Raw genomic sequence first — 55,922 nt, 5'->3', positions numbered from 1 at the left:
GCGCTGCAACACCGGCGCCGGTACCGGCGCGACACGGTGCTGATCGTGGACGGCACCCTGGTGCCCACGCGTGACCATACGGTCGCTGAGCAGTCCAAGAAGGCCAGCCCGTCGCGGGCAACGCAGCGGCTGCAAGGTACGGGAGCGCCCGCGTCGAGCACGTCTTCGCCCGCATCAAGGCCTGGAAGATCCTCCGCTACTGCCGAAACGTCTGTGTACGGAGGGGCTTGCCGCGGGGCCGGATCCCACGGAAGGCCCCGTCAGCGACAGCCGTTTCGGCAGGTCAGCTGGGTTATGTGGGCTCACGTGCCGGGACACGTCCACACAACTGGTGGACGTGTCCACACGCAAAACACCCCTCTGCCTGCGTTTCCGCAGGTCAGAGGGGCGTAAGAGCGGTAGCGGTGGGATTTGAACCCATCCACGTGACCCGTTTCACCTGCGGTTTTTCTGGAGATCGGGACAAAGGGTCCCTCTTCGATCCTCCTGGATGCTGCTCAACCCGGTTGCGTCCGGGGTCGGTGTGGACGTGTCCACACGGCTTCTCGAGGGCTATGAGGGCACGTCCCGGCAGCGAGGTGGAGAGTCGCGTTTGGCGCTCCGTGCTCTGGCGCGCCCTAGCTCGGCCACGCGCAAGCCAATGATTGAGGAATGGACAGAGAGTGACAAGTTGCGGTGTGGACGATACCGCTGTCCGTACTGCTGAGGTGCTGCGGAACGCGATCACCGCCAAGGACATGCGAGTCGGTGTGCGGTGGGCGCAGCGAGGACACCGGGCCTGGCCGGAAGCCACTCCCCGCGTGTTGGCTCCCCTGACAGGTCCCAGTAGTACTCGACGAGAAGGCAACGGAGTAGCTATTGCCGCGACGTGCTCATTCAAGTGGACGGAAAGGGCGCGCCTGGACGGCGGATGGTGCCATGGGAACGAGGGCCTGTGCCGTTCTTATCTACCCCATTCTCGAACGTACGCAGTGACGGTCGAGCGGGATCTCACCGGTACAAGCATGGCGAAGTACTTGACGCTCATCTACGTCGGGTACAGGGCCAAGAGTATTGTTTTGTGACTGGATGGTTAAGGCGGCGGCTTGTGCATCCACTCTTGTAGCGATTCCACTGACTTGATGGTTTCGGGATGCTGTGGGCCGAGCAGTCGCTTGCGCTGGGCAACGACCTTCTTCATCAGGCTCAATGCCTTACTGGTGTGTTCTGCCTGTTTGTAAGAGAGGGCCAGGTTGTTCCAGACCGTGAGGGTGTCGGGGTGTTTGGGGCCGAGGATGCGTTCGCGGTCTGCGGCGACGCGTTCGTGGATGGAGATAGCGTCGTTGGTGCGGCCCGCCTGTCTGTAGGAGTTGGCTAGGTGGTTCCAGGCGGTGAGGGTGTCGGGGTGTTCGGGGCCGAGAATGCGTTCGCGGTCGGTGGTGATGTGTTCGTGGATGGTGGTGGCGTCGTTGGTGCGGCCCGCTTGTAGGTAGGAGTTGGCCAGGTTGTTCCAGGCGGTGAGGGTGTTGGGGTGTTTGGGGCCGAGAATGCGTTCGCAGTCTGCGGTGACGCGCTCCTGGATGGGGATAGCGTCGTTGGTGCGGCCCGCTTGTAGGTAGGAGTTGGCCAGGTTGTTCCAGGCGGTGAGGGTGTTGGGGTGTTTGGGGCCGAGGATGCGTTCGTAGTCGGTGGTGACGCGTTCGTGGATGGTGATGGCGTCGCGGTTGCGGCCTGCCTGCTCGTAGGAGTTGGCCAGGTTGTTCCAGGCGGTGAGGGTGTTGGGGTGTTTGGGGCCGAGGATGCGTTCGTAGTCGGTGGTGAGGCGTTCGCGGATGGTGGTGGCGTCGTTGTATCGACCCGCGTTCAGGTAGGAGTCGGCTAGGCCACCCCACGAATGGAGGGTGTCGGGGTGTTCGGGGCCGAGGATGCGTTCGTAGTCGGTGGTGAGGCGTTCGTGGATGGTGGTGGCGTCGTTGGTACGGTCAGCCCTTTGATAGGTGAGGGCCAGGTTGTTCCAGGTGGTGAGGGTGTCGGGGTGTTCGGGGCCGAGAATCCGCTCAGCATCGACGGATAGGCGCTTCCAGTGGGCGATTGCGGCAGCGTACAGACCTGTGTTGGTCAGGTTTGCGCCTACTCGGACAAGTGCCTCTGGGGTTTCGGTCTGCCACAGGTGGTCTCCGCTGTGGGCAGCCAGGGTGTCGGTGTTCGCTCTCAGAGCCGCGCACAGTTCCGGATCCGTGTGGTCGAGGTGGCTCTCTGGCCAGGCTTCGTACAACGCGTCTGCTAGGGCGGTTGTGAGGGGGAGGTGTATGGGGGTGGCCTCACGGGTGGCGCGGGCTGTGAGGGCGTGAATGCGTACGGCCCGGGGGCCGTTGGCCGGATTGCAGGTGATCAGGGCATAGCGGTGGAGGAGGCGTAGGACTGCGCGGGCCTGGTCTGGGCTGACCTCTTGGTCCTGTTCGCTGTGGTCTTGAGCTTGGTTGGTATTTCGGGTGCGGTATGCGGTGCGCGGTCAGGTAGTTGATGACGGGCGTGGTGGCCCAGAGGGTTTGGGGGTGGCCGGCGGGGTCGAGGTAGGCGACCAGTCGCATTGCGGGCACCGCTAGGCCGAGAGGTTTGCACTGCTGGGCGGCATCCAAGGCCAGGAGCAGAGCTGTGGTCACCTGTCGTCCGTAGCCTTCGGTATCGGCCTCTTCGGGGAGCAGGTCGGTCAGGCGGGACTGGTGGTCAGCGAAGCGTTGCAGGTAATCGGTACAGGAGACGTCTTCGTTGATCATGTATGCCGCGGCGTGGGACAGGGCGAGTGGCAGGCGTCCCAGTTCGTCGGCCACGTCGCTGGTCCGTGTGTCGAGGAGGTGGGCCGCATCGGCTGCGGTAAGCCTCATCTTCAGATACGCATCAGCTTCGGCAGGGGTATAGGTGTCGACTTCGATCACGGTGCGGCCGCCCCCGGACATGGCTGCTTCGCGGCGTCGGGTGGTGGCCAGGACGTGGCCGCTGCCATTAGGGGAAGGGACGGGCCACCAAGGGCTGAGGCTCTTGGGGTCGGTGATGTCGTCGAGGACGATCAGCCAGGTGCGGGGGGTGGTGGCCAGCCAGTCCAGCAACGCTCGTGCATCCGTTTCCGCGTCTTCCCCCGTCGCGCCGGGGGCCTGGAGGCGTCGTGCGGCTTGGGCGTAGAGGTCGACAACCTGTTCTGTTTCGATGGCGTTCGCCCAGATCACCAGGTCGGTGCGGTCGGCGAGGGCTTGCGCGGCGTAGGAGGCTGCGAGCTGGGTTTTGCCGACTCCGCCGCCGCCGGTGAGGACTTGGGTCAGGACGACGGTGGTGTGGTCGGCCCGTGCGGTGTCCACGGCTTGTCTCAGGGCGATGCGGGGCTGGAAGGCGGAGGCCAGCGTGGGCACCGCGCCCACTCGTACCGGCCAGGAGACCGGTGCGGTGGATGAGAAGTAGTTGTACTGGTGGGACCCTGGGCCGGTCTGTACACCTTTGGCGCCTCGCAGGTCCATACGCGGCTCCTTTGCCTTACCCCGGCTGTCGGCCAGCCGCGCCCGTCTCAAGTTGCTGGCCGGGCGGGTCTGCACGTCAGAAGTGGTTGTGCTGAGTGCTGTTGTCGCCGAACTGGATGCCTTTGGCGCCGCGCAGGTCCATCCCTTGTCGTTCAGCGTTGCCCTGGTCGTCGCCTTCTGCCGGGGCCAGGCCACCAGAGTCTGGCGCGGCGGCCTGGCCCTCGATCGGCGTCGCTGTTGATCGAGGCGGAGGTATGGGGCGGGGTGGTCGTGCGAGGGCGCGGGCGGCGGTGTAGTCCAGCCAGCGGTCCCAGATGGCTTGGCCCGCGTCCAGGATCTGTTCAGCCAGGCGCGCGACATCCTCGGTGGGGGCGTGGCGGCAGGACTCGAGGTGGCTGATGTAGGAGGGGTGGAAGCCCATTGATCTGGCCAGCTTCTGCTGTGACAGGCCTTGGGTGAGCCTTCGGTGGGCGAGTTCGGCGGCGAAGGCCGCTCCGGCCAGCGCTACTGCATCCCTGTCCCCGGGCAGTGCCGCATCCGCTTCCTCAGCCTGAGGTTTGTGCTGCCGGTCAAGATCGGTCCGGCTTCCGGGTTCAGGGACGGATTTCCCGCACAGTTGTTCGCGGGCTAATTCTCCGTCCCTGCTGTGGCGCGTTTCGTCGCGCTCGCCCATGCAAGCCCCCTGCAATGCCGGACGTAAGTCATGAGTGAACCATGAATGACAACGGCTCAGCCTGACCTCAGGTTACCCCTCAACGGTGTGCTTATCCCCGTGGCCGCCGACAAGGGCGCGGCCCGAACGGGAGGAGACCCCAAGATGATGGTCAGCCTGACGTTCCCCCAGGACGACGCCGACTGGTTCAAGAGCAGCTTCAGCCAGCCGACCAGCTCCACTTGCGTCGAAGTCCGCTTCGTGGGTGACAGCGTTCGCGTTCGGAACAACCGTTTCCTGGATGTTCCGGAACTGACGTTCGACCACGCCGAGTGGGAAGCCTTCCTGCTCGGCGCCTGGAACGGGGAATTCAACATCCCGCAGCGCTAAAAGGGGTGAGAAAGAGCTGGCATGCCTGGAGAAGCCCCGCCAGGCATGCCAGCCCTCTCCTCTTTGTCTCCCGCCGGGATCGCGGACACGACCGTTCGTGGTTGCTTCCATGGCTCGTTCACTCAGCGCCGGCGACGTCCCGTCTTCAAGAGGTACTGGTGGCGAACGTAAAGTGCCCAAAGGGCTGCTCGACGGGAGCCGCTGATACCGGAGGGGCAACATGGGGGAAGAGCCGCCTGCGCACGGACCGGTGTCCGGGGGGACTCACTCGCGTGTGTCGGGTGCGGCGCGCGATGTGGTCCAGGCCAGGGATGTGCACGGTGGGGTGCACTTCCACGCCTCGAACCTACCCCCACTGCCGGCCGTGCCCGTCCCGCGGCAACTACCGGCCGATGTGCACGGCTTTATCGGACGGACACGAGAACTCGGCCGCCTGGACGCGCTGACGGAGGAGAACCGGCCCGAACAAGCCGCGACGATCATCATCGCTGGGACAGCGGGAGCGGGTAAGACCGCCCTCGCCGTCCACTGGGCCCACCGGCTGCGTGACCGATTCCCCGACGGCCAGCTGTTCGTGAACCTGCGCGGCTACGACGCCGGACCTCTGATGGGTCCCCAGGCCGCGTTGGACCGCTTCCTGCGCGCCCTGGACATGCCCCCGCAGGCGATCCCCGCGGACCTGGAAGCCAGAGCCGACCTGTACCGCTCACTGCTGGCGGACAAACGGATCCTGGTGATACTCGACAATGCCGCCACCGCTGCACAGGTCCGCCCTCTGACGCCCGGCAACGCCCAGTGCCTTCTGCTCATCACCAGCCGCAACCGTCTCACCGCCCTTGCCGCCCGCGACGGCGCCCACCGCCTGACCCTGGGCATGCTCAGCGAGGCCGAGTCCGTGGAACTGGTCACCGCCGCCACCGCCGAGCACCGCACCGGTGATGCTCGAACGCAGAGGACCGAACTCGCCCGACTGTGCGCGCACCTGCCCCTGGCGTTACGCATCGCCGCAGAACGCGCCGCCGCCCGCCCATGGATGCCGCTGCCCGAACTCATAAACGACCTGCGCCAGGAATCCTCACTGTGGGACGCCCTGTCCACCGAGGACGGAGAAGAAGCCGACGCCGTACGCAGCGTGTTCGCCTGGTCCTACCGAGCCCTGCCGCCCCCCGTCGCCAGAACCTTCCGCCTGCTCGGACTCCACCCCGGACCCGAGTTCGGCATTCTGGCCGCCGCAGCCCTCACCCAAGAACCCCTCCCTCGTCTGCGGGGCCTGCTGGACACCCTGGTCGGCGCCCACCTCCTAGAACAGACCGGCCCGGACCGCTACCAATTCCACGACCTACTCCGCGCCTACGCCACCACACAGGCCCACCAGGACGAAGCCCTACAGGACCGCACCGCGGCCATCGAACGCATCGCCACCTGGTACCTCCACACCGCCGACGCCGCCACCCGCGCCGTACAGAGCTTCTACCCCCCAGTCCTCACTCAGCCCCCGGCCGACGGCATCCACCCTCTGACGTTCGAAGAGCACGACACCGCCATGCTCTGGTACCGGACGGAACAGGCCAACCTGCTCAGCACCGCCCGTGCGGCCACCGAGGCCGGTCTGGACGAAATCGCCTGGCAACTGCCCGCCACCCTCTATGGCCTGCACGTGGCCCGCAGCCCCCTCGACGACTGGCAGGCCATGAGCCTCCTCGGCCTGCAAGCCGCCCAGCGCCTGCAAAACGAGAAAGCCCAAGCAACTCTCCGCCAGAGCCTCGGTGTCGCCTGCGTCGTCGGACGCAAGTTCGATGAAGCTGCCGCACACCTCCAGGCCGCCCTAACCAGCCTCACCGCTCAAGCCGATACCCCCGCCATGGCCGACGCGATCACCGCCCTGGGCTTCGTCCACCTCGAACGGCACCGGCCTGTTGAAGCCCACGCCTGCTGCGAGCAGGCACTAGCCCTCGCCCAAAACAGCGACGACCGCAAATGGACGGCGGTGCTGCTGGGCAACCTCGCCCGCACCAGCCTCCACCTCGGCCACCTTGAACAAGCTGCACAACTCGCTGAACAGTCCATCGATCTTCACCAGGCACTGGGTACCGACCGGCGCCTTCGCATCAGCCCGCTGCTGCTTCTCGCGCGTGCCCACCGCGAAGCCGGACGACCGAACCAGGCCACTCCCCACGTGCAGGCTGCCCTCGACATCGCGCAGACCATCGACTTCCCCACCCTGGACTACGACGCACACCTCGAACTCGCCGAGACGTGCCGGGCCTTGGGCTTTCACACCACCGCACTGGAGGCCTACTGGCGATGCGTGACCATCCAACGCGCCCGCCGCAGCCGCGCCGACGAGGCCGTCGCCTACGACGGCATCGGCCAGACCATGCACGCCCTCGGACGGCATACCGAAGCCATCGACTTCTACCTCTTGGCCGTCCGCATCCACCGCCAGCCCCACGCCCCCTGGAACCTCGCCCACGTTCTCGACCACCTCGCCGACGCCTACCACGACACCGGCCAATCTGAGCGGGCCACCACCTGCCGGGCCGAGGCCTTCGAACTGCTGGCAGACTTCGAAGACCCCCAAAGCGTGTGCACCCGCGACCGCCTCCGCACACTCAACCGCCAATCCGACAGCCCGCCCGGCCCCTGACTCTTCTCCTCGCCCCCGCCTCAGACCCCCAGATTCGCGGTCGACGGCGTCGGCCGGGACGACCGCGTTATCGCGGTATGCATCACAGGTTCGGTCCTAGCGAACTCGGCCACCGTGATCTTGGGCAAGTGCACGCGCTGCCGATTAAATCTGATGGGCCCCGCTTGCGGTCAGGCTTCGGAGAAGACACCTGCGGTGGGACCGGCGGGGCCGGATCCCACGGAAGGCCCCGTCATCGACAGCCGTTTCGGCAGGTCAGCTGGGTTATGTGGGCTCACGTGCCGGGACACGTCCACACAACTGGTGGACGTGTCCACACGCAAAACGCCCCTCTGCCTGCGTTTCCGCAGGTCAGAGGGGCGTAAGAGCGGTAGCGGTGGGATTTGAACCCACGGAGGAGTTGCCCCCTCACGCGCTTTCGAGGCGCGCTCCTTCGGCCGCTCGGACACGCTACCGAGGCAGAGCCTAGCGGACGAAGGGCCGAGATCGAAAATCGGTTCCGGGCGGGGGCGGATCAGGGGGTGCGGAAGAAGGCGGTGAGGGGGGCCGCGCACTCGTCGGGGAGGACGTCGTGGATGACCTCGGGGCGGTGGTTGAGGCGGCGGTCGCGGACGATGTCCCAGAGGGAGCCGACGGCGCCCGCCTTCTCGTCGACCGCGCCGTAGACCACCCGGTCGAGCCGGGACAGCACGATGGCGCCCGCGCACATGGCGCACGGCTCCAGGGTGACCACCAGGGTGCACCCCGTGAGCCGCCAGCCGCCGAGGCGGCGGGCCGCGGCGCGGAGGGCGAGGACCTCGGCGTGAGCTGTGGGGTCGCCGTGGGCCTCGCGCTCGTTGCGGCCGCGGCCGAGCACCGTGCCGTCCGGGCCGAGCACGACGGCGCCGACCGGTACGTCTCCCGTCTCGGGTGCCCGTACGGCCTCCTCCAGCGCGAGGCGCATCGGGGCGCGCCAGGGGTCACGCAGGGGGTCGGGGTCGGGTCCGGGCAGGATGCCGGTCAGCGGATCGGTCATGTCACCAGTGTGACGGCGGTCGGCGCGCCTGGGACGGTGATCAGCGCACCGCCTCCAGGCCCTCCATGCTGCACCCCAGCATGTCGGCGATCGATTCGAGCGCGTCCCCGTCGAGGGCCTTCAGCTCCTTCTCCTCCATGCCGAGGTCGGTCAGGATGTCGCCGTCCCCGAGCGGGCCGACCGGGACGGGGGCGTCGGGGTCGGCGTCGTCGTCCTGGTCGGGTTCGCCGTCCTCGGTGCCGTCCAGGTCGACGAGGCTGTCCAGGTCGTCCTCGGGGTCCCGGCCGAGCAGCTCGTCGGTGAGCATCGAGCCGTACGAGGTGCGGGCGGCCGCGGCCGCGTCCGATACGTAGATGTGCGGGTCGTCCTCGCCGTCCACGCGGACGACGCCGAACCACGCGTCTTCGTGCTCGATGAAGGCCAGAACCGTGTCGTCGTCCTTGGCGGCCCCACGAGCCAGATCGATCAAATCGGTCAGAGTCTCCACGTCATCGAGCTCTGTGTCGCTCGCTTCCCACCCTTCTGCGGTGCGCGCGAGCAATGCGGCGAAGTACACCGTGACTCTCCCACTGGTCATAGGCGTGCCGGGGCGGGCGGGACAGTGTCCCGCCCCAATCGGAATCGTGGCAGAAACCGTCGCTTCGCGAGAGGTCTTCCGCGCTGCGTCGTGCACCAGTCCAAAGAGATGTGGCTCACGTGAAACGAAACGGACCGACCTGATCGCTCCATCGGCGGTGCGCCGGGTTCGGGTTCACCAGCGGAACGTGCGCAGCAGTATCGCCTCGCGCATGCGGGCGGCGCGGGTCAGCCGCGGCCGTACGCGGTCCCGGACCTGCCGGGCCTCGTTCAGCGCGCGAAGGAAGTGTTCGCGACGGCGGCGGCGGTCCGCGGCGCTCTCGTCCGCGGACACGGCGCCCATCGTCCTGCCGGTGAGCATGTCGGTGTCGTCGGTGTCGGCCATGGCCTCACCCCTCGGGCCGAGGTCTTTCGTCCGGGCGTCGGGCCCGGGCGCTCCTGCCCACTTTCCCCCGAATCAGCGGTTTGATGCCAGTACAGCGGCAGACTGTCGGCGCGCGCCAGGGGGTTACCGGCGGGAGCCGCGGCCGGAGGGCTCCGTTAGTGTCGTTGCCATGCGGATCCATGTCGTCGACCACCCGCTGGTGGCGCACAAACTCACCACGCTGCGCGACAAGCGCACCGATTCCCCCACCTTCCGGCGGCTCGCCGACGAGCTCGTGACCCTGCTCGCGTACGAGGCCACCCGCGATGTGCGGACCGAGCAGGTCGACATCGAGACCCCGGTGACGGCGACGACCGGGGTGCGGCTCTCGCATCCGCGCCCCCTGGTGGTGCCGATCCTGCGGGCGGGTCTCGGGATGCTCGACGGCATGGTGCGGCTGCTGCCGACGGCCGAGGTGGGCTTCCTGGGCATGATCCGCGACGAGGAGACGCTCCAGGCGTCCACGTACGCGACCCGGATGCCCGACGACCTCTCCGGCCGTCAGGTGTACGTGCTGGACCCGATGCTGGCGACGGGCGGGACGCTCGTCGCGGCGATCCGCGAGCTGATATCGCGGGGCGCCGACGACGTCACCGCGCTGTGCCTGCTGGCGGCGCCCGAGGGCGTCGAGGTGATGGAGCGCGAGCTGGCGGGCGCGCCCGTCACGGTGGTCACCGCGTCCATCGACGAGCGGCTCAACGAGCACGGGTACATCGTGCCGGGGCTCGGCGACGCGGGCGACCGGATGTACGGGACCGCGGGTTAGCCACCGCGCGGCCCCGGCCCGCTCAGCAGGGCGAGCCGGACGGGCGGGGTGAGGGCTTGGTCAGCGCGGTGAGCGCCTTGTCGGCGTCCTGCTGCTCGACCAGGTCCTTGAAGCCCGAGCCGATGATCAGATCGATGTCCTTGCCGCGGCGGCCGTCGTTCTTCGTCTGGGCCCCGGTGAGCTGGGTGGAGAGCACCTGGAAGGCGCCGTCCGTGGAGCCCGGTGCGCCCAGGAGCATCCCCGGGGCCTTGACCTTCTTGTCGTAGGTCTTCGGGGCGTTCCCCACGTCGCCGATCTTGAAGCCGCGCTTCTCCAGGTCCTTCGCGGTGTCCTTCGCGAGGCCGGAGCGGTCGGTGGCGTTGTAGACGTTGACGGTGATGTCGGACGGCTTCGGCAGCTCCTTCGCCGCCGTACGGGACGACGACCCGGTGCCCCGGTCGTGGCCCTTGCCGGGCTCGCGCTTGCAGTCCGCGCTGCCGCGCGCCGCCCGGACGGTGTCGCCTCCCTTGCCGCCGCCACCGGAGAAGACGTCGATGAGCTGAAGCGTGCCCCAGCCGACCAGGCCGAGCGCCACGACCGAGCCGAGGGCGGCGAACACCAGGCGCCTGCGGCTCCGGGGCCGGCGCATGCGCGGGTAGCGGTCGCCCGTGATGCGGTACTTTCCGCCCATGCCAGGAGGGGTCAGCATGCTCATATGCGCAGCGTAGTGCGGCCTGGTGACGATGCCTACTAAATGATCAATGGTTGGTGTGCGGTACAACCCGAAAGGGCCAACGCGGCTCCCCTCACGGGGGTGGCGTCAGTCGAGTTCCAGGACGCGCGCGTGCAGCACCTGGCGCTGCTGGAGTGCCGCGCGCACGGCGCGGTGCAGCCCGTCCTCCAGATAGAGGTCGCCGTCCCACTTCACGACGTGGGCGAACAGGTCCCCGTAGAAGGTCGAGTCCTCCGCGAGCAGCGTCTCCAGATCGAGCTGCTGCTTCGTCGTGACCAGCTGGTCAAGACGTACCGGGCGTGGGGCGACGTCCGCCCACTGGCGGGTGCTTTCCCGGCCGTGGTCGGGGTAGGGTCGACCGTTTCCGATGCGCTTGAAGATCACACGGAAAGCCTACCGGGCAAGCGGCTTCCGGCGCAGCCAAGGCGCGGGAGTGCCGGGCCGGGGGCCCGGGAGGGGCTCCGGGGCGCGCGGAGCAAAAGGGTGAGATTTTCTCGAAAAGGGACTAGTCGCCCAAGAGGGTCAGGAGTAACCTGAAAAACAGCCTGCGGGGCGAGCGAGGGAGCTCGACCGGAGAGGCGTTCAGGACAGAGGACTTTGGTTCTCCGGAGCGTCTCGTTGATGGCCGGGCTGAGAGGCCGGAAGGTCGGGGAGACCGGAAGGCGACCTCCAGCACCTGATCCGGACAATGCCGGCGAAGGGAGCCCACCTCGCAGGTTTTGTGCTGCCCTCCGCGCGTGCTGTCCGCGCGCCCGGTTGCGGGCGCTTTCCGTGCGTTCAAGCATGGCCGCATGCGCTGTCTGGTCACCGGGGCCACCGGTTACATCGGCGGCAGGCTCGTGCCCGAGCTGCTGACCGCGGGGCACCTGGTGCGCTGCGTGGTCCGCTCCCCCGCGAAGCTGCGCGACCACCCCTGGGCGGGGCGGGTCGAGATCGTACGGGGCGACGTCACCGACGAGGAGTCCGTCCGGGCCGCCATGGAGGGCGTGGACGTCGCGTACTACCTGGTGCACGCGCTGGGCGGCGGGCCCGGCTTCGAGGAGACCGACCGGCGCTCGGCGCGCGTCTTCGGCGAGCGGGCGCGGGCCGCGGGGGTCCGGCGGATCGTCTACCTCGGTGGGCTGACCCCGGCCGGGGTCCCGGAGCGCGACCTCTCGCCCCATCTGCGCTCCCGCGCCGAAGTGGGGCGGGCGCTCCTGGACTCCGGGGTGCCGACCGCGGTGCTGCGGGCCGGGGTGATCATCGGGTCGGGCTCGGCGTCGTTCGAGATGCTGCGCTATCTGACCGAACGGCTACCGGTCATGGTCACCCCGCGTTGGGTACGCACCCGCACCCAGCCGATCGCCGTCCGCGATGTGCTCCGGCTGCTCGTCGGCTGCGCGGAGCTGCCGTACGAGGTGAGCCGGGCCTTCGACATCGGCGGCCCCGACATCCTCACCTACCGGGACATGATGCTGCGGTACGCGGCCGTCGCCGGGCTGCCCCGGCGCGTCATCCTGCCGGTGCCGGTGCTCACCCCGAAGCTCTCCAGTCTCTGGGTCGGCCTGATCACCCCCGTGCCCGGCACCCTCGCGCGGCCGCTCGTGGAGTCGCTGCGGCACGAGGTGGTCTGCGCCGAGCACGACATCAGGCGTTACGTACCCGACCCGCCGGGCGGCCCCATCGGCGTGGACCGGTCCCTGGAGCTGGCCCTGCGGCGCATCCGCGAGGCCGACGTCGCCACCCGCTGGTCCTCCGCCGCCACCCCCGGCGCCCCCAGCGACTCGCTGCCCACCGACCCCGACTGGGCGGGCGGCACCCTCTACACCGACCACCGCCGCCGCGTCGTGGACGCCTCCCCGCAGGAGGTGTGGCGGGTGGTGGAGGGGATCGGCGGCGAGAACGGCTGGTACGCGCTCCCCCTCGCCTGGGCGCTGCGCGGCTGGATCGACACCCTGGTGGGCGGCGTCGGGCTGCGGCGCGGCCGCCGCGACGCGGCCCGGCTGCGGGTCGGGGACAGCCTCGACTTCTGGCGGGTCGAGGAGGTCCTGCCGCCGCGTCTGCTGCGGCTGCGGGCCGAGATGCGGCTGCCGGGTCTCGCGTGGCTGGAGATGCGGGTGGACCGGGACGCGGAGGGCCGTACGGTCTTCCGCCAGCGCGCCGTCTTCCACCCGCACGGGCTGGCCGGGCACGTCTACTGGTGGGGCGTCTCGCCGTTCCACGCGCTGGTGTTCGGCGGGATGGTCCGCAAGATCGCCGCCAAGGCCGAGTCGACGGCCTCGGCCGTGGCGACCTAGTGCAGGCCGTCCAGGGCGATGGGGAGGTGGCGGGGGCCGCGGAGGACGGCGTTGCGGCGGTAGGGCGGCGGGTCTTCCACCAGGCGGGGGTTGTCCAGGCGCTTGGCCAGCGCGGTCAGCGCCAGCTGGGCCTCCAGCCGGGCCAGCGGGGCGCCGAAGCAGCTGTGGATGCCGCTGCCGAAGCCGAGGTGCTGGTTGTCGCGGCGCTGCGGGTCGAAGCGGTCGGGGTCGAGGAAGCGCTGCGGGTCCCGGTTGCCGGAGGCCAGGACGAGCCAGACGGAGGCGCCCTTGGGGATCGTCACCCCGGCGATGTCGATGTCCGCGAGCGGGGTGCGCTGGGGGAGCAGCTGGACGGGCGGGTCGTAGCGCAGCAACTCCTCGACCAGCGGCACGGCCAGATGCGGCTTGGCGCGCAGCCGGGTCAGGACGTCGGGGTTGCGGAGCAGGGCGAGCATGCCGTTGGTGATCAGGTTGACGGTGGTCTCGTGGCCCGCGACCAGCAGCAGCGCGGCGGTGCTCAGCAGCTCCGCGTGGGTCATCTCGCCCTCCGGGCCCTGACCGGCGGCCAGGTTGGAGAGCATGTCGTCGCCGGGGGAGCGGCGGCGTTCCTCGATCAGTTCGGAGAGGTAGCGGCCGAGGTCGGTGCGTGCCTGCTGGGTGGCGTGGCGCCGCGTCCCGGCCCCCTGCTCGGGGTCGGGGTCGAGGCCCGCGGCGAGGGTGTCGGCCCAGCCGTGGAAGCGGGGTTCGTCCTCGCGCGGCACGCCGAGCAGTCGGCAGATGACGGTGACCGGGAAGGGGTACGCGAAGTCGTCGACGAGGTCGATGCGGTCCCGGTCCTGGAACTCGTCGATCAGCTCGGTGACGATGCGGGACAGCTCGCCGCGCATGGCGTGGATGCGCCGCGGGGTGTGCGGCGGGCCGAAGGAGGTCATGGCCAGGCGGCGCAGCCGGTCGTGTTCGGGCGGGTCGAGCTTGAGGAAGGTGGGCGGCAGCCCGGAGTCGTCCTCCTCGGCCTCGGCCCCGTCGTCGGCCGGTGCCCCCGCGGCCCGGGGATCGAGGTTGCGCGCGTCGGAGCTGATGCGCGGGTCGTGCAGCAAAGCGTGGATCTCCCAGTAGGTGCTGACGATGTACGGGCCGTCCTCCTCGTGCACCACGGGTGTCTTACGCAGTTCCGCGTAGATCGGGTACGGGTCGGCGCGGTTGGCGTAGTCGGTGATCTTCCGTAGGAGGGGGCCGTGGGCCATCGCGGAGTCCTTCCGGTGATCAGAGACGGAGATCGGGGACGGGGAGCGGAGGTGTCAGACGCGCGCGGGGGTGAAGGCGATGCGCCGGTCGGCGGGCGAGTAGCCGCTGAGCGTGACGGTCGGGCCGTGGGTGGGCAGCGTGGGGTCCGGGAAGTCGGCGGGGACCGGCCGCAGCCCCTCGGCGCGGCGGTCGACGGTGGTGAACGGCGGCGGGAAGGGCGCGGCGGTCTCGATCAGCCGCTGGTAGAACGCCAGCCACTTGCCCTGGTCGAAGGTGACGGCGGCGATGACGCGCCCCTGGTATCCGTAGACCGCGGTGAAGCGGCGCTCGGCGAGCGACCCCTGGGCGATCAGGACCTCCTCGCCCAGCGACGGCACCCCGACCGACTTGATGTTCACCCCGAACTGCGAGGACCAGAAGGCCGGGACCCACACGTGCGGTCGGCGGTCGGCGCTCGCGCTGATCATGTTGTGGGCGGCGATCTCGGCCTGGGCGACCGCGTTGCCCCAGTGCTCCAGGGACAGGAACTGGTAGCCGAAGAGCGGATGCGGGGAGCGGGCCACGTCCCCGGCCGTGAAGATGTCGTCGGTGACGATGCCCGTCACGTCGAAGGCGCGGCAGCCCGCGTCGCAGGCGATGCCGCGCGGCCCGGCCCCGAGCCCGGAACCGGCCAGCCATTCGGTGTTGCGGGTGATGCCGAGGGAGATCACCGCGACATCGGCGTCGAGGGCGGTGCCGTCGGACAGATGGGCCCGCCGCAGCCGTCCGGCGGCGTCGCCCTCCAGACCGGTGACCATGACGCCGCAGCGCAGGTCCACGCCGTGGGCGCGCTGGAGGTCGGCGGCGACCTCGCCCAGCACCCCGCCGAGGGCGCCGACCAGGGGGGTGGGGCCGCGTTCGGCGACGGTGACCGGCAGGCCCCGCTCCCGGCAGGCGGAGGCGATCTCCGAGCCGGTGAAGCCCGCGCCGATGACCAGCACCCGGCGCGGCGCGGCCGACAGCCTGCGGTGCAGTGCGGCGGCGTCCTCGCGGGTACGGAGCACGAAGACGCCGTCCAGCTCGGCCTCCAGCGGGTGCGGCCAGGGCCGGGCGCGCACCCCGGTGGTGATCAGGAGCCGGTCGTAGGGGACCTCGTCGCCGTCGGCCAGCCGCACCTGCCGGGCCGTCATGTTCAGCCCGGTGGCGGCGACGCCGAGCCGCCAGGTCGCGTCCACCGGGCGGCGCCGGGGCAGCGTGGTGTGGTCGGCGGGGGACCTGCCCAGCAGCACCTGCTTGGACAGCGGCGGCCGGTCGTACGGCTCATGGGGCTCGTCGCCGATCATCGTGAGCGATCCGGAGAAGCCCTCCTCGCGCAGCGCCTCGGCGGCCCGCAGCCCGGCCAGCGAGGCGCCCACGATCACGATGCGCCCCTCGCGCCGCAGGGTGTGCGGCGCGCCGTCAACGGACACGGGACAGGTCCTCGTCGCCGATCAGGCCGTCGTCCAGGCCCTCGACCAGGATGGCCTGGACCGGGCAGGCGGCCGCCGCGCGCGCCACGTTCTCCCGCTGCGCCTCGTCCGCGTGCGGGGTGTAGAGCAGCGCCTCCTCGCCGTGGAGGGTGAAGACGTCGGGGGCGAGGAACGCGCACTGCGCGTATCCCTGGCAGCGGTTGAGATCGACGACAAGCCTCATCGGGGCCCTGCCCTTCGCACGCCTCGGGTCGCCGGGTCACCCCCTCCTGCTGCCCCAGCATGGGCGAGACGCCCGGGGCCCGCGCGCACAGCCGGGCCAATGGGGCGACGGGGGCGGGTGGGGCGCGGGGGCGAAGTGTGACAGCGGGGGCGGGGGCGTGACCCGACGTACGCAAGAGCTGAGCCATTCCGCCTGTGGCCGCTTCGGCGCCACTACTGTGCGTGGAATGTTCCACTCCGCAGCCCTCTCCTCAACCCCACAAAGAGGCGGGATCGCCGCTGTCGGTTCCACGGGGTGGCGTATGTGATGAACATCTCGTCCTTACGTCGCGCGCAAAGCGCCCCCGCCCCCACGCCCGCCCCCACGACCGCCGCGCCGCCCGCCTCCCCGCCCTCCGCCGCCGCTCCCCAGCAGCGTGACGCGTTCTTCGACAACACCAAGTACCTGGCCATCGTGCTGGTCGCGATGGGGCATTCCTGGGAACCGCTGCGGGACGGCAGCAGAGCGGCGGCGGCCCTGTACATGTTCGTGTACGCGTTCCACATGCCGGCGTTCATCCTCATCTCCGGCTACTTCTCGCGGAACTTCGACCTCCGGCCGGATCGGCTGAAGCGCCTGATCACCGGCGTCGCCGTCCCGTACGTGATCTTCGAGACCGTGTACAGCCTCCTCAAGGGCTGGGCGGGCGGCGACCTCTCGTACCCGGTGAGCCTGCTCGACCCCTGGTATCTGACCTGGTTCCTGATCGCGCTCTTCGTATGGCGGCTCACCACCCCGGTGTGGCGGATCGTCCGCCATCCGGTGCCGGTCGCGCTGGCGATCGCCGCGCTCGCCTCGTGCTCGCCCGACATCGGCGACGACCTCGACCTCCAGCGCGTGCTCCAGTTCCTGCCCTTCTTCGTGGCCGGGCTGCACATGCGGCCGGAGCACTTCCGGATGGTGCGGCGGCCGGAGGCACGGCTGCTGGCCGTACCCGTGGCGGCCGCCGCGCTGGTCTTCGCGTACTGGGCGGTGCCGCGCATGAACGCCGGGTGGTTCTACCACCGGGACAGTGCCCAGGAGCTGGGGGCGCCGTGGTGGAGCGGCATCGTGATGACGCTCGCCCTCTTCGGCTGCTCCATGGTGCTCACCGCGTGCTTCTTCGCCTGGGTGCCAGGTCGGACGATGTGGTTCACCGCGCTCGGCGCCGGAACGCTGTACGGGTATCTGCTGCACGGCCTCCTCATAAAGGGTTCGCACTTCGCGGGCTGGTACGAACCGTCCTGGCTGCACACCCCGGGGGGCGCGGTCCTGGTCACGGTGGTCGCCGCGGTGGTGGTGACCGCGCTGTGCTCGCGGCCGGTCCAGCGGGTGTTCCGCTTCGCGATGGAGCCGCGGATGGAGTGGGCCTTCCGTTCCGTTCCGGCGCGGGCCGCCGTCCCGGCCCAGGCCACGAGACCGCCGGGCTAGCGCGCAGCGCGCAGCGGCCCCGCCGCGGCCGTACCGCCACGGCGGGGCCGGAAACGCTCGCACGTTCATATGACTAATGGGCATGTCGGATAGGCCGTCAGAGCCCTGGGTAGGGCCGAGCCGACCAGCTCGCGGGGACTGTTTCCGGCCGCGCGGGCAACCGCCGTACGGAGAGGTGCCGGCCCGCCCGTGACACAGCCCTTTCAACTCCCCGACTTCTACATGCCGTACCCGGCGCGGCTGAATCCCCACGTCCGGGAGGCACGGGAGCACTCCAGCCGGTGGGCCAGCGAGATGGGCATGCTCGAGGGCTCCGGGGTCTGGGAGCAGAAGGATCTCGACGCCCATGACTACGCCCTGCTGTGCGCCTACACCCACCCCGAGTGCTCCGCCGCGGAGCTGGCGCTGATCACGGACTGGTACGTGTGGGTGTTCTTCTTCGACGACCACTTCCTGGAGCGGTTCAAGCGCTCGCAGGACCGGGCGGGCGGCAAGGCGTATCTGGACCGGCTGCCGCTGTTCATGCCGATGGACCCGGCGGCGGCCCGCATGCCGGAGCCGGTCAATCCGGTCGAGGCGGGGCTGAAGGACCTGTGGGTGCGGACGGTGCCCGCGATGTCGGCCGACTGGCGGGCCCGGTTCCGTCAGTCCACGGAGAACCTGCTGGGCGAGTCGCTGTGGGAGCTGTCCAACATCAACGCGGGCCGGACGCCCAATCCGGTGGAGTACATCGAGATGCGGCGCAAGGTCGGCGGCGCCCCCTGGTCGGCGGGGCTCGTGGAGCACGCGGTGGGGGCCGAGGTGCCCGCGGTCATCGCGGAGTCGCGGCCGCTGCGCGTGCTGCGGGACGCGTTCGCGGACGCGGTGCATCTGCGCAACGACCTGTTCTCGTACCAGCGGGAGATCGAGGAGGAGGGCGAGCTGAGCAACGGGGTGCTGGTCCTGGAGACCTTCCTGGGCTGCACCACCCAGCAGGCGGCCGACTCCGTCAATGACCTGCTCACCTCGCGGCTCCAGCAGTTCGAGAACACCGCGTTCACCGAGCTGGCCCCGCTCTTCGCCGAGCACGGCCTCGACGCGGCGGCCTGCGCGGACGTCATGACGTACGTCAGGGGGCTCCAGGACTGGCAGTCCGGCGGCCATGAGTGGCACCTGCGGTCCAGCCGCTACATGAACGGGGGAGGGGCGGCCGGAAGCGAGCCCGCCTGGACACCGTTCTCGGTCAGCGGCCTCGACGGCAGCGGCCTCGGCGCATCGGCCGCCGACATACGGCTCACCACCGGCCGGGCGGAGCGGGCCAGGGCGCGCCGTTTCAGCCATGTGCCGCACCAGCGGGTCGGGCCTTCCCGGCTGCCGGACTTCGTCATGCCGTTCACCGCCCGGCTCAGCCCGCACCTGGACCGGGCGCGCCGCAATCTGGTCGCGTGGTCGCACCGCACGGGCATCCTCGGCTCGGACATCTGGGACGAGCGCAAGCTGCGCGCCGCCGACCTGCCGCTGTGCGCGGCGGGCATCCATCCGGACGCGTCTCCCGAGGAGCTGGACCTGACGTCGGGCTGGCTCGCCTGGGGGACGTACGCGGACGACTACTACCCGCGGGTCTTCGGCCGGAAGCGGGACCTCACCGGCGCCAAGGCGTGCAACGAGCGGCTCAAGACCTTCATGCCCCTCTCGCCCCTCGACGCGGGCCCCACCCCCGTCCCGGCGAGCGGCCTTGAGCGCTCCCTCGCCGATCTGTGGTCGCGTACCGCGGGGCCGATGGAGGAGGGCGCGCGCCGTGCGTTCCGTACGACCGTGGACGACATGCTGGACAGCTGGCTGTGGGAGCTGGCGAACCAGGCGCAGCACCGGATCCCCGACCCGGTCGACTACATCGAGATGCGCCGCCACACCTTCGGCTCCCACCTCACCATGAGCCTGGCCCGGCTGGCCCACGGCAAGTGCGTCCCGCCCGAGATCCACGACAGCGGGCCGGTCCGTTCGCTGGAGCACGCCGCCATGGATTACGCCACGCTGCTCAACGACGTCTGCTCGTACCAGAAGGAGATCGAGTTCGAGGGCGAGGTCCACAACGGGGTCCTGGTCGTGCAGAACTTCTTCGACTGCGACTACCCGACCGGGGTGGCCATCGTCCATGACCTGATGACCTCGCGGATGCGGCAGTTCCAGCACGTCGCCGCGCATGAGTTCCCGGTGCTGTACGAGGACTTCGGGCTGTCGGCGGAGGGCCGGGCGGCGCTGGAGGGGTACGTGCGCCACCTCCAGGACTGGATGAGCGGCATCCTGACCTGGCACCGGGAGGTCGCCCGGTACCGGGAGGAGGAGCTGCTGTACGAGGCCGGGGTGCCGCGGCTGCCGCGGGTGCCGCTCGGCCCGACCGGGCTGGGGACGTCGGCCGCCCGGCTCGCGGTCCGGTAGCGGTTCCCTTTGTGCGTCCCGCCTTGTCCCCGCGGACAAGGCGGGACCGCCGCATGTTGGCCGCCGGTGACGATGCCGGACGCGGGGCGGGTCTGTTGAATGCCGCGCAGTCCCCTCGCGCCCTGGAGGTACCGTGTCGCGGCGCAATCTGCTCCTGCTCCTGCCCGTGGTCCCCGCGCTGGCCCTGCTCGCGTCGGTGTGGCTGCCGTTCGTCAACGCCGAGCGGCTGTGGTTCGGCATGCCCTCGCTCTACGTATGGGTCGGCGGCTGGGTGCTCGCGCTCACCCCGGCGCTGGCCGCCGTCGAGTGGGGGCTGTTCCGGCACGGTGAGCGGGCGGCGGCGGGTGAGGGCCGGTGAGCGTCGTCCTCGCCGTATCGCTGCTGGGCATGTGCGCCCTCGCGCTCTGCGGCTTCCTCGGCCGCACCGGGCGCTCCGCCGACCTCGCCGAATGGGCCGTCGGGCAGCGCAACTTCGGCACCGCCGCCATGTGGTTCCTCCAGGCGGGCGAGGTGTTCACGACCTTCAGCTTCCTCGGGGTCGCGGGGGTCGCGTACGCCGGCGGCAACGCCGCCACGTACGCCGTCGTCTACCTCGCGCTCGCCTTCCTGCTGCTCTACTTCGTCCAGCCGCGGCTGTGGCGGCTCGGCAAGGAACGCGGCTACCTCACCCAGGCCGACTACTTCGCCGACCGCTACCGCAGCCCGCTGTTCGGCAAGGTCGTCGCCGTCATCGGGCTGGTCTTCCTGCTCCCCTACATCCAGCTCCAGCTCACCGGGCTCGGCATGGTCGTCGGGCTGGTCACCGGCAGTACGGCCTCGGGGCGGCTGAGCATGGTGCTGGCCTCCGTGCTGACCGCGGCCTTCGTGCTGTGGTCCGGCATCCGCGGGCTGAAGAACAGCGCCTACTTCAAGGACATCCTGACGATCGGCGTCATGGCGGTCCTCGCCGTCGTCATCCCGCTGCACTACGCCGGCGGCGGCGTCGGCGAGGTGTTCCAGCGGGTCCACGAGGCGCAGCCGCAGATGCTGACCGTGCACGGCGGGGCGCAGGACCAGGTGTGGTGGACGACGAGCGTGCTCGTCTCGGCCGTCGCGGGCGGCATGATGGCGACGCCGCACCACTGGCCGCCGCTGATGGCCGCTGGCGGGCCGCGGGCGATCCGCACGAACAACGTCTTCATGCCGCTGTACCAGGTCGCGCTCATGATCCCGATCATGATCGGGCTGACGGGGGTCGTCGTACGGGCCGACGGCGACGGCGACGGGGTACTGCTCACCCTCGCCCAGGGCGCCCTGCCGGGCTGGGCCACCGGGCTCGTCGTGGTCGCCGCCGCGGCCTCCGCGATGGTCCCGGCCGGGGCGATGTGCATCGGCATCTCCACCCTGGTCGCCCAGAACCTGCTGCCCCCGGGGCGGGAGTCGGCCCGGATGCGGGTCAACCACAGCGTCGTCGTCCTCGCCATCGGCCTCGCCCTCACCCTCGGCATCCTGCGCCCCGGCCTGCTGGCCGACCTCCAGCTCCTCACGGTCAGCGGATTCATCCAGCTCGTTCCAGGGCTGCTCGCCGTCCTCGGCGGCCGCCGCCTCCTCACGGCACCGGCCGCCCTGGCCGGTCTGGCGGCGGGCGAGGCCGTGGTGACGTGGCTGACCCTGGCCGAGATCGACGTACGGCACATCAACGCCGGGCTGGTGGGGCTGGGGGTGAACCTGGCGGTGGCCCTGCTGGTGCAGCTGCTCGTTCCGCGCCGCACCACGGACGCTGCCCCCGGCCCCCACGGCGCCTCCGCCCCCGTTCCGGATGGTGCCGCCGCGCCGTACGCCCCGGCGGCCACCGTCCCGCGGAGCCCCGACGACTCCCCCCGCGGCTGACCGCCCCGCGCCCCGATGCCGCCCACCTGCCCCGCGAAGGCCACCCCCACGCGCGGGTGGCCTTCGCCCCGCCCGCCGCGCGCCCTGGGGCGGTGGTTCTTCCCCACCCCGCCCCTTCCCGAATCAGGAGCTCCGCCCCTGGCCCCGACCCGGGGTGGTGTGGCGCCCTGCGCGCTGCCGCATGGGACGGCTGTTTCCCGGGCGGGGCCCGTGGGCGCCGCGTACCGGTGGCCTTCGGGCCGGACGGTTCGGCCCGCGCTGCCCCGGTCGTGTGCTGCGCGCGGCTGGGCGAGGTGGCGCGGCTGGTCTTTCCTCGACCCTGCCCCGGCCCGGCGGATGGCTGCGGTGTGCGCCCGGCGCGCTGCCGCGTGGCGGCGCTGGCCGTTCCCGGGCGCGGGTGGGGCCGAAGGGCCGTCGGCCTGGCGTGGAACGGGGGGGCTGGGGCTTGGCCCCGGTTCGGGGAGGGCGGGGTGGGGAGCATCCGCGTCTTGCGCTGGGGGTTCGGGGCGGCAGTCCCGTGGGGTCCAGGGGCCCGGCCCCTGGTTCGGGGAGGGGCGGGGTGGGGGACAATTCGGCAATCTACGAAGGCGAGCAACCGTGACGGATCACGACGACGACCTCTGCTACAAGACCGCCCTGGAGCTGAGCGGCCTGCTCCGGCGGCGTGAGCTGTCCGCGCGTGAGTTGCTTCAGGCGCATCTGCGGCGGATCGAGAAGGTCAACCCCGACGTCAACGCGATCGTCACCCTCGTCGCTGACCGCGCGCTCGAGGCCGCCGCGGCGGCCGATGAGCGGGTCGTGGCGGAGGGGGCCGACAGGGTGGGGGTGCTGCACGGGTTGCCCATCGCGCACAAGGACACCCACAACACCGCGGGCATCCGCACCAGCCACGGTTCGCCGCTGGCCGACGGCATACCGGACCAGGACGACCTGATCATCGAGCGCATCCGGGAGGCCGGGGCGATCACCCTGGGCAAGACCAACGTGCCGGAGTTCGCCGCCGGTTCGCACACGTTCAACCCGATCTTCGGCGCCACCCACAACCCGTACGCCCCCGACCGCAGCGCGGGCGGCAGCAGCGGGGGTGCGGCCGCCGCGCTCGCCAGCGGCATGGTGCCGATCGCGGACGGCAGCGACACCGGGGGGTCGCTGCGCAATCCGGCGTCGTTCAACAACGTGGTGGGGCTGCGCCCGTCGCCCGGGCGCGTTCCGACCTGGCCCGCATCGAACGCGTGGACGACGCTCTCGGTCAAGGGTCCGATGGCCCGTACGGTCGCGGACACCGCGCTGCTGCTGTCCGCGATGGCGGGCCCCGACCCCCGGTCGCCGATCGCGCTGGAGGAGCCGGGGGCCCGGTTCGCCCGGCCGCTGGACCGGGAGATGGCCGGGCTGCGGGTGGCGTGGTCGCCGGACCTGGGCGGGCTGGTGCCGGTGGAGCCGGAGGTCGCGGCGGTCGTGGAGTCGGCGGCGGGGGTCTTCGAGGACCTCGGCTGCGTGGTGGAGCGGGCGTGCCCGGACCTGACGGAGGGCGAGGAGGTCTTCCGTACGCAGCGGGCCGCGCTGTTCGAGGTGGCGTTCGGCCCGCTCATGGACCGTCACCCGGACCGGCTGAAGCGCACGATCCGGGAGAACGCGGAGGTGGGGCGCCGCCTCACCGGGCCCGAGGTGGCGCGGGCCGAGGTGCTGCACACGGTGCTCTTCCACCGGGTCCGCGCCTTCTTCGAGCGCTACGACGTGCTGCTGCTCCCGGTCAGCCAGGTGCCGCCGTTCGACATCGGCATCGAGTACCCGACCGAGGTGGCGGGGGTGGCGATGCGGGACTACCTGGAGTGGATGCGTTCGGCGTACCTGGTCACGGCGACGGGCAGCCCCGCCCTGTCCGTCCCGGGCGGGTTCACGCCCGGCGGGCTGCCGGTGGGGGTCCAGATCGTGGGACCGCACCGGGCGGACTTCGCCGTCCTCCAGGTGGGCCATGCCTTCGAGCAGGCCACGGGGTACGGGCGGCGGCGCCCGCAGGGGTAATGTCCGCTGCGGACCATCGAGGGGCATCGAAGCGGTCCGGCCCGGGTAGGTGCCCCCGGAACCGGTGGCGCGCTCATGAGCGGAGGAGCCATGTACGACGACTCCCCGGACGGCCTCCTCGCCCTGGCGGACAGCATCGCCGGGCTGGTCGGCGCGCCCATCACCGTTGAGGACGACGCGTCCGAGCTGATCACCTACTCGCCCGGCCAGGAGAACTCGGACGACGCCCGCGTCGCCATGATCCTCAATCGCCGGGTGCCCGACCGGTACCGGCCGCTGCTGCGCAGCGAGCGGCTGGATGTGCGGCTGGCGGGCTCGTCCGTCCCGCTGTACGCGGACTTCCGCGCGTCCGGAGTGCCCGATGTGCTGCCGCGGGCGATCATGCCGATCCGGGTGGACGACCTGTCTGTGGGTTCCATCTGGGCGATCGTGCCGGACGCGCCCTCCCGGGAGCAGCGGGCGGCGCTGGAGCAGTCGGCCGCGCTGGCCGCCCCGGTGCTGGCCCGGCAGATCGCGCGGCGCCGCGGGGAGGAGGCGCGGCGGGCCGCGGCGGTACGCGCCCTCCTGGGCGGCGGACCGGAGGCGGTCGGCGCCGCCGCCGAACTGCCGCTGGCCCCCGGGCCGCTGGCCGTGGTCGCGCTGCGCCCGGTGGCGCCGGGCCCGGCCCCGTCCGGCGAGCCGCTGCGGCGCGCGCTGGCGGGGCTCGACGGGCCGGGGCACGGCGGCATCCACGCCGAGGCCGACGGCGCGGGCTACGCCGTGCTGCCGGTGCGCGACGAACAGCGGCTGGCGCGCGTGGTCCGGGAACTCCGGGACCGGGCCGGGATGGTGGCCGGGGTGGGCCGTACCGTGCCGGGACCGGCCGAACTGGACCGGTCACGGGCCGACGCCGACCTCGTCGTCCGGCTGCTGACCCGGCTGGGCGGTACGGACGGCGCCGCCGCCCACATCCGCGATGTCCACCTGGACGCGCTGCTGATGCAGACCGTCGACCTGGCCGACGAGTCCGGGCACGATCCGCTGGGCGCGATCGCCGACCTGGAGCGGTACGACCGCGAGCGCGGTACGGAGCTGCTGGACAGCCTGGCCCGCTATCTGACCGCCGGGGAGGACGCCCGGCTGGCCGCCCGTCAGCTGCACATCCACCCCAACACCCTGCGTTACCGCCTGCGGCGGGCGCACGAGATCGCGGGCCTCGACCTCGCCGACCCGGCGGCCAAGTTCGAGATCCAGCTCCGCCTGCGCCTCCGCGCCCTGCGCCTGCCGTAGCCCCGCTTGTCCCGCGCGACAACACCCGCGCCCGCGCTATCGGTCCCGCGGACAGTGCGATGGGTGGTCCGGCCCCCTGATGATGCGTACGCAGTGCGCATCATCAGGGGAAGGGGAACGCCACCGTGTCCACACCACGCAGCGCCGTCGTCGTCGGTGCCGGGATCGTCGGGCTGTCCACCGCGTGGGCGCTCCAGAGCCGGGGCGTCGAGGTCACCGTCGCCGAGCGGCGGCATCCGGCGGCCGGGGCCTCGTGGGGGAACGCGGGGTGGCTGACGCCGGCGCTGGCCATGCCGCTGCCCGAGCCCGCGGCGCTCCGCCACGGGGTGCGGAGTCTGGTCACGCCGACCTCGCCCGTCTACATACCGCCGCGCGCCGATCCCCGCCTGGCGCGGTTCCTGCTGGAGTTCACCCGGCACTGCACCCCGCGCCGCTGGCGGGTGCTGGCCACCACGTTCGCCGCGCTGAACCGGCACGCCCTCGCCGCGTACGACGACCTCGCGGCGGGCGGCGTCGAGGAGCCGACCGTCCCCGTGGACCCGATGCTGATGGCCTTCGGGACGGCGGCCGAGCGGGCGGCGATGGTGAAGGAGCTGGAGCACGCCCGCGCGGCGGGTTACGAGATCGCGTACGAGACCGTCGACGGCGACCGTGCGCGGTCGCTGGAGCCGGTGCTCAGCGACGCGGTCGGCGCGGGCATCGCGCTGCACGGGCAACGGCGGCTGAACCCCGGGAACTTCGTGCGGTCGCTGGCGGACGCGGTGCGCGAGCGCGGCGGGAAGATCGTGGAGCAGGCCGGGGTGGCGGGAATCCGCGACCTGGGCACGGGGGTCGTGGTCGGCACGCCCCGGGGCGATCTGCGGGCGGACGTCGCCGTCGTCTCTACGGGTACGTGGCTGAACCGGCTGGTCCGCCCGTTCGGGGTGCGGGTGCCCGTGCAGTCCGGGCGCGGCTACAGCTTCAGCGTGCCCGCCGAGGGGGCACCGGCGCGCCCGACGTATCTGGCCGGGCAGAAGGTGGTGTGCACTCCGCTGGGCGACGGCCGGGTACGGGTCGCCGGGATGATGGAACTGGCGCCTCCGGAGCGCCCGGTCGACCCGCGCCGCATCCAGGCGATCATCGCCGCGGCCCGTCCGCTGCTGCGGGACGTCGACTGGGACGCCCGCCGCGACGAGTGGGTCGGCTCGCGCCCGTGCACCGCCGACGGGCTGCCGCTGGTCGGCCCGACCGCCTCGCCGCGGGTGTACGTGAACGGCGGCCACGGCATGTGGGGCGTGGCCCTCGGCCCCCTCACCGGGCGGTTGCTGGCCGACGCCATCGCGACCGGCACCGCCCCCGCCGAACTGGCCGCGCTGCATCCCCTGCGATGACGTTTCACGGGCGCGGGCCCGGTTACCCGCTGCGGTGACAGCGACGAAAGGAGTCACCGATGAGCACCGTGCGGGAGTCCGTCGAGGTCGAGGTTCCGCTGCACACGGCCTACAACCAGTGGACGCAGTTCACCGAGTTCCCGCGGTTCATGGAAGGCGTGGACCAGGTGACGCAGGTGGACGACCGGCGCAACCACTGGTCGACATCCATCGCCGGTGTGCACCGTGAGTTCGACACCGAGATCGTCGATCAGCTCCCCGACGAGCGCATCGCCTGGCGCACGACCTCCGGCGATGTGCGGCAGCAGGGCCTGGTGACCTTCCGTTCCCTGGACGACCACCACACCGAGGTCAATCTGGCCCTGGTCTTCGAGCCGACCGGCATGGCGGAGAAGGCCGCGGACATGACCGGGACGCTGGACCGCCGGATCAAGGGCGATCTGCACCGGTTCAAGGACTTCATCGAGCACCGGGGCCAGGAAGAGGGCGGCTGGCGTGGCCGGATCAGCCCGGGCTGACGGCCGCGGCGTGATGGCCTCCGCCTGACCGCCTTCGCCCCGGTCCGAGGGCGTCGGCCGACGATCCGGGTCGGTCGGCGCCCTCGTACTGCGTACTGCCTGCGGATACACCCTTGCCCGGCCGCCAAACCGGGCGCAAGCTGGTCATATGGGTACTCCAGGAGGCCCAACGCTCATCACTTCCGTGCAGCGAGCCTTCCGCCTGATGGAGGCCGTGGGCGCACATGAGGGCGGTGCGCCGGCGAAACAGCTGGCACGGGAGGCGCGGCTGCCGCTGGCCACCGCGTACCACCTGCTGCGGACCCTGGTCCACGACGGCTATGTGCACCGGCTGCCCGACGGCGGCTTCGTCGTCGGCGACAAGCTGCACACGCTCCAGGTCGGCAGCCGCGGGCAGGCGCTGCTCAACCGGGTGCGGCCGACGCTGGCCGGGCTGCGGGACGAGCTGTCGGCGGCCGCGTATCTGACCTTCTACGAGGACGGCGAGATCCGGGTCGCGGAGATCGTCGACAGCCCGCGAGCGCCGCGCGTGGACGTATGGGTGGGGTTCGAGGACGCCGGGCACGCCACCGCGCTCGGCAAGTGCGTCCTGCGCGAGCTGGACGACGAGGCCCGCGGCGACTATCTGTCCCGGCATCCGCTCGTCGATCTCACGCCCCGCACCGTCACCAGCGCCGCCGAGCTGCTGCGTCGGCTGGACGCCACGGCCGCCGACGCGCCGGTCACCGACCTGGAGGAGTACGCGCTGGGCACGGTGTGCTTCGCGGTGCCCGTGTACAGCGGGGACCAGCTCGGCTCGCTCGGGGTGTCGCTCCAGGCCGGTCAGGCGGAGCGGACCGCGCGGCTGGAGGGGATACGGGAGCGGCTGCTGCCCACGGCCGACCGCGTGACCAGGCGCCTTTCGCTCACCGTCGGGTCGGTGTGATCGCTCACTATCTGAAATTCCGGCCCTTGTCGCGCGTCGCGAACCACTGGTTCTCTGGATGAAACGGACATCCATGCGAGCGAGAGAGAGCAGTCGACCCGGACATGATCCAGGCCCGCACCCATCTGGACCAGCCCTATCCCCCCGCGCCGTTCGCGGCCGGAGTGCCCGTACTCACCCTGGGTGCGGTCGCGGTCATCGCCTTCGTCACCGGCGACGGTACGAGCTGGCTGCCGCTGCTCGCCGTCGGCCCGGCGCTGGCCGCCGCCGCATGCCGCCCGTGGGCGGTGCTGCGGATCGGGGCCCTCGCCGTCGGGCTGGGCGCGGGGCTCGGCGCGTGGCTGGGCGCGCCGGTCCACGGGCAGGCGGTCGTGCTGTCGACGCTCGTGGCGGTGACCCTGGCGAGCTGCCTGGCCAGCGTGTTGCGCAGGCGCCGGGAACGGGTGCTGGCCGCGGTCCGCTCGGTCGCCGAGGCCGCGCAGAACGCGCTGCTGCGGCCGGTGCCCGCCCGGGTCGGCCGGTTCCAGGTGGCGGTCCGCTACAGCGCCGCCGCGGCGGAGGCCCGGGTGGGCGGCGACCTGTACGCGCTGGTGTCCACCCCGTACGGGGTCCGGCTGATCGTCGGTGATGTGCGCGGCAAGGGGCTGCCCGCCGTGTCCACGGCCGCGCTGGTGCTGGGCGTGTTCCGGGAGGCCGCGTACGACGAGCCCGACCTGCTGGACGTGGTCGGCCGCATCGAGCGCAGCCTCGCCCGCAACCTCGCCCCGGACGACTTCGTCACCGCCGTCGTCGCCGGATACCCCGCCGAGGGGCGCATGGAGATCGTCAACTGCGGCCACGCGCCGCCGCTGCTGATCGGCCCGGCCGGTGCGGTCGTGCCCGTCGAGCCGGTGCGCCCGGCGCCGCCGCTGGGTCTGGCCTCGCTGGGCGGCGAGGCGCCGAGCCTCCAGGTGGTGCCGTTCGCCGACGGCGACCAGATGCTGCTGTACACCGACGGGGTCATCGAGGCCCGCGACCAGGGCCGGGCGTACTTCCCGCTGGCCGAGCGGGTGCCAGGGCACGTATGCGACGAGCCGTCCCGTACCCTCGCCGGGCTGCACGACGAACTGCTCGCGCACGTGGGCGGGCGGCTGCACGACGACGCGGCGCTCCTGCTGCTGCGCAAGCCCGCCGCGGACCGGGCCGAGCCGGCACCGGCCGACGAGCCCGCCCGCACCGGTGCCCCGACCGGTACGGACAGCTAGCCGAAGTCGGCGATCAGTTCGTGGAAGAGGTCGTGCACGGCGTGGGCGGGCTCCGACAGCGGCTGATGGTCCGACGTACACAGCGAGAGCTTGACCGGGATGGCCGGGTCCACGATCCGGCGCACCACCAGGTTCTGCACGTCGAGGATCGCGCGCGCCGCCGACCACGGCAGCACCGTCGCGCCCAGATCCGCGCCGACCGCGCTGACCAGCGTCAGGACGGACTCGATCTCGCCGATCACCCGCGGCTGGAGCGAGGCGTGCTGGAACGCGGCGTCCACGACCTGGCGGATGGTGTGGATGCGGCTGGGCAGTAGCAGCTCCACGTCCGCCAGCTCCTCCAGCGGGACGTCCGTGCCCCCGCCGGACCCCATCGTCCGGCCCGGCGCGGCGATCAGGAACAGGTCCTCGGTGCGCAGCGGCTCGAACTGCACGCCCCGCAGCGGCCCGGCCCCGTAGATGAACGCCATGTCCATCCGGCCGGTCATGATCGCCTCGCTGATCACCCCGCCGAAGTTCTCGTTGATGTGCAGCACGATGTCGGGGTAGCGCTCGCGCACGCTGGTGAGCAGCGGCAGCGCGAGCGCCGCGCCCATGCTGTACGGGGCCAGGCCCACCGAGACGCTGCCCGCGGGGGCGCGCCCGGACACGTCGACCGCGGCCTGCGCCAGCTCGACCTGGCGCAGGATGAGCTGGGCGTGCCGGTACAGCGCCCGGCCCGCCTCGGTCGGCGCCACTCCGCGCTTGCTGCGGATCAGCAGCTGCTGCTTGAACTGGGTCTCCAGCATGGAGAGCTGCTGGCTGAGGGCGGGCTGCGCGATGTGCAGGATGTCGGCCGCGCGCGTGATGCTCCCGGCGTCGACGATCTTCACGAACGAGTAGAGACGCCTGGTGTCCATGGGCGGTCCTCCGGGCTGGGCGGGCCCTCATCGTAGGGGCCGCGCCGACCGCCGCCGGACAGGGCGTGTGGCCCAGGTCATAACCAGAGGCGATTACGTCACACCCAACGCATATTTGCCGCCTTCTCTCGTGCGGATTACGTTCACCGGAACGCGAATTTATCTCTTCGCGAAGATCCCTCTCACAGGCCCCTCTCACAGGTCCCTCTCGCAAAGCAGCGACGATTTCTTATTTCCGGAGGACGTCATGACGCATGCCGTCGATCTCGTGGCCGACCTCGGCGAGGGATTCGGCGCCTACACCATGGGCGACGACGAGGCGCTGCTGGACGTGCTGACATCGGCCAATATCGCCTGCGGATTCCACGCGGGCGATCCGAGAATCATGGACGCCACCGTCCGCCGCTGCGCCGAAATCGGTGTCGCCGTGGGCGCGCACCACAGCTTTCCCGATCTCGTCGGATTCGGCCGCCGCGCGATGGATCTGACCGCGGACGAGGTCCGCACCGACACGCTGTACCAGCTGGGCGCGCTGCACGCCTTCGCCACCGCGCACGGCACCGGCGTACGGCACATCGCGCCGCACGGGCGGCTCGGCAACCTGGTCGCGACCCGCCGCGACTACGCGGAGGCGGTGGCCGGGGCCGTGTCCTCGTTCGACCGGTCGCTGATCGTCCTCGCCCAGGACGGCGAACTCGCCGACGCCGCCCGCGCCCTGGGCCTGCGGGTCGGCATCGTCGGCATCGCCGACCGCGCGTACCGCGACGACGGCACGCTGGTACCCCGGAGCGAGCCCGGGGCCGTCCTCCACGACGCGGGGGAGATCGCCGAGCGGACGGTCCGGATGGTCACCGAGGGCGTGATCCACACCGTCGGCGGCCGCGATCTGCCGGTCGCGTGCGACACCGTCCTGCTGCACGGCGACACCCCCGGCGCCATCGCGCTCGCCCGCCGCATCCGCGCCGAACTGCTCACCGCCGGGGTGAAGATCGCGCCGCTCACCGAGGTCCTGGACCTCAAAGCGGACCTCGAAGCCGCCACCGTCGGGAGCGCGTGACATGACGGGCGAGGTCACCATCGCGGACTGCGGCGACTCGGCCGTCGTGGTCAAAGCCGTGGGTTTCCCGCCGGACCGGGCCTGGCAGACCGTCCATGCCCTGGCCGACGCGGTCGAGGCCGCCCGGCCCGGCGGGGTGTACGGCATCGTGCCCACGTACGACACGCTGCTCGTCGAGTTCGACTGCGCCGTCACCGACCACGGCACCCTCCGGCGGCTGCTGCGGTACGAGAGCGGCCGCGTCGCCGAGGGCCCGCGCTCCGGCCCCGCGCCCCGGCGGTTCGTCGTGCCGGTGGTGTACGGGGGCGAGTACGGTCCCGACCTGCCCATCGTCGCCGATCAGCTGGGGCTGACCGAGGACGAGGTGGTGGAGCTGCACTCGCGCGCCCCCCTCACCGTCCGCTGCTTCGGCGCCCCGGCCGCGGCCCCGATGATGGACGGCCCGGCGTTCCCGCGCCCGGTGCCGCGGCTCGCCTCGCCGCGGACCAGCGTCGTCCCCGGCTCGGTCGCGGTGGCCGGGCGGCAGGCCGTCATCTCGCCGATGCCGTCCCCCGGCGGCTGGGCGCTGCTGGGCCGCACCCCGCTGCGGGTGCTCGACCTCGATGCCCGTCCGCTGACCCCGTACCGGCCAGGGGACACCTTCCAGTTCGTACCGATCGCCCCCGAGCAGTGGGACGAGCACGCGGGCGCACCCCTGGCGGCGTGCCATGACTGAGGCCCTCACCATGACCGACGCCCGCACCCTCACCGGCGCCCTCACCGTGCACCGGGCGGGCCTGGCCGCCGTACAGGACCTCGGCCGGTTCGGGCACTCCCGCTACGGCCTGCCGGTCAACGGCGCCCTCGACCAGCACTCCGCCCGCGTCGCCAATGTCCTGGCAGGGAACGACGAGGGCGCGCCGCTGGTGGAGGTCACCGCCCTGGACTTCGCCTGCACCCCCTCCACCGACATCCTGATCGCGGTCACCGGCGCGCCCGCCGACGTCACCGTGGGCGGGGTGGCGCGGCCGCAGTGGGAACCGCTGCCGGTACGGGCCGGGGAGACCATCTCCATCAGCGGCATCCGGGTGGGGCTGCGCGTCTACCTGGCCGTCCTCGGTTCGGTGGACACCCCGGCCCTGCTCGGCTCCTGCGCCCCCGACACGATCCTCGGCTTCGGACGCTCGCTGCGCGACGGTGACGAACTGGCCCTGCGGGCCGGCTGCCCGACGGTCGCCCACCCGGTGTTCGGCATCCCGCTGTTCCGGGTGCACGCCCCGGTGGCGCACTGCACCGAGTCCTGGACCGTCGACGTGACGGACGGGCCCGACCTCGCCGAGTTCGGCGACACCGCCGAGCGGCTGTTCCGGGCGCCGTTCACCGTGACCCCGCGGAGCAACCACATCGGGCTGCGGATGAGCGGCGACGTACCGCGCCGGGTGGTGACCGGCGAGGTGCTGTCCCGCGGTGTGCCGGTCGGCGCGGTCGAGGTCCCCGCGGGCGACGAACTGCTCGTACTGCACCGCGGCCGTGGCGTCACCGCCGGATATCCGGTGCTCGCGGTGGTCACCGCGACCGGACTGTCCGCGCTCGGACAGGCCCGGCCAGGGCAGTCGGTCCGGTTCCGGCGCCGGACGCTGGACGAGGCGGTGACCGCGTACCGGTCCCAGCGCCATGCCGTCCGCGCGCTCGCCGCCCGGGTGCGCACCGTCTTCGACGAGCTGGGCATGCCCGTCCCGCCGCCCGTCAGGACCGACCCGTCCACCGGCTGACTCCCGTCCCCGTTTCCGTCCCCTCCCCGCGTTTCCGTCCCCTTCCCCCTGTGAGTGATCCGTCCCCACCTGCCTGACCCCCGCCTGGAGAAAAGAGACATCATGACCGCCATCGCCGCCGCTCAACCGACCCCCAACGTCGTCGATCCGAGAACCGCGCGAAAAGTGACCCTCGCCGGGTGCGTCGGCATCTTCGCCGAGCTGTACGACAACGGCATCTTCGGTTTCATGGCGGGCACCCTGGGCGTCGTCTTCTTCCCCGACGCGTCCAACGCGGTGCAGGTGCAGCTCGTCTTCCTCGGCTACGCCGTCTCGTTCTTCTTCCGCCCGCTCGGCGGCATCATCTGCGGCCACCTCGGCGACCGCATCGGCCGCCAGCGGATGCTCGTCTTCGTGATCATGCTGATCAGCGTCGCGACGGCGGCGATCGGCCTGCTGCCGACGTACGCGAGCATCGGCATAGCCGCCCCCGCGCTGCTGATCCTGCTCCGGGTGCTCCAGGGCTTCTCGGTCGGCGGTGAGGCGTCCGGCGCGATGAGCTTCCTCGCCGAGCACGCCCCCGAGGGCAAGCGCGGGCTGTACACCAGCTACGCCCAGATCGCCTCGTTCCTCTCGCTGCTCACCGGCACGCTGATCGCCGCCGGTATGACCAGCGGTCTCGGCTCGGACGCCATGGAGTCCTGGGGCTGGCGCGTTCCGTTCCTGCTCGCCGTGCCGCTGGGCATCGCGGGCCTCTACATCCGCAAGCGGATCAGCGACACCCCGAACTTCAACCGGCTGAAGGAATCGGGCGGGCTGGCGAAGAACCCGCTCAAGGAGGCGTTCAAGTCCTCCGAGCACCGCCGCGCGATGCTGCTCGCCCTGTTCATCCCGCTGATGAACGGCTCCGGCTACTACGTGCTGTTCAGCTACATGCCCACGTTCATGAGCACCGAACTGCACTTCAGCAAGGTGCAGGGGCTGCTCGTCACCTCGACCAGCCTGGTGGCCATCTCCCTCGCCATTCCGTACATGGGCCGGCTCTCCGACCGGATCGGGCGCAAGAAGGTCCTGTCGGGCTCCGCGATCGCCATGGCCGCCCTGGGCATTCCCTGTTACCTGCTCATCGGCACCGGCAACGTGGGGCTCGCGATTCTCGGCGCGTGCGTGATGGCCGTCATCTTCGCGGGCCACACCGGCGTCATCCACATCCTGCTGGTCGAACTCTTCCCGACCCGGGTCCGCTATTCCGCCTACGGCCTGGGCTACAACATCTCCTCGGCCCTCTTCGGCGGCACCGCGCCGCTGCTGATGACCTACCTCATCGACCGCACCGGCAACGTGAACATGCCCGCCTTCTACGCGGTCGTCACCGCCCTCGGCACGCTCATCGCCGTCTCCCGGGTTTCGGACCGGGCGCACCTGCCGCTGCGTGACGCGTAGTTCCGCGACCCCCACCCGTAACATCCCGAATCGAGGAGCGAAGTCCCGATGCCCTTTTCCGACTACAAGACCGCACTGGTGACCGGTGCCTCCACCGGAATCGGCGCGGAGGTCGTCGAACGGCTGGCCAAGCAGGGCCTCGAAGTACACGCCGTCGCCCGCAACGCCGAGCGGCTGGACGACCTCGCCCGCCGCACCGGCTGCGTCCCGCACGCCGTCGACATCACCGACACCGCCGCGCTGACCGCCGAGCTCCAGGGCCTCCAGGTCGACATCCTCGTCAACAACGCCGGGGTGTCCCGCACCGGAAACATCCTCACCGCCGACGAATTCGCCGTCGACGAGCAGATCGCCGTCAACATCCAGGCCGTGCTGCACCTGGTGCGGCTGGTGATGCCGGGAATGGTGGAGCGCGACCTCGGCCACATCGTCAACGTCAGCTCCATCGCCGGTGTCTACAACTTCGGCGGAAACACCATTTACCACGCCACCAAATCCGCCGTGCACACCCTCTCCCGACAGCTGCGGGTGGACGGCTACGGGCGCCGTATCCGGGTCACCGAAATCTGTCCCGGGCGGGTCGAGACGGAAATCTTCGGGCGGCTGCTCGGCGACATGGAAGAGGCGCAGCGCCGGTTCTACGACGGCTACGAATCGCTCAAGCCGGAGGACATCGCCGACGCCATCGAATTCGCCATCTCCTCACCGCGCCACGTCAACATCGGCCATGTGGAGATCCTGCCCACCTTCCAGGTGCCCGGCGGGCTCAACTTCGAGCGGAGGGCCGACTGACATGGGCAGGAGCACCGCACAGCGCGTCGGCCGCATCAAACCCTCGCCCAGCACCGCGGCCGCCCAGCGGGTCCGCGAGCTGAAATCACAGGGCCGGGAGATCCTCGACCTCACGGTGGGCGAACCCGACTTCGACACCCCCGCCCACGTGAAGGACGCCGCCATCGAGGCGATCCGGCAGGGCGACACCAAATACACCCCGGTCAACGGCACCCCGCCGCTGCGGGCCGCCATCGCCGACCGGCTCCGGCGGCGCCACGGACTGGACTACCCCGGCGACCGGATCGCGGTGGGCGGCGGCGGGAAGCAGATCATCTTCCTCGCCCTGATGGCCACCCTGGACGCGGGCGACGAGGTCGTCATCCCGGCCCCGTACTGGGTGTCGTACCCGGACATGGTGCTGGCCAACGACGGCACCCCGGTCATCGTCGCCTGCCCGGAGACCGACGGCTTCAAGCTGACCCCCGCCCGGCTGGCCTCCGCCCTCACCGACCGCACCCGCTGGGTCGTCCTCAACTCCCCGGGCAACCCGACCGGCGCCGTGTACACCGAAGGCGAGCTGCGCGCCCTCGCCGAGGTGCTGCTCGCCCACCCGCACGTCCACGTCCTCACCGATGAGATCTACGACGAGATCTTCTACGGCACGGGCCAGGTCCACAGCCTCGCCGCCGTCGAACCGCGCCTGGCCGACCGGGTCTTCTACACCAACGGCGTCTCCAAGACGTACGCCATGACCGGCTGGCGCATCGGCTACGGCGCGGGCAACGCCGAGCTGATCAAGGCGATCAACACCCTCCAGTCCCAGATCTCCTCCTGCCCCTCCTCCATCAGCCAGGCCGCCGCCACCGCCGCGCTCAGCGGCGACCAGGGGTTCGTCCAGGACAGCGTCGCCGTCTACCGCGGCCGCCGCGACACCGTCGTCAAGCTGATCAACGACATCCCCGGGCTGTCCTGCACCCCGCCCGACGGCGGCTTCTACGCCTTCGTCAACTGCACCAGCCTCCTCGGCACCCGCACCCCCTCCGGCCAGGAGATCCGCACTGACGAGGACTTCGCCGCCCATCTGCTGGAGTCCCAGTCGGTCGCGGTGATCCACGGCGCCGCTTACGGCTCACCGGGCTACTTCCGCATCTCCTTCGCCACCTCGAACGACGTCCTCACCGCGGCCTGCGAGGCCATCGCCCGCGCCCGCGCCGAACTCTCCTGAGGGGACCCCATGATCCGCGTCAACACCGCCTTCGACCGCCCTGATCCGGACCTGGTCAAGCAGCTGGGCGCCTACTCGGCCGCCACCATCCACGAAGCCCAGGGCCGCCTCGGCGCCCTCGACTCGACCATCAAGCCGGTCGACCCCGCGATGTCCGCGTGCGGCCCGGCCTTCCCCGTGGTCTGCGCGCCCCGCGACAACATCATGCTCCAGGTCGCCATCGCCCACGCCCGCCCCGGCGACGTCATCACCGTCTCCGCGGGCCAGTACGCCGAGGCGGGCTCCTTCGGCGACGTCCTGGCCAACGCCTGCGTCGCCAAGGGCCTGGGCGGCCTGGTCACCGACACCGGCGTCCGCGACACCCGTGAACTGCGCGAACTCGGCTTCCCCGTCTTCTCGTACAGCGTCTGCATGAAGGGCACGGTCAAGGAGACCGTCGGCCCCATGGCCGAGCCCGTCCTGATCGGCGGCGAGATCATCCGCCCGGGCGACGTGGTCCGCGCCGACGCCGACGGCGTCGTGGTGGTCCGCCACGAGGACCTGGCGGATGTCATCGCCAAGTGCCAGGCCCGCGTCGAGGCCGAGGACGCCTTCATCGCCGCCTACCGCTCCGGCAAGAGCGTCATCGAGGTCTGCGGCCTCGAACCGGTCCTGAAGGCCAAGGGCCTGGTCATCGACTGACCGCGGTCTCGCGGCGGTGAAGCCCGAGCGGGGGACCTGAGTACGCGGACTCATGCGACCCGCCCCGCCTGCGGGTTGGCTGTGCGCATGGCTGTGGACGCAGTGTGCGCAAACGCGCCGTGTCATGACGTGTGGTGCGACGACGTACGGTGCGGAGTCGCGCCGCCCGACCCCGCCCCGGACGACCCGGTCTCCGGCGAGTGGTTCGCGCCGCTGGTCTCCACGGTCGTCACCCTCGTCGTGGGCTTCTACACCACGGTCGGGGTCGGGTTCTCCTCGATGGCCTGCGACGCCCCCGGCGAGGTGGCGCGGGCCCGGTGCGAGTCCAGCTTCCACACCGCGTTGACGGTCTACTTCGGCGGTCTCGCCCTCCCCCTGGGACTGCTGATCACCGGCTGGGCCCTGCCCTGGCGCCAGCGCAACGTCAGGCGCCGCGTCCTCCTCGCCTTCCTCGCTCCGCCCTCCGTGATCGTCCCGTACGGGATCTTCGCCGGGATGGTCGACTGGTCATGAGGGCGGCCAGGCTGCCGGGCGGGAACCGTACGGTCGTGCTCAGTATCCCGCTGCGGGCAATCGCGTCTTCCTGACGTGTCTGGGCTCCCTGACCGCGATGCCAGTGTTCTGAGCTGCGGGTTTTCCGACGCCGCAAATCGGATACACCCGTTCCGGCGTCTGCCACCCGAGTGGATTCCGGGTGGCCGGTGGCGTGGTGCGGTCCGGGGCGGGCGGTGGGTTCTTAATGTCGGGGTCACGGCAATGGGCCGACGTTCAGAAACCACAGGTGGGTGTGGAATGAGCCGCTTCCCCGTACGGCACCGACTGACCGCGCTGGCAGGAATCCTGACGCTGTGTGCGGCCGGACTCGTCTCCGGTCTCGCCTCGGCGGCCGCCGCCACGGTCTCCGCCACGGCCGCGCCGTCCGCCGCGCGGGTCGCGCAGCTGTACGTGTCGGACTACACCGACAACACGGTGCTGAAGGTCGGCACCGACGGCAGCGGCCAGAGCACCGTCCCCACCACCGGCCTCACCCGCCCCACCGGTCTCGCCCTGGACGACGACAGCAACCTCTACATCTCCGACACCGGCAACAACCGGGTGGTGACGGTGCCCGCGGACGGCAGCGGCCAGGCCACGGTCCCCGCCACCGGCCTCTCCCGCCCGATCGGGCTGGCCCTCGGAAAGGCCGATGAGAGCGACGACGGTGTGGAAGGCGAGGAAGGCGACGACGAACTGTTCATCGCCGACAGCTTCAACAACCGCGTGGTGAGGCTCCCCCTGAACGGCGGTCCGCAGACCACCGTCCCCGCCACCGGCCTGCTCCACCCGGACGGCCTCGCGTTCGACGCCCGCCGCAACCTCTACATCGCCGACCTCGTCAACGACCGCGTCGTCGTGGTGCCCGCGGACGGCGGGCCGCAGCGCACCGTGCCCACGGCGGGGCTGTCCGAGCCCACCGGGCTCGCGTTCGACCGGGCCGGGAACCTGTACGTCGCCGACTCGGGCAACGACCGCGTGGTGAGGCTGCCCCGGGGCGGCGGCCCGCAGACGACCGTCCCGGCGACCGGCCTGAACACCCCGCAGGGGCTCGCGGTCGACGCGTACGGCAACCTCTTCGTCGCCGACTTCGGCAACGACCGCGTCGTGGAGATCCCCGCGGACGGCAGCGGCCAGCTCACCGTGCCCATCGCCGGGCTGCACAGCCCGGTCGGGCTGGCCATCCCGCCGATCCACCCCGCGCCCACCCGCCTCACGGCGAGCGCGGCCACCGTGGAACGGCACACCTCGCCCGCGTCGCTGCGGGTCAAGGGGCTGTCCGCCACCCTGACCAGCACCACCGACGGGGCCGCGCTGCCCGGGCAGACGGTCACGTTCACCGACATCACCGGCGCCCACAAGCTGTGCGCCGCGGTGACGAACTCCCGCGGCAGGGCACGGTGCGACGCCACCCTCCGCACCAGTTCGCGGACCCGCTACGACGACCTGCGCCACCAGGGCTACCGCGCCACGTACGCGGGCACCGCTCCGTACCGACCCAGCTCGACGATCGGCCATCTGCGCGCCGCCCGCCGCTCGTAGAGTTCAGCCCACCGCGCGGTCTGCCGGCGACGTGCCGGAATCACCCGGCGTAGCCCGTCACCCGGCCGATCCACGTCATGAAGTCCGCCGCGTCCTCGTTGGCGCCGTGCCCGGCGTCCCAGTACATCAGGGCGTCGACGTCGTCGCCCAGGTTCTCCAGACCGGCGGCGAGGTTGCCGACGACGGTGAGCGAGGTGTCGGTGTCCTTGGTGCCGACGCGGATCCACCAGTGCTTCGCCCGGCCGGGGTTGCGCTGCCCGATGAAGTACATGGGGTTCATCAGGTCGAGCTTGCGGGGCAGGTCGCCGTCGAGGCGTGCGCTGTCGTTGCCGGTGGCGTGGCGCAGGCTGTACCGGGTGAAGTGGCGGGCCTTGGTGGTTCCCGCGCCGAACAGGTTGTTCTCCGGCGCGGAGAGGTCGAAGGGGTCGAACGCCGGGGTGTTCTTCTTCCGGGCCCCCACGTGGGCGAGGAAGTCGGCCCAGGTGAACGTGGCCCGGTCGCCGGACCAGGTGAGCCACGTGTTCGCGGCGAGATAGGCCGAACGGTCTTCTACCGAAAGGGACTTGAGGTAGGTGGTGGCCGCCGGTCCGAGGTAGGTGGCCACCAAATAGTCGTCGTAGGTACGGGCGGTGAGGGGGCCGAAGCCGCCCTTCCCGCGCAGTTTCAGCGTGGCCTGGTACTCGGCGAACGCGGCGCGCAACTCCTTCGACACCGTCGGGTCGACGGTGTCGCCGGAACTCAGCTTGTTGCCGCCCCAGTTCCACTCGTACGCCATGTCGGCGTGTTCGAGGTCGGCGATGGGGCACCAGCCGCCGCTGGCGAAGACGGCGTCGCTCGCGGGCGCCGCGCCCAGTTCCCCGAGGAGGCCGTCGTACAGGGGGCTGTCCCCGGACGCGCCGAGCAGGGCGGACAGCGCGCCTCCGGCGCTGGTGCCGGAGGAGACGATCCGGTCGGTGTTCCCCGGTATGCGGCCCTTGTTGAAGCGTACGTACCGCACCGCGGCCTTCAGGTCCACGATGGCGGCGGGCGCCGTGCCGTAGTACGTACCGTCCGCGCCGACGAGGGTCCGGCCGCGCGCGCCCGGCTCCACGACGACGTAGCCGGCGGCCACGGCCAGCCTGGCGTTGCTGACCATGCCGCCACCTCCGCCCCCGGGCGGGGCCATCGGCGAACCGCCGACCCCGGTGGCGTCCGCCACGGACGACGGCATGTAGCCACCCACCGAGTTGGCGAGGAGGACCGGCGCGCGGGTGGCGTCGACGGCCGTGCCGTCGATCTCGACGGGGACGCTGACGTTCAGGCACTGGTACGTGGCGTCCACCGGGTTCGCGACGTACGTGATGGCCTTGTAGAAGTGGTACGTCACGTCCTTGTCGCCGTCGTCCGTGGGGACGGTCGTGGTCAGGACCGTGTAGGCGTCGCTGTCGAAGACCAGCGTGTCCGGCCGCTTCGCTCCCCGTGTACCGGCGGCGCTGACCCCCGCCGTCGACACCGCGGTGGCCGCCGCGAGCCCCATGACCATGGTCCTGCGCTTCACTGACGTCTCCTCTGTGTCCGTGGCCCCGTCGGCTGCTGAACGTATGAATCGTCCGCAATATCGTCAACAATTTCGGCGGCATTCATGGCGAACCCACAGACACGGGCGGCGCGCTCGCCGCGGTGCGAACCCTTCGCCCGTCCGGCCGAACGTGGTGACGAAGAACTCCGGACGGCCCTGTCGTTCCGATCGATCCCCCGCCCCTGCGGTTAGCGTGCGATCCGGCCGTCAGACGCCAGAACGGAGCGCCCCATGACCACGTCGTCCTCGCCCCGGAACGGAATCCGGGCCGCCCTCCTTCTGCTGGCGGCACTGGGCCTGGCAGCCGCCGCCGGCGGCCTCACGGAGGTCCGCGCTTCCCCCGCCCCGCACGAGAGACCCGCACCCCACAGCCCCCTCCTCGCCGAGGTCGCCGAACAGATCTCCCTGCCGGAGCGGACCTGGACGGCGTGGGGCACCCACACCGCCAAGGGCTACACGACCGAGGCGGCGAGGACGGTCGGCGTCGAGGGGATGCGGGCCGACTGCGAGAACATCAACCTCAACAAGAAGCTCGCCGCCGACTTCCGCAGCGATGTGTTCGGCCCCGGCGTGAAGGGGTTCTTCTACCGGTGTGAGCGCGTCGCCTACGACACCAGCAAGTACTGGTTCACGATCAGCTCCGCCGACCGGTCCCAGATCGACACGCTCTGCGACCCGACCACCGCGTACCCGATCGTCTACGACGCGCAGCACGACACCTACTGGCTCGACGAGCCGTTCACCTGCACCCGCTGGGCCGCGCCCGCCTGACGGCAATCGCGGTCCGAGGACGCGTGCGGCGCGCCGCTACTCCTCACCCTGCGGCAGGTGCGCCTTGGCGTCGTCGTACGTCGCGTCCCCGGGCGCCTCGGCCGGGGCGTAGACCAGGTGCAGCACCCCCGTGCGGAACGTCTTGGACGACAGCAGCCGCAGCGGGAGCGAGGTCTCGCTCTCGTCGAACAGCCGCATCCCCTTGCGCACGGCGATCGGATGCACCAGCAGGTGCAACTCGTCCAGCAGCCCGTGCGCCAGCAGCTGCCGGACGACCGAGACCGAACCGCTCATCGCGATGTCCTTGCCCGGTTCGCTCTTCAGCGCGGCGACGGCGTCGGCCAGCCCGCCCTTGAGTTGCTCGGTGTTCCGCCAGGTGAACGACAGGTCCTGGCGCGACACGACGATCTTGCGCGCGTCGCCGAGCTTCTTCGCGAAGTCGGCGTCCTCACCCCCGGCCGCCTCCCGCTCCGGCCACGCCCCGGCGAAGCTGTCGTACGTCTCGCGCCCCAGCAGCAGCGTGTCGGTCGCGCTGAACGTCGCGTCGACGGCGGCGCCCATCTCGTCGTTGAAGTAGGGGAAGTGCCACTGGTCGGGCGCCTCCACGACCCCGTCGAGCGAGATGAACAGACTGGCGATGATCTTCCGCATGATGCCCTCCACGCGAGTGCGGTGAACCCTTCCTCCCCTCAGACCGCGGGCGCCGCGGAAACTCATCGGCGCCGCCTCGGCCGATTCGGAGCCGGGTCGTACGCTGTGGGCGCAGCCGGTGCGATCCCCCGATGGGGGTAGGTGTCGGCCGTAGCTCAGCCGAAGGAGTTCCCATGTCGATGGTCGGCAACCTCCGGAAAGTGGCGCGCCTGGCCCGTCGGCGCCGCCGCGTCGATCTCAACCACCCCGCCCGCTCACCGCTCGGCACGTCGGTCGTGAACTGCCTGGCGTACGTCGACGGAAAGCGACAGCCCGGTGACTGCCCTGTCGAGGAGGCGATCGCTCGGGTACGGCGCGCGGGGCGCGGCTTCGTGTGGATCGGGCTGCACGAACCCACCGAGCGGGAGTTCGCCGGGATCGCCGAGCTGTTCGCCCTCCACCCGCTGGCCGTCGAGGACGCCGTCCACGCCCATCAGCGGCCGAAGCTGGAGACCTACGGCGACACGCTGTTCACCGTCTTCAAGACGGTCCGGTACGTCGATCACGACGAGCTGACCACGACGAGCGAGGTCGTGGACACCGGCGAGGTCATGGTCTTCACCGGCCCCGATTTCGTCGTCACCGTACGGCACGGCCGCCACGGATCGCTCGGCCCGCTGCGCGAGGAGCTGGAGGGCGACCCTGACCAGCTGGCCAAGGGCCCCTCCGCGGTGCTGCACGCCATCGCCGACCACGTGGTCGAGGACTATCTCGCCGTCGCCGACTCGGTGCAGGACGACATCGACCAGGTCGAGACGGAGGTCTTCGCCCCCGAGTCCGCCTACCGGGTCGAGCCGGGCCGGATCTACCAGCTCAAGCGGGAGCTGCTGGAGCTTAAGCGCGCGGTGGCGCCCTTGGACCGCCCGATGGAACGGCTCTCCACCCAGCGCCTCCCCGCGGTCGACCTCGACATCCAGAAGTACTTCCGGGACGTCGCCGACCACCTGGCCCGGGTCACCGAGCAGATCGCGGCCTTCGACGACCTGCTGAACTCCATACTCCAGGCCCATCTCGCCCAGGTGACCGTCGCCCAGAACGAGGACATGCGCAAGATCACCGCCTGGGCCGCGATCATCGCCGTCCCCACCATGGTGTGCGGCGTCTACGGCATGAACTTCGGCCACATGCCCGAGCTGCGCTGGCGCTTCGGCTATCCGCTGGTCCTCGTCGTCATCGCCACTGCCTGCTTCGCCATGCACCGGGGCTTCCGCCGCAACGGCTGGCTGTAGCCCTCGTCGCCCGTCAGCCCTCGTCACCCGTCGTGGCGCTGCCGGTAGTGCTCGCGCCAGCGCGGGGTCGCGGCGCCGTCGAGGACGGTCATCACCACGTCGTGCGCCAGCCGGTCGTCGACCGGCAGATGGCCGAACAGCACGCGGTGGCAGGTGGTGGCGGCCAGCAGGTCGAGCAGCAGGTCGAGGTCGGCGTCCGCGCGCAGGTCACCGCGTTCGATGCCGCGGAGCAGCGCGGCTTTGGTGGTGGCGCGCCGGGAGTGGAAGAGGGCGTCGGCGAAGAACCGGTCCAACTCGGGGTCGCCCGCCAGGTCCGCGATCAGCGCGGGCAGCGTCCGGCAGGGCCCGGATGTTCGCGCTGGTCTCCGGCGCTTGGACGGTTCCCTCGCTCGCCGGACCCGCCGTCGCCGGACTGGTCGCCGAACACCTCCACTGGCGCGGGGTGTTCGTCCTGCTCCTGCCGCTGATCGGGCTCGCCTGGGCCATGGCCGTGCCCCCGCTCGTACGCCGCGGCCACCCGCACCCGCCGGGCGCCGCCTTGGAGCGTGAAGCCTGGTGGCGCGGCCCGGTCGCCCGCGGAATCCTGGTCAGCGCCGGAACCGCGGTGCTGCTCGGCGGCCTCCAGTTCACCGACCTCGCCCTGCTGCTGCCCCTCGCGCTGCTCGGCACCGTCGACGCGGTGCTGGGGTTGCGTACGGTGCTGCCGACCGGCACGCTGCGCGGCCGTCGCGGCGTACCGACCGGCGTGCTGATCCGGTTCCTGCTGTGCGGCGCCTACTTCGGCAGCGAGGCCTTCCTGCCGCTCGGCCTCACCGAACTGCGCGGCCTGAGCACCACCGAGGCCGGGCTCGGCCTCTCCGCCGGGGCGCTCGCCTGGGTGCTCGGCGCGGCCTGGCAGGGCCGCGCGGACACCCGCTGGAGCGGGCGCTCCCGGGCGCTGCCGATCGCCCTCGGCTGCGCGGTGCTGGCCGCGGGCGTCGCCGTCATCGCCGCGGGCATCCTGATCGACGCGGTCCCGGCCCTGGTCGCCGTCGTCGGCTGGGCCGTCGGAGGCGTCGGCATGGGCATCGCGTTCAACGCCGCCACGACCGATGCCATGGAGCAGGTCCCCGCCGACCGCCAGGGTGAGGCCAGCGGCGCGCTGCAACTCGCCCAGACCCTGGCCACCGCGGCCCTCACCGGCCTCGGCGGCGCGGCCATCGCCCTGTCCCACGCCCACGCCGCCGACACCACCACCGCCCTGACGGCCACGTTCGCCCTCACCCTGACCCTGGCCTGCGTTGGCGTCGTGATCGCCCACCGCATCAGGCCGAGGGTCTGAGTGTTTCTCGGGTTCATCTGAGCGCGGTGGCGTTGGCGGGGGAGCCGACGCCACCGGTGAGGTTCAGGGGCTTGACGGTCAGGAGGCTGGTCCAGCGGTTCGTGGCCCGGCAGTCGGCGGCGAGCCCGTCCAGGTTCCACAGCTCGCCCAGCGGCAGGCCGAGTTTGGCGATCAGTTCCTGGTGCATCATGCCGTCGTCCTCGGGCGCGCTGTCGCGGAAGTCGCTCTCGGGCACCACGGGGAGGACTTCGACGGCGAAGGTGTCCGTGGCCAGCAGCGCGATGCGGTGGTCCCAGCACCACGCGGCGACGTCCCTGGACTGGACGAATCCGGTGGCGCGCCGCTCGGCGCGGACCGTGGCCCGTACGCCGGGTTCGGCGGTGAGGTACCAGTGGGCCCAGCCGGTGTGGACGAGCACCAGATCGCCGGGTTCGACGCGGCAGCGCTGGGCGTCGAGCGCCGCGCCGAGCAGATCGGGGCCGAGGGCGGGGCCGGTCGCGTGGTCGAGCGGTGTGCCGCGGTCGCGGAGGAGCCCGTCGATGTCGATGAGGAGCGCGCGGCCGACCAACGGGGTCTCGGCCCACATCTGCACGCCGAGGCGGGGGCTTCGCGGTGCGATCGCGTCGTCGGGTACGGCGTTGTAGAAGCCGTGCCCGGAGGCGCGGCGGTGGCGCAGGCCGTCGATCTGGGTGCTGGCCTGGAGGAAGAAGTCGTCCAGCACGTCGTCGCGGGCCTGGTCGTGTTTGGCGGTGATGCGGTGGCGGGGGATGCCGCGGGCCCGGGACATGGGCGGGTCGAAGGCGTCGAGGGCGTAGTCGAGGTTGACGGCCCGGCCGTCGCGGACCTCACCCGCCGCGCGCCGGATCTGCTCGGGCCCCGCGAAGTTGGCCATGCCGCGTTCGGGCTGGTCGGGGAAGAGGTGCCAGCTGGAGCCGGGCGGGGCGTCGGTGCGCCGCAGCAGTTCGTCGTAGGTGGGGTACGGCAAGGGCGTGGCTCTTTCTCTGCGCAGGGGCTTCAGGGGCAGCGGGCGGCGATGGCGGCGGCCGCCCGGCGTACCTCGGTGATGACGCGCGGGTGTTCGGCGGCGGGCAGGTCGCCGCTGGGCCCGGCGACGCTGAGCGCGCCGAGGACCTGCTCACCGCGGTGGATGGCGGCGCTGATCGCGGTGACGTCCAGGACGCGTTCACTCAGGGAGACGGCGTAACCGTTCTCCTTGGTGCGCCGGAGCTCGTCGCGCAGGCCGTCGGCGTCGACGCGTTCGCCGGAGATCCGGGTGAAGGGCGCGACGCTGTCGACGTAGGCGTCGCGTTCCTCGTCGGGCAGCCAGGCGGCCAGGGATTTCCCGGCGCCCAGGTGCAGGGGGAGCTTCTCGCCGATGGGCAGTTGGTAGCGGAGCGGGTTGAGGCCCTCGACGCGGGCGATCGGCACCCGGGTGAGGCCGACGCGTACGTACAGGGTGGACGTCATGCCGGTGGTCGCGGCCAGTTCCTGGAGGACGGGCAGCGCGACCTGGCTGAGCCGGTTGTTGACCAGGAAGGCGTGGGCGGTGGCCACGGACGCCGGACCCGCGACGTAGCCGGGCTCTTCCTTGACGGCGTACCCGCGGTCGATGAGGACGTTCAGGATGCGCTGGGCGGTGGCCACGTGGAGCTCGGCGCGGCGCGCGATCTCGCTCAGCCGCAGCGGGTGGCGGGCGTCCTCCAGTACGGACAGCACGTCGAAGGCCCGGTCGACGGAGCGCATCGGAGAGGCGGGGGTGGCGGCGGCCATGGGTCGGCTCCTGGGTGGTCTGCTCGGCTGCGTAATTTCCTGATAAGGCTTATCAGCATGCGAGCGGTGGCGTGGTGCGCACAAGATCCACCCAGAGCGGTACGTCCTGTTCCGGCTGCTTATTCCGGCTGCGCCGCGGTGGCGGCGGGCTGTTGTGCGGCCGCCGCGGCCGGTTCTGCCGACTCCTCGGGGCGGACGTACGTCAGGACGTAGGCGAGCAGACCGGTGACACCGGCGGTGATGAACGTCGGGGGCCCGGCGGCGGAGGCGACGTCGTTGACCCAGGCGGCGTCGCCGAGAACCAGCCCCAGCGCCTGGCCCACGACGATGCAGAGGCCGCCGAGCAGGAAGGCGAGGACGCCGAGACGGAAGAGGATCTTGATCAGGCGGGTGGGCATGGCACGACCTCGGTGTGACGGGGCGGATCAGACGGGCAGTACGCCGGTGGCCACCGCGGCGCCGATCAGCAGGATCGGCAGGCAGTAGTAGCCGATGAGGGGAACGAAGGTGCGGGCCGGATTGACCCCGGCGATGCCGCTGGCCACGTAGATCGGCGCTCCGGAGGGCGGCGAGGCGCCCTCGGTGGAGGCGAAGATCAGCACGGCGACGCAGGCGGTGGCGGCCGGAACCCCGGCCTCGGCCAGGGACGAGACGGCGACGGGGCCGATGGCGGCCATCGTGGCACTGGCGGTGAGCGGGATCGCCACGGCGACGACGAGCACCCCCACGATCAGGGTCATGGCCCACTTCGGCGCGTGCAACTGCGTCAGCACGTCGGTGAGCTGCTGCGGCAGGCCCAGCTCCCCGAGGACGTTCGAGGCGGAGAACGCGGCCACGATCGTGACGCCGATGACCCCGAACTGCGGCGCCGCCCCTCCCAGCAACTGCCACCACCCACGGCCGCCGCGCGGCAGCTGGCGACGGCCCAGGAACAGCACGATCGCGATGAGCAGGACCGGAATCCAGGTGATCAGGCTGATCGCGTCCGACATCACGACACCGACGTAACGGCCCAGCTCACCGCCGGTCGGACCGCGGGTCAGCAACAGGGGAACGATCATCCCGGCGAACAGGAACAGGCTGGTCCACCCCGCCCCCAGGCTGGCCCGCAGCGGCAGCAGATCGGCGCGGTCCATCGGCTGGATCTTGTGCCGGCGAATCATCCAGAACGCCGCGACCAGGCGGTAGCCCAGGCACCACAGCCCGCCCATGAACAGCGGCAGCACGATGTCGTCCTGGGACACCAGCGATGCCACCCCGGCCGAGCCCATCAGGATGAACATGGTGGAGCTGAACGGAAACGTGACCCCCATGCCCGCGCCCCCGGCGGCGACGGTGGCGGCGAGTTCACCGCTGACCTTCGAGCGCTTCATCCAGGGGATGGTCACCGAGCCGACGGCGGCGGTGACGGCCGCTCCGACGTGCGCGATGGCGCCGAAGATGCCCGCGGCGACGGTCGAGGTGTACACCGGCCCGCCCCGCAGCCGCCCGAGCAGGGAGTTGAGGATGTTCAGCAACTGGTCCAGGACGGGCGTACGGCTCAGCAGGTAACTCATGAACACGAAGGCCAGCGCGGCGAACGTGACCTCCTCCTGCATCGCCTCGGCGAACCCGTCCCACATGACGCGCCCGATGTCGCCGCCCGCGAACACGCCGGTCACGAGGAAGCCGACGAGGAGCGCTTCGCCGATGTTCCGCTTCAGCACGGCGTTCCAGATGATGATGGCCGCCATGTAGCAGACCAGGGCCCATATAGCGATCATGCGGCCTCTCCCGCCGTTCCGCCTGCGGCTGTCTTTCCCGCGGCTGTTCCGCCCGCGGCTCCCGCGGTTGCTCCGCCCCCGGCCAGCCCGGCCCGGATGCTGCTGCGACGGCGCGCCTCGTCGGCCTCGATCGCACGCGCCGCGACCAGTGTCGACTCTGCCTCCTCGGCGGGGAGGACGGCGACCCCGTCGCCGTCCGCGACGACCAGGTCGCCCGGCCTGCACACCGCGCCGCCCACGGCGACGGCGACGTTCAGCTTGCCGGGACCGTCCTTGTACGGCCCGGCGGGCGTGACCGCGCGCGCCCAGACCGGGAAGCCGATCTCCTCCAGGGCCTCCACATCACGCGCGGCGCCGTCGAGCACCATCCCGACCACTCCGCGCGCTCGCGCCCGCTCGGCGATCAGCTCACCGATCAGGGCACGCGAGGTGTCACCCTGCCCGTCGACCACGATCAGATCACCGGGCCCAGCGACCCGCAGCGCTTCGTGCAGGGCCCGGTTGTCCCCGGCCCGCGTCAGCACCGTCACCGCCCGGCCCACCGCACGCGCACCGGCCCACAGCGGGCGGATGCCGGAGTCGACGAGCCCCAGCCGGTCGCGCGCATCGCCGATGTTGGCGGTCGGCAGCCCCTCGTACGCAGCCAGCAGTTCGTCGCTCACCAGCGGTCCAGCACGCAGTCCGTCCGGCCGGGCGGCAAGGGCGTGCAGCCTGCTGATGCCATCCGCCAGCCCCGCGTCCAGGCCGAGGTCCGCCAGCAGCCCGGCCGCGGCGGCCACCTCACCGGCCCGCCGCACCCCATGCTTGAACGTTCCCGCATACAGCCGTTCCAACGCGGCCTCGCCGTCGGCCAGCTCCCGCACGATCTGCTCGCGCACCCACCGCTCGTCCCCGGCGGCCCGGCCCGCCTCCACGGTCTGCACGATGACCGCGCCCAGCCCCTTCATGAACAGGCTGCGCAGCAGCTTGCGCGCCGACGCCGCCCCCGGCTCCCCGCCCAGATCCTCCACCGGCGCCCCCAGCGCCCCGAAGTGCTCAGCCACCGCCGAGGCCCCCCGACCGCTGACCACCAGGGCCGTGCGATGGCGGTACTTGGGCACCGAGCCGATCACGGACACGTCCGCGAAGACCGCCCGCCCGCCCTCGGTGACGATGCCGTCGATCGTCCGCTTGAGCTCCGGCGCCCCGGCGTTCATGTCCGCGAAGACGACTCCGTCCCGCAGATGCGCCGCCGCCTCCGCCGCCACCCCCGCAGCCGCCGCGGCCCCCGTCAGCCCCAGCACCAGATCGGCCCCGGCAACCGCCTCTGCCACACTCCCCGCCCGCCCGACACCGGGCGGCGTCGCCACGTCGCCGGGGTCGTACCCCGTCACGGACCAGCCGCTTTCGGCGAACCCAGCGGCATAAACCGCCCCGGCCTCGCCCAGCCCAAGGATCCCTACCCGCATCGACACCCTCGCTTTTCTCGTACAGTGATAAGTTTTCTCACATGAGGTGGGGAGGATGGTGCCCACGCGAGAACCCCACGTCAAGGGGTGAGACCGCACTGGCTGTTCCTGGGGCGGTCGGAGGTGCTGGAGGGCCTCGACCTGGATGGACGAGGCGAGCGAGGCCGTCCATGGGCCGCCTCTGGGTCTCGCCGCACCGTTCCGTGGCCCTCCCGTCGTGATAGAAGTAGGTAGACCGACCTACCTACTTCGGAGAGCGTGATGAGCGACACCGGCAAGGGCCCGACCGGAGCCGCGAGGCGAACCGGCGCCCGGGAGCGGCTGCTGGCGGCCGCGGCGCGGCGCTTCTACGCCGATGGCGTGGCGGCGACCGGGATCGACACGATCACGACCGAAGCGGGCGTGGCGAAGAAGAGCCTGTACAACAACTTCGCCTCCAAGGCCGATCTCGTGCGTGCCTACCTCGAGGCGCGCCACGAGGAGTGGCGTGGGTTGTACCGGGCGCGGCTGGAGCGGGCCCAGGATCCGCGCGGCGGCGTGCTCGCGGTGTTCGACGCGTACGCCGATCACGCGGCGTTCGCGTACGAACGTGGCTTTCGCGGATGCGGGCTGCTGAACGCGGCCGCCGAGCTGCCCACCGGGGACGAGGGGCGGACGGTGGTGCGGCGCCACAAGGAGGAGGTCGAGGCGCTGCTCACCGGTCACCTCGAGGAGCTGCTGCCCGAGCGCCCCGATCAAGCCCGCGCGATGGCGGAGCATCTGGCGTTCCTGCTGGAGGGTGCGATGGCGCGTGCCGGTCTTGAGGGCGAGGACACCCGTCTGCGGCACGCCCGCGCGCTGGCGGCGGACCTGCTGGACCGGCTGTGAGGCGGCCGGGCGGCGGCGCGGCCCGTTCGGTGGGCGCGGGATCGTTGTGCGTGCTCGCGGCGTCCGTGCTGTGGGGCACGACGGGTACGGCGGCGACGTTCGCCCCGGCCGTGGGGCCGCTGGCGATCGGCGCTGTCGCGATGGGGCTGGGCGGGCTGCTCCAGGCCCTGCTGGCCGCTCCCGGGATCGCCCATCAGGCCCCGGGGCCGCGTGCGCATCGCGGCGTCGTGTTGCTGGGCGCGGTGTCCGTGGCGGTCTACCCGCTGGCGTTCTACAGCTCGATGCACTTGGCCGGAGTGGCGGTGGGGACGGTGATATCCATCGGTACGGCCCCGCTGGCCTCGGCTGTGATCGAGCGCGTCGCGGACCGGCGCCGGCTCACCCGCCGCTGGATGTTCGGCGCCGCCCTCGGCCTGGCGGGCACGGTCATGCTGTGCGCGGCGGAGGCCGCGCGGGCGCACGACGACCCGGGGTCGGTCTCCGTGGGCGCCACCGTGCTCGGCGTGGTGCTGGGCCTGGTCGCCGGTGTGACGTACGCCCTGTACTCGTGGGCGGCTCACCGGCTGATCAGCCGCGGGATCCCCTCCCGCGCCGCGATGGGCACGATCTTCGGGCTGGGCGGGCTGCTGCTCGTACCGGTCCTGCTGGCCACCGGCGCCCCGCTCATCAGCTCCTGGCCGAACGCGGCCGTGGGCGCTTACATGGCGCTGGTGCCGATGTTCGTGGGCTACGTCCTGTTCGGCTGGGGACTGGCGCACGTCCCCGCCAGCACGGCGACCACGCTCTCCCTGCTCGAACCGGCCGTCGCGGCCGTGCTCGCCGTGCTGGTCGTCGGCGAACGGCTCCCTGCCTTCGGCTGGGTGGGCATCGCCCTCGTCGTCGGCTGCCTGGCGGTCCTCACCGTGCCGACGCGATCCGTACGGGCGCCACGGCAGGAGGAAGACGTCACAACACCGGTGCATGAGGCCGCAGTCCGCCATGGGGCCGTGTCTGACCAAGGTCACTGAGCGACGGCCCGTCACACCCCGCGCCAAGCGCTGAGCAGTTCCTCAGGGCCGTACACCGCCTGAAGACCGGAACAACCGACCCCACTACGGGAGACCGCCACGAGCGGTACCGGCTCGTCGGTGATCGCTGCCCGGTGTTTTTGCAGTGCGGCCAGGTCGTGGCTGTCGAACGCGGAGTTCTCCAGCCACTTGACCGAGCCGAGGAAAAGCAACTGTTTGGCCACCGGCTGCCGGTCGGCGCCAACCAGGTCGATTTCGATGTCGTTGCTGCGGGTCCAGTGCCCGCCGATCGCCGGGGTGGCGGGCAGGGGCCCGTCCGGCAGAAGGCGGGCGAGGGATTCCCGGACCAGCGGCTCGATCGCGCGGCCGCGCCAGCTCGTCCACCGCTCCTTGATCCGGCTCAGCGTGAGATCTCCCCGCATCCGTTCGATCTCCGCCATGTGCGGATCCAGAAACGCGAGCCAGAAGCGCAGGTAGGGGTCGGCCACCCGGTAGCGGCGTTCCTTCGACGGCCTCAGTGAGAGCGGCAGCTCGGCGGCTACGACCCGTTTCTCGATCAGGACGTCGGTGGCTCGGGTGAGAGTGGTGTGGGCGATGCCGCCGGCCGCGCGAGCGATGTTGGTAAAGGTTCGCTCCCCCGATCCGATGGCACGCAGGACCTCCCTGCTCATCGCCTGCGGTGGAAACTCCGCGGCCAGTGAGCGCTCGGCGGAGACCAGCAGAGCCGAGATCGGGTTGTCCAGGGAGTCGCGGAGGAATTCCCAGACATCCGCTCCGGCCCGCCACTCGGCGCAGACCAGGGGGAGACCGCCCGTGATCAGAGTGGCGTCGAACGCGGCTGCCGGTGACAGGCCGAGCATCTCGCCGATGTCGGCCGGGTTCAGTGGTCCCACGATCATTTCCCGGCCCCGCTGGTGAAAGGGACGGTCGTAGTCGTTCAGGGCCTCCATCATCGACAGATCGGATCCGACCAGGAGGAGAAGTACCGGCTTGCGGCTGAGCAGCCGGTCCCATGCCCGCTGGAGCATGCCCTCGAAGGCGTCGACGCGGTCCATGAGATACGGAACCTCGTCGATGACGACGACGCTGGGAGAGTCGTCGGGCAGGACCTCCGCAAGCAGCCTGAGCGCTGCGTTCCACTGATCGGGGGTCTCCTCGTGGAACAGTCCCCGCTCCGGCAGGGTGGACCTGGCGACGGCGTCGAGCAGCTCCGTCAGCTCGTCCTCCGCCGTGCCGCCCGCCGCGGTGAAGAAGAGGTACGGCGTCTCGGTACGGCGCAGGAACTCCTCGACGAGGCTGGACTTACCCACCCGCCGTCTTCCCCGCATGAGGATGCACTGCCCCGGTTTGCCCGACCCGGCGGCATCCTGAACCGCCTGCAAGGCGTTGCGGAGCACGTTCAGCTCGCGGTCCCGCCCGATGAAACGACGCACGACAAGCCTCCCGGTGACGATAGTCTTGTTAGGGATACTATCGCTATCGATACCAAACTGCCCCTCGTTCTCGGTCGGGCGCGAAGCTCATGACGCTGTGGATGCGGGAGGGGCTGAAAACGCGCTCGGCGTTGCGCAGGTGGCACCAGGCTTCGAGGCAGGGCGGGTCGAGCATGAGGCGGCTGAGGGTGCGCACGGTCCGGTTCCCCGAGGTGGCGACGTACTCGACCGGCAGGTTCCGCCACGCCTGAAGCAGTGCGGCGAACTGCTCTGGGGGTTCCTGTTCCGCCCAGGCGTCGTACGCCTCGGTGGGGACCACACGATCGCCGTCCCGAGCCCAGGAGCCCAGCGGCGTACACGACGAGAGCCGTCGAGGGCGCCCAGCCATGTCGCCAGCGTTGATCGGGACTTCACGCGGAGTGCGCTTCGTCAGACCAGGGAGCGTCACAGCGGGGCCGGAGCCCGGCGCCGGGTTCAAGGACGGCGTGTCCTCATGACCGGTCGGCGTCGGATGAGGGCAAGTTCCCTCTCGGCGGGCAGTGGCCGCTCGCAGGCCGTCTCAGTTCAATGCGAGAGCATCGCATCGACCGCTTGGAGCCCGAGTACCTGGAGAGCCTGTACCGCCCGATGCGGAGGAGTCACCAAGCTCACCGTCAACAAGCGCCGGAGCAGCGCCCGGTGGTGTTGGCACTCGCGCCTGGTCTGCGGCAGGGGGAGACGCTTGAACACCAAGTCCAGAGCGGGACGTCGCCCGGAAGATCGCCGACTTCGTCTGGGGACCCCCGGAAGCACCCCCTGCGGACGAAGACCAGGACAACGAGAGCTGAGAGAACGTCGAAGGGCCCCACCGCGAGCGGTGGGGCCCTTCGACATCGTGCCCGGTGAAGGCACTGGCGGAGGATACGAGATTCGAACTCGTGAGGGGTTGCCCCCAACACGCTTTCCAAGCGTGCGCCCTAGGCCTCTAGGCGAATCCTCCGCTGGAGACTCTACAAGACGATCGGGAGTGCTCGCGAACTCGTTCCCACCCCGGTCTATCCGCTAGGGTGGGGGCCAGCCCCTCACGTGGCGCTATCTCACCGAACTCCCCCAGGGCCGGAAGGCAGCAAGGGTAAGTGAGCTCTGGCGGGTGCGTGGGGGGCCCTTGCGTTCCTGGGGCGTTCCGGGGGCGGGGCACCGGGCGGCGTCCGGATGTCGGTGGGCCCCGATATCGTCGTAAGCGTGTCGTCCCTCGCGCTGTACCGCCGCTACCGCCCCGAGACCTTCGCGGAGGTCATCGGGCAGGAGCATGTCACCGATCCGCTGCAGCAGGCGCTGCGCAACAACCGGGTCAACCACGCGTATCTGTTCAGTGGTCCGCGCGGCTGTGGCAAGACGACCAGTGCGCGCATCCTGGCCCGCTGTCTGAACTGTGAGAAGGGCCCCACCCCGGCGCCGTGCGGGGAGTGCCAGTCCTGCCAGGACCTCGCGCGGAACGGGCCCGGGTCGATCGATGTGATCGAGATCGACGCCGCCTCGCACGGTGGTGTGGACGACGCGCGGGAGCTGAGGGAGAAGGCGTTCTTCGGGCCCGCGTCGAGTCGTTACAAGATCTACATCATCGACGAGGCGCACATGGTCACCTCGGCGGGGTTCAACGCCCTGCTGAAGGTGGTCGAGGAGCCGCCGGAGCATCTGAAGTTCATCTTCGCGACCACCGAGCCGGAGAAGGTCATCGGCACCATCCGGTCGCGTACGCACCACTATCCGTTCCGGCTGGTGCCGCCGGGGACGCTCCGCGACTATCTGGGCGAGGTCTGCGGGCGCGAGGACATTCCGGTCGAGGACGGGGTGCTGCCGCTGGTGGTGCGGGCGGGCGCCGGATCCGTCCGGGACTCGATGTCGGTCATGGACCAGCTGCTCGCGGGCGCGAGCGACGACGGCGTGACGTACGCCATGGCCACCTCGCTGCTCGGTTATACGGACGGCTCGCTGCTCGACGCGATCGTGGACGCGTTCGCGGCGACCGACGGCGCGGCGGCCTTCGAGGTCGTGAACCGGGTGATCGAGGGCGGCAACGACCCCCGGCGCTTCGTCGCCGACCTGCTGGAGCGGCTGCGCGACCTGGTGATCCTCGCCGCCGTGCCGGACGCGGCGGACAAGGGGCTCATCGACGCCCCGGCCGATGTGGTCGAGCGGATGCAGGCGCAGGCGTCGGTCTTCGGCGGCGCCGAGTTGAGTCGGGCGGCCGATCTCGTCAACGAGGGGCTGACGGAGATGCGCGGCGCCACCTCGCCGCGGCTCCAGCTGGAGCTGATCTGCGCGCGGGTGCTGCTGCCCGCCGCCTTCGACGACGAGCGGTCGGTGCAGTCGCGGCTGGAGCGGCTGGAGCGGGGTGCCCTGGCGGGCGGCCTGGGCGGCGTTTCCGGTGGGGGCGGTGGCCCTGGGCCGGGGCCCGCTGTGGGATACGTACCGGGGCCCGAGTCCCATGTCCCGGCCGGGCCCTCCGGCCCGGCGGCCGCCCGCGCGGCGATGGCCGGTGGTCGTGGGCCGGGCGGGGATGGACCTGGGGCTTCTGGTGCGCCTGGGGGGCCTGGTGCGCCTGGGGCTCCTGGGGAGCAGCCCGGGGGGCAGGACGAGACGGCAGGCGGCGCGGCGCCTGATGACGACGCTTCCGTTGCGGGTGCGCAACCCCCGGCGGCCGACGACAGCGGCGGCGGTACGGACAGTGGGGCGCGGCGGCCCGGCGCCTGGCCTTCGGCGGGCGGACAGACGGCGCAGCAGCCCAGCGGCTCGCCTGCGCCGGGCGGTGGGCAGCGGCCCGGTGCCTGGCCCACGAGCGCGCAGCCCGGTGCGGGTGGCGGTGGGCAGCAGTCCGGTGGTGCGCCCGCATCGGGTGGCGGGCAGCAGCGGCCGGGGGCCTGGCCCACGGCTTCCGCGCCCGGGTCGGGAGCCTCCACGCCCGCGGCTGCCCCTGCGCCCGTTGCCCCTGCGCCCGGGGCCGGGCAGGGGCGTCCGGCCGGTGGGCCCGGTCAGCCGCAGCCGACTCCGGGCATGGCGCAGGGCGCCATGCAGGTGCGGCAGATGTGGCCGGACATTCTGGAGGCGGTCAAGAACCGTCGCCGCTTCACCTGGATCCTGCTGAGCCAGAACGCCTCGGTCTCCGGCTTCGACGGCACGACCCTCCAGATCGGGTTCCCCAACGCGGGCGCCCGCGACAGCTTCGCCAACGGCGGCAGCGAGGACATCCTGCGG

Annotated in this window: 51 protein-coding genes, 2 tRNA genes, 1 other RNA gene, 1 pseudogene and 1 riboswitch (2 of these 56 cut by a window edge); of the genes and pseudogenes, 31 read left to right on the top strand and 24 right to left on the bottom strand. The window is 71.3% G+C overall.

What is annotated here, in order from left to right; all coding sequences use genetic code 11:
* Positions 1-206: pseudogene (locus ACH4TL_RS14685) on the top strand (transposase family protein); its annotated part reaches 96 nt to the left of the window's first position; the annotation flags it as partial.
* Positions 207-1,072: 866 nt separating this feature from the next.
* On the opposite strand, the gene ACH4TL_RS14680 reads toward ACH4TL_RS14685, so the two are convergent.
* From ACH4TL_RS14680 to ACH4TL_RS14670, 3 genes are all read right to left on the bottom strand, one after another.
* Entirely contained in the window at positions 1,073-2,254 is a 1,182-nt protein-coding gene (locus ACH4TL_RS14680) for a tetratricopeptide repeat protein (protein WP_398314011.1), read from the bottom strand.
* Between the two features lie 46 nt (positions 2,255-2,300).
* Complete coding sequence (locus tag ACH4TL_RS14675; RefSeq protein ID WP_398314009.1) at positions 2,301-3,488, bottom strand: NB-ARC domain-containing protein; 1,188 nt, start codon at positions 3,486-3,488, stop codon at positions 2,301-2,303.
* Between the two features lie 76 nt (positions 3,489-3,564).
* Positions 3,565-4,161 (bottom strand): multiprotein-bridging factor 1 family protein, encoded by a 597-nt coding sequence (locus ACH4TL_RS14670; protein WP_398314007.1) that lies wholly within the window; start codon positions 4,159-4,161, stop codon positions 3,565-3,567.
* Between the two features lie 99 nt (positions 4,162-4,260).
* Between ACH4TL_RS14670 and ACH4TL_RS14665 the strand changes: the two genes are divergently transcribed.
* Both ACH4TL_RS14665 and ACH4TL_RS14660 read left to right on the top strand, forming a co-directional pair.
* Positions 4,261-4,530 (top strand): DUF397 domain-containing protein, encoded by a 270-nt coding sequence (locus ACH4TL_RS14665; RefSeq protein WP_398314005.1) that lies wholly within the window; start codon positions 4,261-4,263, stop codon positions 4,528-4,530.
* A 364-nt stretch (positions 4,531-4,894) separates the two neighbouring features.
* Positions 4,895-7,177: an ATP-binding protein gene (locus ACH4TL_RS14660; RefSeq protein WP_398314003.1), complete on the top strand. Its 2,283-nt coding sequence runs from the start codon at positions 4,895-4,897 to the stop codon at positions 7,175-7,177.
* A gap of 368 nt (positions 7,178-7,545) precedes the next feature.
* Here the strand turns inward: ACH4TL_RS14660 and ACH4TL_RS14655 are convergent.
* The 4 genes from ACH4TL_RS14655 to ACH4TL_RS14640 all read right to left on the bottom strand — a co-directional run bounded on the left by ACH4TL_RS14655 (position 7,546) and on the right by ACH4TL_RS14640 (position 9,153).
* Positions 7,546-7,632, bottom strand: a tRNA-Ser gene (locus tag ACH4TL_RS14655).
* A gap of 59 nt (positions 7,633-7,691) precedes the next feature.
* On the bottom strand, positions 7,692-8,192 hold the full coding sequence (gene tadA / locus ACH4TL_RS14650) for a tRNA adenosine(34) deaminase TadA (RefSeq protein WP_179935340.1): 501 nt from the start codon (positions 8,190-8,192) through the stop codon (positions 7,692-7,694).
* Between the two features lie 40 nt (positions 8,193-8,232).
* Positions 8,233-8,769, bottom strand: a complete 537-nt coding sequence (locus ACH4TL_RS14645; protein WP_398314001.1) for a hypothetical protein — start codon at positions 8,767-8,769, stop codon at positions 8,233-8,235.
* A 174-nt stretch (positions 8,770-8,943) separates the two neighbouring features.
* The gene (locus ACH4TL_RS14640; protein WP_398313999.1) at positions 8,944-9,153 is read right to left on the bottom strand and encodes a hypothetical protein; all 210 of its coding nucleotides are present in this window, start codon (positions 9,151-9,153) and stop codon (positions 8,944-8,946) included.
* A gap of 169 nt (positions 9,154-9,322) precedes the next feature.
* On the opposite strand from ACH4TL_RS14640, the gene upp reads away from it, so the two are divergent.
* Positions 9,323-9,958: a uracil phosphoribosyltransferase gene (gene upp / locus ACH4TL_RS14635; protein ID WP_398313997.1), complete on the top strand. Its 636-nt coding sequence runs from the start codon at positions 9,323-9,325 to the stop codon at positions 9,956-9,958.
* A 22-nt stretch (positions 9,959-9,980) separates the two neighbouring features.
* On the opposite strand, the gene ACH4TL_RS14630 is transcribed toward upp, so the two are convergent.
* Together ACH4TL_RS14630 and ACH4TL_RS14625 are read right to left on the bottom strand one after the other, a co-directional pair.
* Positions 9,981-10,652 (bottom strand): LytR C-terminal domain-containing protein, encoded by a 672-nt coding sequence (locus ACH4TL_RS14630; protein ID WP_398313995.1) that lies wholly within the window; start codon positions 10,650-10,652, stop codon positions 9,981-9,983.
* A gap of 105 nt (positions 10,653-10,757) precedes the next feature.
* Positions 10,758-11,054 carry a type II toxin-antitoxin system VapB family antitoxin gene (locus ACH4TL_RS14625; protein ID WP_009716657.1) on the bottom strand — a complete coding sequence of 99 codons (297 nt, stop codon included), beginning with the start codon at positions 11,052-11,054 and terminating at the stop codon, positions 10,758-10,760.
* 164 nt (positions 11,055-11,218) lie between these two features.
* Positions 11,219-11,390: riboswitch (TPP riboswitch) on the top strand.
* A 71-nt stretch (positions 11,391-11,461) separates the two neighbouring features.
* Here ACH4TL_RS14625 and ACH4TL_RS14620 point away from each other — a divergent pair.
* A complete protein-coding gene (locus tag ACH4TL_RS14620) occupies positions 11,462-12,946 on the top strand; it encodes an SDR family oxidoreductase (protein WP_398313993.1) in 1,485 nt (494 codons plus the stop codon).
* Here the strand turns inward: ACH4TL_RS14620 and ACH4TL_RS14615 are convergent.
* Genes ACH4TL_RS14615 through ACH4TL_RS14605 form a run of 3 tightly spaced genes read right to left on the bottom strand, consistent with a single transcriptional unit; the run spans position 12,943 to position 15,862 of the window.
* Positions 12,943-14,190: a cytochrome P450 gene (locus ACH4TL_RS14615; protein ID WP_398313991.1), complete on the bottom strand. Its 1,248-nt coding sequence runs from the start codon at positions 14,188-14,190 to the stop codon at positions 12,943-12,945. The two genes, ACH4TL_RS14620 and ACH4TL_RS14615, sit on opposite strands and share 4 nt — an antisense overlap.
* A 54-nt stretch (positions 14,191-14,244) precedes the next feature.
* Positions 14,245-15,639 (bottom strand): NAD(P)/FAD-dependent oxidoreductase, encoded by a 1,395-nt coding sequence (locus tag ACH4TL_RS14610; RefSeq protein ID WP_398313989.1) that lies wholly within the window; start codon positions 15,637-15,639, stop codon positions 14,245-14,247.
* Entirely contained in the window at positions 15,629-15,862 is a 234-nt protein-coding gene (locus ACH4TL_RS14605) for a ferredoxin (protein ID WP_398313987.1), read from the bottom strand. The genes ACH4TL_RS14610 and ACH4TL_RS14605 overlap by 11 nt, the downstream gene beginning before the upstream one ends.
* A 306-nt stretch (positions 15,863-16,168) precedes the next feature.
* Between ACH4TL_RS14605 and ACH4TL_RS14600 the strand changes: the two genes are divergently transcribed.
* From ACH4TL_RS14600 to ACH4TL_RS14555, 10 genes are all read left to right on the top strand, one after another.
* Entirely contained in the window at positions 16,169-17,311 is a 1,143-nt protein-coding gene (locus ACH4TL_RS14600) for an acyltransferase family protein (RefSeq protein ID WP_398313985.1), read from the top strand.
* Between the two features lie 189 nt (positions 17,312-17,500).
* A complete protein-coding gene (locus ACH4TL_RS14595; protein WP_398313983.1) occupies positions 17,501-19,729 on the top strand; it encodes a germacradienol/geosmin synthase in 2,229 nt (742 codons plus the stop codon).
* 133 nt (positions 19,730-19,862) lie between these two features.
* A complete protein-coding gene (locus ACH4TL_RS14590) occupies positions 19,863-20,087 on the top strand; it encodes a hypothetical protein (RefSeq protein WP_398313981.1) in 225 nt (74 codons plus the stop codon).
* On the top strand, positions 20,084-21,598 hold the full coding sequence (locus ACH4TL_RS14585; protein ID WP_398313979.1) for a sodium:solute symporter: 1,515 nt from the start codon (positions 20,084-20,086) through the stop codon (positions 21,596-21,598). Before ACH4TL_RS14590 ends, ACH4TL_RS14585 begins: the two co-directional genes overlap by 4 nt.
* Positions 21,599-22,195: 597 nt before the next feature.
* Positions 22,196-23,620 carry an amidase gene (locus tag ACH4TL_RS14580; RefSeq protein ID WP_398313977.1) on the top strand — a complete coding sequence of 475 codons (1,425 nt, stop codon included), beginning with the start codon at positions 22,196-22,198 and terminating at the stop codon, positions 23,618-23,620.
* 75 nt (positions 23,621-23,695) lie between these two features.
* Complete coding sequence (locus ACH4TL_RS14575; protein ID WP_398313975.1) at positions 23,696-24,889, top strand: PucR family transcriptional regulator; 1,194 nt, start codon at positions 23,696-23,698, stop codon at positions 24,887-24,889.
* Positions 24,890-25,014: 125 nt separating this feature from the next.
* Positions 25,015-26,259 carry an NAD(P)/FAD-dependent oxidoreductase gene (locus ACH4TL_RS14570; protein WP_398313973.1) on the top strand — a complete coding sequence of 415 codons (1,245 nt, stop codon included), beginning with the start codon at positions 25,015-25,017 and terminating at the stop codon, positions 26,257-26,259.
* 59 nt (positions 26,260-26,318) lie between these two features.
* On the top strand, positions 26,319-26,777 hold the full coding sequence (locus ACH4TL_RS14565) for an SRPBCC family protein (protein WP_398313971.1): 459 nt from the start codon (positions 26,319-26,321) through the stop codon (positions 26,775-26,777).
* A gap of 148 nt (positions 26,778-26,925) precedes the next feature.
* The gene (locus tag ACH4TL_RS14560) at positions 26,926-27,702 is read left to right on the top strand and encodes an IclR family transcriptional regulator (RefSeq protein ID WP_398313969.1); all 777 of its coding nucleotides are present in this window, start codon (positions 26,926-26,928) and stop codon (positions 27,700-27,702) included.
* Positions 27,703-27,806: 104 nt separating this feature from the next.
* Positions 27,807-28,946, top strand: a complete 1,140-nt coding sequence (locus ACH4TL_RS14555; protein WP_398313967.1) for a PP2C family protein-serine/threonine phosphatase — start codon at positions 27,807-27,809, stop codon at positions 28,944-28,946.
* Here the strand turns inward: ACH4TL_RS14555 and nac are convergent.
* Positions 28,943-29,845 carry a nitrogen assimilation transcriptional regulator NAC gene (gene nac / locus ACH4TL_RS14550; protein ID WP_398313965.1) on the bottom strand — a complete coding sequence of 301 codons (903 nt, stop codon included), beginning with the start codon at positions 29,843-29,845 and terminating at the stop codon, positions 28,943-28,945. The genes ACH4TL_RS14555 and nac overlap by 4 nt on opposite strands.
* Before the next feature lie 247 nt (positions 29,846-30,092).
* On the opposite strand from nac, the gene ACH4TL_RS14545 reads away from it, so the two are divergent.
* From ACH4TL_RS14545 to ACH4TL_RS14505, 9 genes are all read left to right on the top strand, one after another.
* On the top strand, positions 30,093-30,902 hold the full coding sequence (locus tag ACH4TL_RS14545; RefSeq protein ID WP_398313963.1) for a LamB/YcsF family protein: 810 nt from the start codon (positions 30,093-30,095) through the stop codon (positions 30,900-30,902).
* 1 nt (position 30,903) lies between these two features.
* The gene (locus ACH4TL_RS14540) at positions 30,904-31,617 is read left to right on the top strand and encodes an allophanate hydrolase subunit 1 (protein WP_398313961.1); all 714 of its coding nucleotides are present in this window, start codon (positions 30,904-30,906) and stop codon (positions 31,615-31,617) included.
* Positions 31,610-32,653, top strand: coding sequence for a biotin-dependent carboxyltransferase family protein (locus ACH4TL_RS14535; protein ID WP_398313959.1), 1,044 nt, complete (start codon positions 31,610-31,612; stop codon positions 32,651-32,653). Before ACH4TL_RS14540 ends, ACH4TL_RS14535 begins: the two co-directional genes overlap by 8 nt.
* A gap of 102 nt (positions 32,654-32,755) precedes the next feature.
* Positions 32,756-34,075 (top strand): MFS transporter, encoded by a 1,320-nt coding sequence (locus ACH4TL_RS14530; protein ID WP_398313957.1) that lies wholly within the window; start codon positions 32,756-32,758, stop codon positions 34,073-34,075.
* Positions 34,076-34,123: 48 nt separating this feature from the next.
* The gene (locus ACH4TL_RS14525) at positions 34,124-34,867 is read left to right on the top strand and encodes an SDR family oxidoreductase (protein WP_398313955.1); all 744 of its coding nucleotides are present in this window, start codon (positions 34,124-34,126) and stop codon (positions 34,865-34,867) included.
* Position 34,868: 1 nt separating this feature from the next.
* Positions 34,869-36,074 carry an aspartate transaminase gene (locus ACH4TL_RS14520; protein ID WP_398313953.1) on the top strand — a complete coding sequence of 402 codons (1,206 nt, stop codon included), beginning with the start codon at positions 34,869-34,871 and terminating at the stop codon, positions 36,072-36,074.
* Positions 36,075-36,083: 9 nt separating this feature from the next.
* Entirely contained in the window at positions 36,084-36,755 is a 672-nt protein-coding gene (locus ACH4TL_RS14515; RefSeq protein ID WP_398313951.1) for a 4-carboxy-4-hydroxy-2-oxoadipate aldolase/oxaloacetate decarboxylase, read from the top strand.
* 87 nt (positions 36,756-36,842) lie between these two features.
* Positions 36,843-37,268: a hypothetical protein gene (locus ACH4TL_RS14510; protein WP_398313949.1), complete on the top strand. Its 426-nt coding sequence runs from the start codon at positions 36,843-36,845 to the stop codon at positions 37,266-37,268.
* 279 nt (positions 37,269-37,547) lie between these two features.
* Positions 37,548-38,831, top strand: coding sequence for a hypothetical protein (locus tag ACH4TL_RS14505; protein WP_398313947.1), 1,284 nt, complete (start codon positions 37,548-37,550; stop codon positions 38,829-38,831).
* 40 nt (positions 38,832-38,871) lie between these two features.
* On the opposite strand, the gene ACH4TL_RS14500 is transcribed toward ACH4TL_RS14505, so the two are convergent.
* A complete protein-coding gene (locus ACH4TL_RS14500) occupies positions 38,872-40,368 on the bottom strand; it encodes a subtype B tannase (RefSeq protein WP_398313945.1) in 1,497 nt (498 codons plus the stop codon).
* Between the two features lie 252 nt (positions 40,369-40,620).
* On the opposite strand from ACH4TL_RS14500, the gene ACH4TL_RS14495 reads away from it, so the two are divergent.
* Positions 40,621-41,160 (top strand): hypothetical protein, encoded by a 540-nt coding sequence (locus tag ACH4TL_RS14495; RefSeq protein WP_398313943.1) that lies wholly within the window; start codon positions 40,621-40,623, stop codon positions 41,158-41,160.
* A 36-nt stretch (positions 41,161-41,196) separates the two neighbouring features.
* Here the strand turns inward: ACH4TL_RS14495 and ACH4TL_RS14490 are convergent, their stop codons facing one another.
* On the bottom strand, positions 41,197-41,811 hold the full coding sequence (locus tag ACH4TL_RS14490) for a dihydrofolate reductase family protein (RefSeq protein WP_398313941.1): 615 nt from the start codon (positions 41,809-41,811) through the stop codon (positions 41,197-41,199).
* A gap of 173 nt (positions 41,812-41,984) precedes the next feature.
* On the opposite strand from ACH4TL_RS14490, the gene ACH4TL_RS14485 reads away from it, so the two are divergent.
* Entirely contained in the window at positions 41,985-43,079 is a 1,095-nt protein-coding gene (locus ACH4TL_RS14485; RefSeq protein ID WP_398313939.1) for a magnesium and cobalt transport protein CorA, read from the top strand.
* Between the two features lie 23 nt (positions 43,080-43,102).
* Here the strand turns inward: ACH4TL_RS14485 and ACH4TL_RS14480 are convergent, their stop codons facing one another.
* Complete coding sequence (locus ACH4TL_RS14480; protein ID WP_398313937.1) at positions 43,103-43,372, bottom strand: TetR/AcrR family transcriptional regulator C-terminal ligand-binding domain-containing protein; 270 nt, start codon at positions 43,370-43,372, stop codon at positions 43,103-43,105.
* 56 nt (positions 43,373-43,428) lie between these two features.
* Between ACH4TL_RS14480 and ACH4TL_RS14475 the strand changes: the two genes are divergently transcribed.
* On the top strand, positions 43,429-44,400 hold the full coding sequence (locus ACH4TL_RS14475; protein ID WP_398313935.1) for an MFS transporter: 972 nt from the start codon (positions 43,429-43,431) through the stop codon (positions 44,398-44,400).
* Positions 44,401-44,413: 13 nt separating this feature from the next.
* Here ACH4TL_RS14475 and ACH4TL_RS14470 read toward each other — a convergent pair whose 3' ends face one another.
* The 5 genes from ACH4TL_RS14470 to ACH4TL_RS14450 form a co-directional block, all read right to left on the bottom strand.
* The gene (locus ACH4TL_RS14470; RefSeq protein ID WP_398313933.1) at positions 44,414-45,385 is read right to left on the bottom strand and encodes a cyclase family protein; all 972 of its coding nucleotides are present in this window, start codon (positions 45,383-45,385) and stop codon (positions 44,414-44,416) included.
* A gap of 29 nt (positions 45,386-45,414) precedes the next feature.
* A complete protein-coding gene (locus tag ACH4TL_RS14465; protein WP_398313931.1) occupies positions 45,415-46,170 on the bottom strand; it encodes an IclR family transcriptional regulator in 756 nt (251 codons plus the stop codon).
* 119 nt (positions 46,171-46,289) lie between these two features.
* Complete coding sequence (locus tag ACH4TL_RS14460; RefSeq protein ID WP_398313929.1) at positions 46,290-46,568, bottom strand: hypothetical protein; 279 nt, start codon at positions 46,566-46,568, stop codon at positions 46,290-46,292.
* 27 nt (positions 46,569-46,595) lie between these two features.
* Positions 46,596-47,933 (bottom strand): TRAP transporter large permease subunit, encoded by a 1,338-nt coding sequence (locus tag ACH4TL_RS14455; protein ID WP_398313927.1) that lies wholly within the window; start codon positions 47,931-47,933, stop codon positions 46,596-46,598.
* A complete protein-coding gene (locus tag ACH4TL_RS14450; protein WP_398313926.1) occupies positions 47,930-49,381 on the bottom strand; it encodes a DUF1932 domain-containing protein in 1,452 nt (483 codons plus the stop codon). Before ACH4TL_RS14450 ends, ACH4TL_RS14455 begins: the two co-directional genes overlap by 4 nt.
* 261 nt (positions 49,382-49,642) lie before the next feature.
* On the opposite strand from ACH4TL_RS14450, the gene ACH4TL_RS14445 reads away from it, so the two are divergent.
* The gene (locus tag ACH4TL_RS14445) at positions 49,643-50,248 is read left to right on the top strand and encodes a TetR/AcrR family transcriptional regulator (RefSeq protein WP_398313924.1); all 606 of its coding nucleotides are present in this window, start codon (positions 49,643-49,645) and stop codon (positions 50,246-50,248) included.
* A gap of 50 nt (positions 50,249-50,298) precedes the next feature.
* The gene (locus tag ACH4TL_RS14440; protein ID WP_398313922.1) at positions 50,299-51,255 is read left to right on the top strand and encodes a DMT family transporter; all 957 of its coding nucleotides are present in this window, start codon (positions 50,299-50,301) and stop codon (positions 51,253-51,255) included.
* An 11-nt stretch (positions 51,256-51,266) separates the two neighbouring features.
* Here the strand turns inward: ACH4TL_RS14440 and ACH4TL_RS14435 are convergent, their stop codons facing one another.
* The 3 genes from ACH4TL_RS14435 to ACH4TL_RS14425 form a co-directional block, all read right to left on the bottom strand.
* Positions 51,267-52,688, bottom strand: a complete 1,422-nt coding sequence (locus tag ACH4TL_RS14435; protein ID WP_398313921.1) for an ATP-binding protein — start codon at positions 52,686-52,688, stop codon at positions 51,267-51,269.
* A gap of 43 nt (positions 52,689-52,731) precedes the next feature.
* Entirely contained in the window at positions 52,732-53,076 is a 345-nt protein-coding gene (locus tag ACH4TL_RS14430; RefSeq protein ID WP_398313919.1) for a hypothetical protein, read from the bottom strand.
* Positions 53,077-53,579: 503 nt separating this feature from the next.
* Positions 53,580-53,667, bottom strand: a tRNA-Ser gene (locus ACH4TL_RS14425).
* 73 nt (positions 53,668-53,740) lie between these two features.
* Between ACH4TL_RS14425 and ffs the strand changes: the two genes are divergently transcribed.
* Positions 53,741-53,837: signal recognition particle sRNA small type (gene ffs / locus ACH4TL_RS14420), an RNA gene on the top strand.
* A 72-nt stretch (positions 53,838-53,909) separates the two neighbouring features.
* Positions 53,910-55,922: the 5' portion of a DNA polymerase III subunit gamma and tau gene (locus ACH4TL_RS14415; protein ID WP_398313917.1), read on the top strand. The gene runs 489 nt beyond the window's last position; only the first 2,013 of its 2,502 coding nucleotides appear in the window; its start codon is at positions 53,910-53,912; the stop codon falls past the right edge of the window.

Source organism: Streptomyces sp. NPDC021115 (assembly GCF_044333065.1).
In the GTDB taxonomy this organism is placed as follows: domain Bacteria; phylum Actinomycetota; class Actinomycetes; order Streptomycetales; family Streptomycetaceae; genus Streptomyces.
Note: the sequence above shows the minus strand (reverse complement) of the source record. Positions and strands in the feature narration are given on the sequence as shown.

Coding starts and splice junctions, on each gene's coding strand:
- ACH4TL_RS14675 (WP_398314009.1), bottom strand. CDS start 3,488: ATGGACCTGCGAGGCGCCAAAGGTGTACAGACCGGCCCAGGGTCCCAC.
- ACH4TL_RS14670 (WP_398314007.1), bottom strand. CDS start 4,161: ATGGGCGAGCGCGACGAAACGCGCCACAGCAGGGACGGAGAATTAGCC.
- tadA (WP_179935340.1), bottom strand. CDS start 8,192: ATGACCGATCCGCTGACCGGCATCCTGCCCGGACCCGACCCCGACCCC.
- ACH4TL_RS14645 (WP_398314001.1), bottom strand. CDS start 8,769: ATGACCAGTGGGAGAGTCACGGTGTACTTCGCCGCATTGCTCGCGCGC.
- ACH4TL_RS14640 (WP_398313999.1), bottom strand. CDS start 9,153: ATGGCCGACACCGACGACACCGACATGCTCACCGGCAGGACGATGGGC.
- upp (WP_398313997.1), top strand. CDS start 9,323: ATGCGGATCCATGTCGTCGACCACCCGCTGGTGGCGCACAAACTCACC.
- ACH4TL_RS14630 (WP_398313995.1), bottom strand. CDS start 10,652: ATGAGCATGCTGACCCCTCCTGGCATGGGCGGAAAGTACCGCATCACG.
- ACH4TL_RS14620 (WP_398313993.1), top strand. CDS start 11,462: ATGCGCTGTCTGGTCACCGGGGCCACCGGTTACATCGGCGGCAGGCTC.
- ACH4TL_RS14615 (WP_398313991.1), bottom strand. CDS start 14,190: ATGGCCCACGGCCCCCTCCTACGGAAGATCACCGACTACGCCAACCGC.
- ACH4TL_RS14605 (WP_398313987.1), bottom strand. CDS start 15,862: ATGAGGCTTGTCGTCGATCTCAACCGCTGCCAGGGATACGCGCAGTGC.
- ACH4TL_RS14600 (WP_398313985.1), top strand. CDS start 16,169: ATGAACATCTCGTCCTTACGTCGCGCGCAAAGCGCCCCCGCCCCCACG.
- ACH4TL_RS14575 (WP_398313975.1), top strand. CDS start 23,696: ATGAGCGGAGGAGCCATGTACGACGACTCCCCGGACGGCCTCCTCGCC.
- ACH4TL_RS14565 (WP_398313971.1), top strand. CDS start 26,319: ATGAGCACCGTGCGGGAGTCCGTCGAGGTCGAGGTTCCGCTGCACACG.
- ACH4TL_RS14560 (WP_398313969.1), top strand. CDS start 26,926: ATGGGTACTCCAGGAGGCCCAACGCTCATCACTTCCGTGCAGCGAGCC.
- ACH4TL_RS14555 (WP_398313967.1), top strand. CDS start 27,807: ATGATCCAGGCCCGCACCCATCTGGACCAGCCCTATCCCCCCGCGCCG.
- nac (WP_398313965.1), bottom strand. CDS start 29,845: ATGGACACCAGGCGTCTCTACTCGTTCGTGAAGATCGTCGACGCCGGG.
- ACH4TL_RS14545 (WP_398313963.1), top strand. CDS start 30,093: ATGACGCATGCCGTCGATCTCGTGGCCGACCTCGGCGAGGGATTCGGC.
- ACH4TL_RS14540 (WP_398313961.1), top strand. CDS start 30,904: ATGACGGGCGAGGTCACCATCGCGGACTGCGGCGACTCGGCCGTCGTG.
- ACH4TL_RS14535 (WP_398313959.1), top strand. CDS start 31,610: ATGACTGAGGCCCTCACCATGACCGACGCCCGCACCCTCACCGGCGCC.
- ACH4TL_RS14530 (WP_398313957.1), top strand. CDS start 32,756: ATGACCGCCATCGCCGCCGCTCAACCGACCCCCAACGTCGTCGATCCG.
- ACH4TL_RS14525 (WP_398313955.1), top strand. CDS start 34,124: ATGCCCTTTTCCGACTACAAGACCGCACTGGTGACCGGTGCCTCCACC.
- ACH4TL_RS14520 (WP_398313953.1), top strand. CDS start 34,869: ATGGGCAGGAGCACCGCACAGCGCGTCGGCCGCATCAAACCCTCGCCC.
- ACH4TL_RS14515 (WP_398313951.1), top strand. CDS start 36,084: ATGATCCGCGTCAACACCGCCTTCGACCGCCCTGATCCGGACCTGGTC.
- ACH4TL_RS14510 (WP_398313949.1), top strand. CDS start 36,843: ATGGCTGTGGACGCAGTGTGCGCAAACGCGCCGTGTCATGACGTGTGG.
- ACH4TL_RS14505 (WP_398313947.1), top strand. CDS start 37,548: ATGAGCCGCTTCCCCGTACGGCACCGACTGACCGCGCTGGCAGGAATC.
- ACH4TL_RS14495 (WP_398313943.1), top strand. CDS start 40,621: ATGACCACGTCGTCCTCGCCCCGGAACGGAATCCGGGCCGCCCTCCTT.
- ACH4TL_RS14490 (WP_398313941.1), bottom strand. CDS start 41,811: ATGCGGAAGATCATCGCCAGTCTGTTCATCTCGCTCGACGGGGTCGTG.
- ACH4TL_RS14485 (WP_398313939.1), top strand. CDS start 41,985: ATGTCGATGGTCGGCAACCTCCGGAAAGTGGCGCGCCTGGCCCGTCGG.
- ACH4TL_RS14475 (WP_398313935.1), top strand. CDS start 43,429: ATGTTCGCGCTGGTCTCCGGCGCTTGGACGGTTCCCTCGCTCGCCGGA.
- ACH4TL_RS14465 (WP_398313931.1), bottom strand. CDS start 46,170: ATGGCCGCCGCCACCCCCGCCTCTCCGATGCGCTCCGTCGACCGGGCC.
- ACH4TL_RS14460 (WP_398313929.1), bottom strand. CDS start 46,568: ATGCCCACCCGCCTGATCAAGATCCTCTTCCGTCTCGGCGTCCTCGCC.
- ACH4TL_RS14455 (WP_398313927.1), bottom strand. CDS start 47,933: ATGATCGCTATATGGGCCCTGGTCTGCTACATGGCGGCCATCATCATC.
- ACH4TL_RS14450 (WP_398313926.1), bottom strand. CDS start 49,381: ATGCGGGTAGGGATCCTTGGGCTGGGCGAGGCCGGGGCGGTTTATGCC.
- ACH4TL_RS14445 (WP_398313924.1), top strand. CDS start 49,643: ATGAGCGACACCGGCAAGGGCCCGACCGGAGCCGCGAGGCGAACCGGC.
- ACH4TL_RS14430 (WP_398313919.1), bottom strand. CDS start 53,076: ATGGCTGGGCGCCCTCGACGGCTCTCGTCGTGTACGCCGCTGGGCTCC.